The organism is Microbacterium daqui (assembly GCF_050408675.1).
Lineage (GTDB): Bacteria > Actinomycetota > Actinomycetes > Actinomycetales > Microbacteriaceae > Microbacterium.
On record NZ_JBNTKF010000012.1, the window covers coordinates 1 to 56,299 of the forward strand.

The window sequence follows — 56,299 nt, forward strand, 5'->3', positions numbered from 1 at the left end:
CGGAGCCAGCCGGGCATTAGCGTGAGACACGAGAGACCTCCGTGGACTCGAGGGAACCTAGACAGCTCCAACTCGACTACGGAGGTCTCTCCTACGTCAACAACGATCCGGGTCAGTACAGCTAGACGCGTGGTGAGCACTGCCCCGTGAGCGGGAGGTCTTGCGCGGCCTTGCCGATGCGCGAAAGCACCTCGACGGAGCTCACAACCTCACTGTTGAAGTACACCTGAATGGCCGGTTCTCGACCGAATACGGTCATGCGATAGAACGGCGCATCGGTGTCGTCGATGAGCCAGTCAAAGCCCTGGTGGGTCTGGCACGGCAGCTCGCTGGCTGCCGGAACATCGACTCCGCAGGAGAAGTAGATCGACACGGGGTTGCCCCACGCGGCGGTTGATTGTGCGTCGGTCCACACGCGCTCGAGCTTCGTCGCGGGGTCGTTCGCGGCGATCGAATCCGGCAGGTTCACCATGACGTTGGCGCACAGCGGGTTGTTTGCATCCGGAGCTGGCTCCAACGCGACCGTGGGTGAGCAACCGACGAGCAGGGTGGCGGAAAGACCGAGGACTGCAAGAGCCGCTGAGCGGCGGCGGGAAAAACTCACCCCTCCAGCCTAAGCCCGATACCGTGGAGGGGTGACCGAACTCATTGGCGACCTCACCGAGTCCGACATCCTGCGGCGGATTCTGGCGCGCACGCCCAGCGCCGACACAGCCACTGTGGGCCCCGGAGACGACGCGGCTGTGCTCGCCCTTCGCGGAGACCTCGTCGCGACGACCGACACTCTCGTGCACGGCCCCGACTTCCGTCTCGCGTGGTCGAGTGGCTTTGACCTTGGCTATAAAGCCGCGGCGGTTAACCTTGCCGATGTTGCGGCCATGGGCGCGCGTCCGACTGCCCTTCTCGTGGCGTTGGCGATTCCGGCCTCGCTACCCGTTTCACTCGTCGAAGAGATGGCGGAGGGTCTCGCTGCCGCGTGCGCTGCGCTCGCTCCGGGCTGTGCGGTGGTCGGTGGTGACCTGACTGTGTCGGCGACCCTGACGATCGCGGTGACGGCGCTGGGTGACCTGGAAGGGCGCGCGGCCGTGCTGCGCTCAGGCGCGCGACCGGGCGACACGCTGGCGCTCGCTGGCACGCAGGGCAATGCGGCGCGCGGACTCTCCACGCTGTTCCGCCGCTTTACAGATACTCAGGGCGCGCCAACGCCTCTCGACCTGACCGCGTTGACCGCTGTCGAGCAGCTAGAGGTGATGGCGCAGTTGCGCCCGGAACCACCGATTGCGTTGGGAATTGTGGCCGCCGTTGCAGGGGCGACCGCCATGATGGATGTCTCGGACGGTCTCGTTTTGGACGCGCGTCGTATGGCACGGGCTTCTGGTGTCACGCTCGAGATTGACTCGAGCGCTTTTGAGAATGCGGCATCAGCCCTCGAGGGTGGCGAAGACCACCCGCTACTCGCAACGTTCACCGGTGCGCTGCCTGATGGGTTCCGTGCGATCGGTCGCGTCGTGGCGGCCGGTGACGAAGCGGTGCTCGTCGACGGCGCGCGTCATGACTTGCCGGGCGGTTGGGATCCGTACCGCGACTGGGACGCTCAGGCCGGCTGACCCCACCACAACGTGGTGTCACCGTAGGTTTTGTCGCGCAGCGCCTCGAGGCCAGCCGCTGCCCAGTCGGGCCCGGGGGAGCGCTTCGCGCGTTCCACGATCACGATCGCGTCTTCGCTGAGACGTTCGGCGAGCAAGACGAGAACGGCGTTGAGGTCGGCATCATTGATGTCGTACGGCGGGTCGAGAAAGACCAAGTCCCATGGCGTGTGTGCGGTCTTCAAGAATGTCGCCGCTGCTACGGCGTGCACGCGAGCGAGCGCGGCACCCGACTGCGCAACCTTTGCAGCGTTGTGCGAGGCAACCTTGGCCGCCTGGCCAGCCTTCTCAACGAGGTCGACGCTGGCGGCGCCGCGGCTCGCGCATTCCAGCCCGAGGGCACCAGAACCGGCAAACAGGTCGAGGACGCGGGCGCCGTCGATGGCATCGGCAGAGTCCAGCGCACCCAGGAGCGATTCGCGAACGCGGTCTGACGTGGGCCGCGTGCCAGAACCCGGGACGTCGAGGGGGAGTCCGCGGGCAGAGCCGGCAATGATCCTGGTCATTCCTCCAGCCTATCGGCGTCTCACCCCCGCGTTCCCGTTGTTCCGCCTGCGCAACCTGCCCACAGGTTCCGCTCGTTCTCGGGCAATGGGGGAGGTAGTCAGTAGGCTGAACGCGTGCGCTTCGTGATGGATTCTCGACTGGATGGCGCCGTCGGCGGTAAAACCGCGACCGTGCTGCAGCGTGCTTTTGGCATGCGCACGGTCGGCGACCTCCTCGCACACTACCCGCGCCGCTACGCCCGTCACGGTGAGCTCACGCCGATTCGGTCGTTGCCTGTCGGCGAGCAGGTCACGATCATCGCCGAGGTGAAGCGCGTTACCGAGCGCCGCATGCAGGCGCGCAAGGGCATGATTCTCGAGGTCATCATTGGTGACGGCAACGGCGAGATGAGCCTCACATTTTTCAACCAGCAGTGGCGCGCAAAAGACCTGACGGTCGGTCGCCGCGGCATCTTCGCCGGCAAGGTCGGCATGTACAAGGGTGGGCTGCAGTTCTCGCACCCCGACTACGAGCTGTTTGACTCGGCCGTTGAGATCGAGCCGGAGCGGTGGGCGAATACGCCGATTCCGATCTACCCGGCTACGTCGGCGATGGCGAGCTGGCAGATTCGGCGCTCCATCGAGCTCGTGCTCGATGGCATTGACGAGAACATTGCCGATCCGATTCCGGAACCACTGCGCACGTCGCGAGGGTTGTTGCCTGCGTACCAAGCGCTGGTTGGCATTCACCGCCCCGAGTCGTTGGAACAAGCGGAGCGGGCGCGAGACACGCTGCGCTTGCAAGAGGCGCTCGTGTTGCAGACCGCTCTCGCACAGCAGCGGGTGGCGGTGCGAGCACTGGAAGCTACGCCGCGGCCCGAGGGTGACCTACTGCAGCGCTTTGACGCGGCACTGCCGTTTGAACTGACCCACGACCAGGAGGCCGTTGGCGAGCAGATCGGCCACAGCCTCGTTGCGCCGTGGCCGATGAACCTGTTGGTACAGGGTGAAGTGGGTTCGGGTAAGACCCTCGTGGCATTGCGTGCGATGCTGCAGGTCGCACAATCGGGCGGGCAATCCGCGCTGATTGCGCCGACCGAGGTTCTTGCCGCGCAACACCTACGCTCGATTGCGAAGTCACTCGGGCCCGAGCTCGCGCCGCTGCTCATGCCGACGCTTCTCACCGGGCAAATGACGGCAGCGGAGCGCCGCAAGGCGGCACTGCGGGTGGCTTCGGGGCAAGCACTGATCGTGGTCGGTACCCACGCTCTGCTGAGCGACAAGACCACATTCGCTGATCTGGGCCTCGTCGTGGTGGACGAACAGCACCGCTTTGGCGTTGAGCAGCGCGAGACGCTGCGGGCAAAGGGCACGGCGCCGCACGCGCTGGTGCTCACGGCAACGCCGATTCCGCGCACCGTTGCGATCACGGTCTTCGGTGACCTGGAAGTTGCCACCCTGCGCACGATGCCTGCCGGGCGGGCCGGCATTTCGACGTTTGTCGCACCCGTCGCTGAGAAGCCCGGCTGGTTTGCCCGGGTCTGGGAGCGGGCAACCGAAGAGGTTGCGAAGGGGCACCAGGTTTTCGTCGTGTGCTCGGCAATTGATACCGATCAAGCCACCGCCGAGACCGAAGAAGAAGCGCCACCCGTCGAGGGCGAAGCGCAGCGGCCACGTTGGGGCGTCGTACAGGTTGCGGAGACTCTCGCAACACTGCCGACGTTTGCCGGCATTCGCGTTGAAATTTTGCACGGCAAGATGCCGTCAGAAGAAAAAGACGCGATCATGCGGTCGTTTGCCGCCGGTGAGATTGATGTGCTGGTCGCCACGACGGTTATTGAGGTCGGTGTTGACGTGCCAAACGCGTCGACGATGATCATTCTCGACGCTGACCGATTTGGCGTTTCGCAACTGCACCAGCTTCGTGGTCGTGTGGGTCGTGGCAGCGTGCCGGGGCTTTGTCTTCTTGTCACTGAAGCCAATGTGGGCACGCCGGCTCGTGCTCGCGTCGAAGCGGTGGCGGCAACGCTCGATGGCTTTGAGCTCGCTGAGGTCGACCTGGAGCTTCGTGGCGAGGGCGATGTGCTCGGTGATGCGCAATCGGGTGTGCGGTCGTCGCTGCGACTGTTGCGCGTCATGAAAGACCAAGACGTGATCGAGCTTGCCCGCGACGTTGCCGAGAAGATTCTTGCCGAAGACCCGATGCTCACGAAGCACCCCGGGCTCGCTGAAGCGCTCTCACGGCATATGACTCAGACGGAACGCGCGGCGCTCGCTAAGACGTAGTGTCGCTAGGCTAAGGGCATGAGCTCACGTATCGCCGTCGTTCCGGGGTCGTTTGACCCGCCGACGCTCGGTCACCTAGACGTTATCCGCCGCGCAGCAGCCCTGTACGACGAATTGCACGTGCTCGTGGTGCACAACCCTGACAAAGAAGCGATGTTGCCTATTGCACAGCGCCTCAGCCTGCTCGAACAGTCGATCAAAGAAGACGGCATGGGCGGCAATGTCATTGTTGGTTCCTGGAGCATGGGCCTTCTCGTTGACTACGCCACCGATGTGGGGGCGGGTGTGCTGATCAAGGGCATTCGCTCGCAGCTCGATGTTGCCTACGAAACCCCGATGGCCATTGTCAACCGTCACCTGGCGCAGATCGAGACTGTCTTCCTGCTACCCGACCCGTCACACGCCCTGGTGTCCAGCTCGCTGGTACGCCAGGTTGCCGGCCTTGGCGGCGACGTTTCGCCGTTCGTGCCGCCCGCTGTGGCGCGTTTCTTGGACACCGGCGCACGCGACATCTGAGTCACGGCCGCAAAGCCACCACACACAGCCTCAGCACAGTGCGGCGCGATACGATTGACGATTGTGAAGACCAAGAAGCAAGGCCCGTTCTCGATCAATGTTCGAGACATCATTCACCACCCCGGTGAGATGCGCGAACACGAGTTGACCATCCCTCTCACCGAGAAGTGGGGCGAGGGTATCGTCACCGTTGAAGCGGGCACTGACGTCGAAATTGACGTGCGTCTCGAGTCGGTTCACGAGGGTATTTTGGCGACGGCTGAGATCCACACGATCTTCGATGGCGTGTGTGGTCGATGCCTCACGGAGCTCTCCGAGAGTGTCGAAGTCGAGATCCAGGAACTTTTCGCGTATTCTGGTGACGAAGCAACTGACTTTGAGGTTCAAGACGACCACGTGGATCTTGAAATTCCGGTCAGGGATGCGATTGTCCTATCGCTTCCGTTTCAGCCGGTGTGTCAGCCGGATTGCCCCGGCCTTGATCCGGCCACGGGTGAGCGACTGACAGAAGCGCCGATTGAGCGTGCCGATGCGCCTACCGATCCCCGGTGGGCCGCACTTCAAGGATTCACAGATCAGGCCAGCGGAGCACACTCTGCTGAGCAAAACACGGAAGAGAGCTAGTCATGGCAGGTAACCCCCCAAAGCGGAAGGTCTCCCGCTCCAATACTCGTTCACGTCGTGCGCAGTGGAAGGCAGCTCCCGTTGCGCTCGTGAAGACGATTGAGAACGGCAAGGTTGTTTACAGCCGTCCGCACCAGGCCAAGGTTGTTACCGACTCGCAGGGCACTGAGCTGTTCCTCGAGTACAAGGGTCGCAAGGTCGCTGACGTTTAATTCGTCTCGGATGACTTGTGAGTGATTTGATCACGATCGCACAGAAGCTCGGCGTCGACATCGACGCCGAGCTTCTGTCGCTTGCACTGACACACCGTTCGTTCGCATACGAGAACGGCGGAATCCCGCACAACGAGCGCCTCGAGTTTCTCGGCGACTCCGTGCTGGGCCAGGCGACCACCGTGTTGCTGTACACGCGTCACCCTGACCTTGACGAAGGAGCGCTCGCGAAGCGTNGCGCCTCGAGTTTCTCGGCGACTCCGTGCTGGGCCAGGCGACCACCGTGTTGCTGTACACGCGTCACCCTGACCTTGACGAAGGAGCGCTCGCGAAGCGTCGCGCATCTGTTGTTTCAACCGTCGCGCTTGCTGAGGTCGCACGCTCCATTGGCCTGGGGGAGTACATCCGCCTCGGCCGTGGTGAAGAACAGACCGGTGGCCGTGACAAGGATTCGATCCTTGCCGACACCACCGAGGCCGTCATTGGCGCCACCTACCTGTCGGCCGGCCAAGAAGCGGCCACCGCGCTGGTGCACCGCTTTATCGAGCCTCTGCTCGCAGACCCGGATCGCTACGGTGCTGCCATCGACCCGAAGACTGCTCTTCAGGAGATGGCTGCGCGCGTCGCACATTCTGTTCCGGTCTACACGATCGAGGGTTCCGGCCCCGATCACGACCGTCGTTTTGTCGCCACAGTCACGGTTGGTGACGTGGTGTCGACGGGTGAAGGAACCAGCAAGAAGACCGCGGAGATGGCTGCGGCTCTCACGGCTTGGCACGTTCTGAACGACCGCGCCTAGTTCGCTGTGCCTGAGCTTCCCGAAGTCGACGTCGTTCGCGCTGGTCTCGCACCAGCGGTGATTGGCGCTCGCGTCACCTCGGTTGAGGTGCACGACGTGCGCGCGCTGACTCGCCATGCCGGTACCGCCGCCGACTTCGAATCGCAGCTCACTGGTTCCGTTATTCGCGAGGCTGCACGCCGCGGAAAGTTCTTGTGGCTTCCCATTTCTGAGACTCAGGCTGTCGTTGGGCATCTGGGTATGAGTGGGCAGATGCTGTTGCGTGAGCCGGGCGCGCCGACCGAGCGGCATGAGCGCGTGCGCATCATGATCGAGCACCCCGAGCACGGCGAGCTGGCGGTCGTGTTTGCTGATCAGCGTACGTTCGGTTCGCTCGCCATCGACCACATGGTTCCGACTCTTGACGGTGCTGCCGCCGGTTGGGGAACGGCCCTCGCAATGATTCCGTCGCAGGTTGCGCATATTGCGCGTGACCCGCTCGATGATGCTTTTGACGAGCGTGCGTTTCGTGCGGCGCTGGGCAAGAAGGCGTCGGCGATCAAGCGGGTGCTGCTCGACCAGACGGTCGTGAGCGGCATCGGCAACATTTACGCCGATGAGTCGCTGTGGGCGACGCGCCTCCACCCCGAGCAGCCGGCGAACCTCATTTCTGCTCGCAAGGTGACGGAGATGCTCGCCGCCGTGCGTGCGGTTTTGAACAAGGCACTTGCTGAGGGCGGAACCAGTTTTGACGCGCAGTATGTGAACGTCAATGGTCAAGCGGGTTATTTTGCGCACTCCTTAAATGCCTATGGTCGAACCGACCAGGCATGTGCACGATGTGGATCACCCATCCGCCGGGTGAAATTTATGAACCGATCCTCGTTTTTCTGTCCTCAGTGTCAGCGCGAGCGCTCTTCGTAGTCACAAGCTTACGCGACCTGACCGCGATCTTTTTCCCTGGTCACACTTAATTTCTTCGAGGTATCACTCAATGCTCGCCATGGTCGCTCAATACGCATAAAGATTGCTTCCATGCTCGCGGTCAGGATTTTCTGTCCCGGGCGTGTTGAGGTGGTGCGCTTCCGTTCGCGAGCCAGTGACGATCGATTACGGGAAGTCGACAAGCGGACATCTTCTTAAGCCGAGGATCGGTGGCTTGTCCCGATAGGCCGTTCCCTGCGGTGGATTGCGTGCATGCTGCATGGGCCTTGGTATCTCGCAATCGCCACCGTCTAGTTCGATCGGCCGAACCAGTACGCCGCCTGATGCCTTAGCGCTGAGCTGACCCAAGCGTTCACTCTGCGCAGTAATCAAGCAACGCTCCTTGGCACGAGGCGAAACAAGCAACTAACCAGATCAGAGGGGCATCTTGGGACCACCCAATGCGCCCAATTCAAGCACATATGAGGGATCGCGGGACCCAGGCTATGTTGTCGGTCGCATCGATCGGAGTGTTAAGCAGATAAGACTACGCACGAGCTGAGAGAATGTCAGTGGTGCCGTCTACCTTCTGTGAGGGTTGGGCGGCATCGCCTGTACTCGTCGCATCGCTCCGCCCCCGCTGGGCAGGATGTCTAGTCACAAGTGAAGGATCCCCGTGCCACACAGCTCCATCAACCACTCTCGAATCGTGGCGCTCATCTGGAACATCGCTGACGATGTGCTCCGTGACCTGTATGTCCGAGGCAAGTACCGCGACGTGATCCTTCCCTTCACTGTCCTGCGTCGCCTGGACAGCGTCCTTGGCCCGACGCAGGAAGCCGTGATGGCGATGAAGAAGATGCTGGATGAGGCGGGCGTCGCCGACCAGGATGCACCGCTGCGGGATGCGGCCAAGCAGGACTTCTACAACACGTCTGGCTTCTCGCTGAAGGACTTGCGCCACGTGTCGAATTCGACGCGTCTGCGCCAGAACTTCGAGGCCTACTTGGACGGGTTCTCGCCCAACGTGCAGGAGATCATCGACAACTTCGAGTTCCGCAACCAACTGGCCCGGCTGACGAAGGCCGACGCTCTTGGTGCGTTGATCGATAAGTTCCTCGCGCCGGATCTCGATCTCTCCCCGGCCGGGCTCGACAACCACGGGATGGGCACGGTCTTCGAAGAGCTTGTGCGCCGCTTCAACGAGGAGAACAACGAAGAGGCTGGTGAGCACTGGACACCGCGCGACGCTGTCCGACTGATGACGAGGCTGATGTTCGAACCGATCGCTGACGCGATCCCCTCGGGCACGTACCGCCTCTACGACGGTGCCATGGGCACTGGTGGAATGCTGACTGTTGCTGAGGAGACGCTGCGTCACCTAACTGAGCCTTCAGGAAAGAGGGTCTCCACACATCTGTACGGCCAGGAAATCAACGCCGAGACTTACGCGATCGCCAAGGCTGACCTCATCCTAAAGGGGGACGGCAAAGCTGCAGACAACATCGTCGGCGGCCCGGAGTTCTCAACGCTGTCAAACGATGCGTTCGCGGGCCAAGAGTTCGACTTCATGCTCTCGAACCCGCCGTACGGTAAGAGCTGGAAGACCGACCAAGACCGACTCGGTGGCGCGAAGAAGATCATCGACACGCGGTTCATCGTGACTCACGATGGCGACAGCGAGTACTCGCTTGTCACGCGCAGCAGCGACGGGCAGCTGATGTTCCTCGCCAACCTGATCTCGAAGATGAAGCAAGAGACTGAACTGGGCTCCCGTATCGCATCGGTGCACAACGGGTCGTCGCTCTTTACGGGCGACGCGGGACAGGGCGAGAGCAACATCCGCCGGTGGATCATCGAGAACGACTGGCTCGAGGCGATCGTCGCGCTGCCGCTAAAGATGTTCTACAACACCGGAATCGCGACCTACGTCTGGGTCCTCTCCAACCGCAAGGAGGAGCGCCGCAAAGGCAAAGTGCAGCTGATCGATGCCACAGGGTGGTCGACGCCTCTGCGCAAGAACCTCGGCGAGAAGGGCGTGGAAGTCAGCGCGACCGACGCCGACAAGGTGCTGGAGGCCTTCACCGCATTCGACCAGTACGACGACATCGATCGCTCCAAGGTGTTCGAGGGAGTCGACTTCGGCTACAAAAAGATCACCGTCGAGCGACCGCTGCGTATTGTCGGCGTGGATCCGAACCGCGTGTACACGGCGAAGGAAATCAAGCAGCTCAAGGAGGACGGCGTGCGCGATGAAGCAGCGCCGCCGGTGATCAGGAAGGCACTCCCGTACGCCGCCGCGCCCGACCCGCTGCACGGGCGGTACGAGGCGACAATCGCCGGACGCGCCCGTGTGGTTGAGTACGAGCCAGACACCGAGCTCCGCGATTCGGAGCAGGTCCCGCTGACCGAGCCCGCCGGCGACTACAGCGACGGAGTTGAAGCATTCTTCCGACGTGAAGTCACTCCTTATGCTCCGGATGCCTGGATCGACGAGTCGAAGACGAAGATCGGCTATGAGATTTCGTTCACACGCCACTTCTACAAGCCCGCGCCCATGCGTACCCTCGCCGAGATCCAGGCTGACATCCGCGCCCTCGAAGCTGAGACAGATGACTTGATCGCGGAAATCGCGGGTGAGCACTGATGTTTCGAGATCTCCCGCAGTACGCAGAATCAAAGCCAAATGCCTTTTGGTCATCTCTAACTCCGAGTCACTGGCGAGTACAACCGGGACTGGCGGTTCTGCAAGAGAACCGGTTGAAAAACGACGGACTGATTGAGTCCCAGGTGCTCTCCTTGAGCTACGGACGGGTAGTTGTGAAGCCCGTCGAGAAGCAGCGGGGTCTGGTTCCTGAGTCCTACGAGGGCTACCAGATCCTTGACCCAGGCGACATAGTTGTGCGTCCAACGGACCTACAAAACGACCAGACGAGCATCCGTATTGGGCATGTCAAGAACCGTGGAATTATCACCTCGGCGTACATTGGTCTTCACTCTTCTGGGGACTGGGATGATCTGTATGCTTATCAGTATCTGAGCGTTGTCGACTCGTCGAAGCGCATCTATGGAATGGGCCGCGGCCTGCGCCAGCAGTTGGGCTGGTCGGATCTGAAACGGATGCCTTGCCTTGTGCCACCGGCCGAGGAACAGGCGGCGATCGTGAAGTACCTCGCCCACGCGAACGCCCGCATCGACAAGGCCATCGCCGCCAAGCGCCGCTTAGCTTCACTACTGCAAGAGCAACAACGCGCTCACGATGACCGTGACCTGAATGATCTGAGCAGCGACAACGTCAACAGCGTGCGGCTCAAGTCTCTCCTTTATGAGGCGGACGATCGATCGACTCGTGGAGATGAGCAACATCTGTCTATGAGTCAAAAGTTTGGGCTGGTACCCGCCGATCGTATTTCGCGCACACTCACCGCAGAGTCAATGGCAGGCGGGCGAATCTGTCAGGCAGGCGACATCGTACTCAATAGGTTGAAGGCACATCTCGGAGTGTTTTCGGTGGCCCCGATGTCGGGTGTGGTGAGTCCTGACTACACAGTGTTGCGCACTCATGGAGATGTTCTTCCCGAGTTTCTATGTAGGAAACTTCAGTCTCCTGGCCTTCGTCCAGAACTTCGACGGCGCACTAAGGGTATTGTCGAAGGGTTCTGGCGACTATACACAGAGGACTTCCTTTCCATGCGCGTCGGTATTCCAGACATGCCAAGCCAAGTGCGAATTGTTCGCCAGATCGTGATGCGCGACGAAGAGACACGGCGTCTCACTTCAAAGATTGCTGAAGAGATTACCTTGCTCCAGGAATTCCGGACGCGCTTGGTTGCCGACGTTGTCACGGGTCAAGTTGATGTCCGTGCCATCGCGGCGGCGTTGCCGGACGCACCCGAGTCGTTCGACAATACGGTCTCCGCAACCGATGATGATCTTGAGGAAGTACTGGGCGAAGGCGAGGAGTGAGCATGCAGCGACTCAACGAGGAGAGCTTGGAAACGCTCATCGTTACTCAGATGAGCGAGGGCGGTTGGACCGTGGGTGCACCCGGCGACTACGTCGCTTCCTACGCGATCGATCTGGCGAACTTTGCTGCGTTTATCGAGTCGACCCAGCCTGATCTCGTCGCGCCGCTTGGGCTCGCATCGGACACTCCCACGCGCCACAAGTTCCTTGCGCGGCTGCAGGGTGAGGTCACTCGGCGCGGTGTTGTCCATATGCTGCGTAACGGCATCGATCATCTCGGTCTGCACGTTGACCTGTACTACCCGACGCCCGCGGCTGGGAATCCGAAGGCGGTGGAATACTTTGCCGCTAACCGATTCGTCATCACAAGGCAGGTGCACCACAGCGTCAGTAATCCAGGCGACGCCGTTGACCTCGTGGCGTTCGTCAATGGCCTGCCGATCTTCACCTTCGAGCTGAAGAACAACATCACGAACCAGACCGTGGAAGACGCGGTGCAGCAGTACCAGCGCGACCGCGATCCTCGTGAGCCGCTGTTCGCGTTCGGACGGACGATCGCTCACTTCGCCCTGGACGATCAGCGCGCACGATTCTGCACCGAGCTCAAGGGCGCTTCATCGTGGTTCCTGCCGTTCGACCAAGGATTCAACGATGGTGCGGGTAACCCGCCGAATCCCGATGGGGTCATGACGGACTACCTGTGGCGGCGAGTGCTCGCGCCGCAGAGCCTCGCCGGGATCATTGAGAACTATGCGCAGATCGTGGTTGAAAAGAGCCAGAAGAGTGGCAAGAAGGTCTCTAAGGCGATCTTCCCTCGGTATCACCAGCTCGATGTCGTGCGCCAACTCTTGTCCGATGTTGGGGCGAACGGTGCTGGTCGTCGCTATCTCATTCAACACTCCGCCGGTAGCGGGAAGTCGAACTCGATTGCGTGGCTGACTCACCAGCTCACCGAGGCCACACATAACGGCAAGATCGCGTTCGACTCGATCATCGTTGTCACCGACCGCATCATTCTCGACAACCAACTCACCCAGACCATTAAGTCATTCCTGCAGGTGGGATCGACCGTGGTCCATGCGGACCGTTCCGGAGATCTTCGCCGGGCGATCACGGCCGGCAAGAAGATCATCGTGACGACGGTGCAGAAGTTTCCTTACATCTTGGATGACATCGGCGCGGATCACCGAGATCGTACGTTCGCGATCATCATCGACGAGGCGCACTCATCCCAGGGATCGAAGACGTCCGCGGCCGTCTCTCGCGCGCTTGCAGGTGTCGAAGCCGATGAGGAAGACAGCGTCGAAGACCGGATCAACCGCATCATCGAGGGCAAGAAGCTGTTGACGAACGCGAGCTACTTCGCTTTCACAGCGACGCCGAAGAACAAGACACTCGAGATGTTCGGCGAACCAGTGCCCAATCCTGAAGGAGGTACGAGCTTCCGGCCGTTCCACTCGTACACGATGAAGCAGGCGATCCAGGAGGGCTTCATCGTCGATGTCCTCTCCAACTACACCCCGGTCGGCAGCTACTACAAGCTGATGAAGACTGTGGAGGACGATCCCGAGTTCGATGCGAAGCGCGCTTCGAAGAAGCTTCGTGCCTATGTCGAGGGCAACGAGCACGCCATTGCGCAGAAGACCGACATCATGATCGACCACTTCCTTGCTCAGGTGGTCGCGAAGCGGAAGATCGGTGGCCAAGCGCGGGCAATGGTCGTAACTTCGTCGATCGCCCGGTGCATCGAGTACTTCCATGCGATTCGTGACGCGCTCGCGTCCCGCAAGAGCCCGTACAAGGTGGTCGTCGCCTTCTCCGGTGAGCACGAGTACAAAGGGCTGAAGGTCACCGAGGCAAGCTTGAATGGCTTCCCCTCCAACGCGATCGCCGAGCAGGTGAAGACCGAACCGAATCGGATTCTCGTCGTCGCGAACAAGTTCCAGACCGGTTACGACGAGCCGCTGCTGCACACGATGTACGTCGACAAGACGTTGTCAGGTGTGTTGGCGGTGCAGACGTTGTCGCGGCTCAACCGGGCACATCCGGCGAAGCATGACACCTTCGTCCTCGACTTCGCGAATGATGCTGAGGAGATCCAGCGCGCGTTTGAACCGTACTACCGCACGACCGTGCTGGCGGAAGAGACAGATGCCAACAAGCTGCATGACCTGGTCAACGACCTCGACGCGTTCGGCATCTACACGCCTGAGCAGGTAGAAGATTTCGTCAGCCGCTACCTGGCGGGGGAGAGGCGCGACCAGCTTGACCCGCTGCTGGATACCAGCGTCGCTGAGTACATCGAACTCCCCGACGAAGACGATCAGGTGAAGTTCAAGGGCGATGCGAAAGCTTTCCTTCGCACGTACAACTTCCTCTCCACCGTCCTGCCTTACGGCAGCACTGAGTGGGAGAAACGATCGATTTTTCTTGACCATCTCGTGCCCAAGCTGCCGGCCCCCAAGGAAGAGGATCTCGCCGCCGGAATCCTCGAGAACATCGATTTGGAGTCGTATCGAGCCGAGAAGCTCAACGCGATGAAGATCGTGCTTGACGACGAAGACGGCACTCTTGCACCGATCCCGGCCGCCGGCGGGGGACACCTCTCAGATCCGGAGCTTGAGAGGCTCTCGGCGATCGTCCGGAGCTTCAACGATCACTTCGGCAATATCGAGTGGAACGATGCTGATCGTGTCCAGCGTTTCATTACCGAGGAAATTCCGCGGCTCGTGTCCGAGGACGAGGCCTACAAGAATGCGCAGGCCAACGATGACCCGGTGAACGCCCGTGTCGAGAGTGACCGTGCCCTCAGCCAGGTCATGCTTCGCCTGATCTCTGATGACACTCAGCTTTTCAAGGAGTTCCAGGACAACAGCAGCTTCAAGCAGTGGCTCGCTGGCGCGGTGTTCAACGCGACCTATCGGAAGAGTGCTTGAATGCCTGGAGCTAAGCGGCCGTCGACGACGCATATGGAGCGGGTCGGTGAGCCTAAGAACGAGATGAAGATGAGCGGGACGTTGGGAAATCTCATCGATGCTGCTTCATTGAACAAAGGTGCCTTAGGAAAGTTCACCGAGGCGCTGACAGGGGAGAACGACAGGGCTGAAGAGTGCGTTCGCCTGATCGGCGAGTACATCTACCGGTCGCACCGCATGCGAATGACTGATGACGATGCTGGCGCGGTGGGGAACAACTCGTGAAGGATGTCCGCCTCGAAGCTGCCGCAAAGGACGCAACCTCACGTGAGGAGGTCCCGGAGAAGAAGATCAAGCTCCGCACCCTCGCGCCCGAGTACAACGGGGACCACCACAGTCTCTACGTACGACACCTCGAGCAGGCCATCGAGGACAAGAAGAACCGAAACATCGCGCTGACTGGACGCTACGGGGCTGGAAAATCCAGCGTACTCGACGCGTTCGAGAAGAAGCATGAGGCGGAGACCGTCCGCATCAGCATCAACACGCTTGGCCCGGACGAGGACGATGAGGACCTCACCAACCGAATCCAGAAGGAACTGGTCAAGCAGTTCGTCTACCGGCTCAAGCCCGGCCAGATCCGACGTTCACGATTCGCGCGTCCGATGCCGATCACGAAGTTGATGGCGCTGTGGCAGGCGCTCATAGTCTCAGCGGTCGCGCTTGGTCTCCTGTGGCTACTCGGCGTCCGGCCGTCCGCGGACTGGCCCGGTGCGCAGGCGAACGTCTTCGTGAAGACCGGAATGGGGCTGTTGTTCTTCGCCCTGGTTGTGCTCGTCGTCTGGGCGGTTCGCTGGCTCATCGGGGACAAGTTCGTCTCCGAAGTGAGCACCGCTGGCACGAAGATCGCGCTCAGCGATGGACCCACGACCTACTTCGACAGCTTCCTCGACGAGATCGTCGCGTTCTTCGACGCCGTCGAGCCCCAGTTCGTGATCCTCGAGGATCTTGATCGTTTCGACGACCCGCAGATCTTCGACTCCCTGCGGGAGTTGAACACGCTGGTAAACGCCTCCGCCCACTGGAAGAGCAAGGGCCAGCCGCTCAGGTTCATCTACGCCATCAAGGACAGCCTGTTCGAGCAGCTCGGATCGGATGCCGCGCTGAAGGACGAAGCTCACGACGAGCAGTCGTCCGAAGCACCGGGCGGCAAGCCTGCGGTGACAGTGCCCAGGCCTGATCTCGCGGCCGAAGCCGTCCGCCGGGCCAACCGCACCAAGTTCTTCGAGATGGTCATCCCAATGGTGCCATTCCTCTCTCACCGGAATGCGCGTGACCACCTCTCCGGTGCCCTTCAAGAGCTCGGGTTCCCGGTGGACTTCGTCTCGCGGCCCTTGCTCGACCTCGTCGCGCGGCACACGACCGACATGCGCCTGATGATCAACATCTGCAACGAGTTCGCGGTGTTCGTCGAACGCCTCCTCTGGAGCGAGAACCCGGCTCCTGGCATGACCGCAGATCACCTTTTCGCGCTCGTCGTGTACAAAAACTTCCACATGACCGATTTTGAGAACATTGCTCAGAGAACGAGCACCCTGGACGACCTGGAACAGCATCATCGCAAAGAGGTCCGTGCCTTGATCGATGGGCTCCAAAAGCAGCGCCGCACGGCGTCTCAACTCGAGGCACACCGCGCGAAGAGAACGTCGGTTGCTGCAGCTCTCGGGCAGCGGCTGCAGGACATGAAGGCTGCGTTCCCTAATCCTTACAGCGGCTATCCGGTCTCGTTCGTGGCGGGAGGAACGACTTTCGCCTTCGACGCGATACAAGGTGTTGACTTCTGGGTGCAGGTCGCGTCAAGCCGAGCGATAACGGTGAATCACACGCACGCAGGATCAGCATCGATCGGAAGCGATCAGATCGATCGCCTCTTCCCCGAGCTCAACACCGCAGCGTACTGGCGCGCTCCTGACGCTGACAAACTCGCGCTCCTGAGCAAGCAATGCGATGAAGACATTGCGACATTGCGGGGCGCAGACTTCGTGGAACTCGCGGGGTACGGGAGAGTGCCAGCGGGGCGGAAGCCGTTCGCGCAGTGGATCCACGACGATCTCGAATCTGAACTGGCTCGCGACCTTGTCCGCAAAGGCTTCATCACGCGCAATTTTGCCGAGTACTCGGCGATCTTCTACGGCAGCTTCGTGGGCGTCGACGTCGCCTACTTCTACAACCACAGCGTCCAACCGAACGAGATGTACCTCGATTACAAGTTCACGTCGGAGAACGCCGTGAGCAACCTTCTCGAGCAGGTACCGTCTGACTTCACGAGCACCGTGAGCGCGCTGAACATCGATGTGGTCGATCACCTGGTGGTGCATCAGCCTGATCTGGCGAAGGAGGTCGTCACATACATCGCCTCTAACGACGCAAACAAGAACATACTGAGCTTCCTGGAGTCCTACTTCAACACGCCTGGTGCACAGCACGAGGCGTTCGTCCGGCTGCTTGCTGAACACCCATGGCACTCCGTCTTCGAGTACCTGGCAGGGCATCACGCGATCCCAAACGACTCGACTCGGCTGCGACTGTTCGACTCGGCGCTGCTGCATGCTCAGGCGGTCGAGTCGTATGAGATCGGCGAAGCAACGGTGGAGCTCCTTAACGCGCACCACCCGCAGATGACGGCCATCGCAGCAGGCCAGACTCCAATTAGGACCGCGCGATTGCTCGAGATCCTCGAAGCCGCTGACATCGTAGTCCCGGACTTGAGCCTCCTAAGCAAGCCGCTTCGCGATCGCATCGTAGCCAAGCAGATGTACGAGATCAACGTCGCCAATCTCAAGCAGGCGCTCGAGATCGATACTGCGCCCACACTGGACGAAGTCAGAAGGAACGAGCACGTCTGGGAGCACTGCCGCTTGCATGTCGACGAATACCTCACGGCCATCCAAGGCGATGAGTCAATTGACAGCTTCGTCGAATCGGAGTCCGTACTCGTCGACATCATCGGCGAGCAGCAAGAGTCCTGGACGACGGAGCAGCTCAGGGCAGTGATTGAGGGCACCTCTGCCTCCGTCACGATTGGGGATCTCAACGAAGTCCCCGAGTCGACCTGGCCGATGCTGGTCCAGTCGCGGCACGTCATGCCCTCGGCCGCGAACGTCATCGATTATGCGAAGGCACACGGCATCGATGAAGGACTCGCGGAGTTTTTGTCGCCACACGGCGCTGAGCCCGTTGAGATTCTGAACCTCGACGAGGTCGAGGATGACGCGCTCGCCGAGCTCGCGTTTAGGCTATTGAACGCCCCGGAGCGCTTGATCGCAAAGGACCGAGTTGCCCTTGCCGCGCAGGTGAGCCCGGTAGACGGCTTCGACCTGGACTCCGTGACACCCAGCACAGATCAGCTTCTCGCTCGTGGCCTAGAGGCGGGCCTGTTCGAAGACGATCTCCCCACGTTCTCCCACTTCGCGCCGGGTGGATGGAACGCCATGTCCGAGGCCTTCGGGGCATCTCAGAAGGTTGGGAGCTTCTTGTCGCCGACGATCGTGCAGGGCTTCGTCGCCGACTTCCTCGCGAGCCCGAACATCACGAAACGCTTGAAGCGGATCGTCGTCACCCAGCTGCCGCAATATGTCCCCAACGACGACGCACGGGCCCTTCGAGCTGCCGGCGAGTTCGCCCGCACGGAATCGCTCAAGCTGCCTTTGGGGGAGGCGCGGAGGATTGCCCGCGTTGCCAAAGCCGCCGGTGCGGTCATGCGCCAGCTGGTGCTGTCGAAGGAAGATCTCTCGACAGATGAAGCCGTCGAGATCCTCGTCGCCCTCGGCGCACCGTACAGCACGTTTGCCGACGGGCCCGGCGCGAAGTTCGACTATCCCAACAACGTCCCGTCGCTTGAGACTGTGTTCAGGCGTCTCGAAGCTGACGGCCGTATCAAAATCACGAGGAAACTCCTCGGGCATGGACGGACGGTCGAGGTCCTTGTCTGAGACATCCGCCGGCGAGATTGCGTCTTCACGCGCTCGGCTGCCATAGGGGGAACCATGGAGCAGCACGACTATGCCGCGTGGGAGCCGACGCTGCCAGCTTCCCGCGACCAGCGTTTCCTTCGCTGGCAAGACGAGCTGAGCTCGCTGATCACGCCGCGGGTATCGATCCGCACAGCGGTGCCCACGCCAGAGGATGCCCGACGCATGCGCGACATGCAGATTGTGTGCGAACCCATCACCGTTCTGTCCCTCGAAACGAACGCCCACACGATCAACGATCGGTTGGCGCTCTTCGCCGAGATCGAGAACGTGCACGTCGGCTTCTGCGTCGCGTTTCCTGGGGTGAAGACCTCGGACCCGATGTTCGTTCAGGTGGTCGCCGTGGTGCCTGCTGCGCAGCGGCGGGGCATCGGTCGCGAACTGCTGGCCGCCGCTGCCACTACGGAACCCGAGCGCGACATCGTGTTCGCGACGCAGGAGAGCAACCTAGCCGCACACGCGATGAGCGCCCGATTCGCGGGCGAGCTGGGCGCGACGCTCCAGCGGGTCAATCTTGGCGTGTATCCGGATCGCTACCTGGGCATTCAGCGGGGCCAGGGGTATCGGGCCTGGAGGGTCAAACGACCTCGATAGGCACCGATCCTGCCTGCTCGCAGTCCTCAGAGTCAGCGACGCCACCAGCTGGGCCGGTCGCGCATGCCCGGATGCCAGGCCCGCGGCTCGGGCGCATGCTTGGCCGGAGCCTCGTGCGAGTCGCGACCGATGCTGTAGTCCTTGTACGGCGCTGACGGGTCCCAGCCCTCCATGTGCGGTCGTAGGTCTTTCGCCGATGGCTCCGCGTCGAAGGCTCCATCGTCGAGATGCTCGAGGTTCACGATCGGGTCGAACTCGTCTGCGCGGCTGCGCGCCCATTCCAGCCACTCCTGCAGCCTCGGTCGATCGGCCAGCAGTCACTGGGCGGTTGCTTCCGCCTCGAGCTGCCTTGCGAAGTCCCGGAGCTCCTGCGCCCCTTGCCAGCTTTCGAACGCTCGCGCGAAGATGAGCTCCCGCTGAACCAGCAGGGCCTTGGCGCGGGCGCGTTCGCGCACCTCCTCCCACGCGCGTCGCTCGGCAGCTTTTTCACGCTCGTATGCTTCATGCGCCTCGATGCGTCTCTGCCTCTCGCGCTCGGCCGCATCTACGTCGTCGACCACGCCCTTCTTGATCGCGCGCGCGATCTCGCGGACTCGAGTTTCGAGAGCCTTCTTCTTCTCATCCGACCAGCTGTCGCTGTTGCGCTCGTACCGATAGCTCTGGCCCCCGAGAGGAACTTCGTGCGATCCGTCTCTTTCGATCTTGAGATGCAGCCGCCCGGACGGCACGCTGTCGAACTTCGGAATCTGCTTCCATGGCGAGCGCCGGAGCTCTCGCTGCTCAGCGTCCGTCGGGACGTGGGCCACCTCCTCCAAGAGCTCCGTCAGCTCCAGGCTCCGCCGGCGTGTGTCGACCTGGATGAACAGCTTCGGCGTCTTCAGCTTGACGTTCATCCCGAGCCGCAGCTCGTGCGCGCGCAGTTCCTCGGCGAGGCCGAGCACCACCGCGATCGCGCGGGGACGAAGTCCTTCGCTGACGGCCTCGGCCTGCTCGTGATGATGTATCCAGTTCTCGCGAAGGTTCGCTACGACAAAGTTGCGGCTGTCGCTGGAGACAAGAAGCTCCTGGTTTCGTCTCTGGTCTTGAACTGGCTGGTTGGTCCGGCGGTCATGTTCGCACTGGCGTGGTTGTTTCTTGCCGACCTGCCCGAGTACCGCACCGGGCTCATCATCGTGGGGCTTGCGCGCTGCATCGCCATGGTCGTTATTTGGAACGATCTGGCGTGCGGCGACCGTGAAGCGACGGCTGTGCTGGTGGCGATTAACTCGGTGTTTCAGGCGTTCGCATTCTCGTTGCTCGGCTGGTTCTACCTCACGGTGCTACCGGGATGTCTGGGCTTGGATACGCAGGGCCTGGAGGTCTCGGTCTGGCAGATTGCTCTCAATGTGGTGGTCTTCCTCGGTATTCCACTCCTGGCGGGATTCGCTTCGCGCTGGATCGGTGAGAAGCGGCGCGGACGGAAATGGTACGAGGAGAAGTTCCTGTCGGTCATCGGCCCGTGGGCGCTGTACGGACTGCTGTTCACCATCGTCTTGCTGTTCGCGCTACAGGGTGAAGCGATCACGTCACACCCCCGGGGATGTCGCAAGGATTGCGTTGCCCCTGCTGGTGTACTTCGGTCTGATGTGGTTCTCGGGATTGCTGTTGGGTAAAAGCATCGGGCTGAATTATGCTCGCTCCACGACTCTGGCGTTCACAGCTGCTGGCAATAATTTTGAGTTAGCCATCGCCGTCGCGATCGGCACGTTCGGGGTGACATCTGGGCAGGCTCTTGCTGGCGTCGTCGGCCCGCTCATCGAGGTTCCTGTGCTCGTCGGCCTCGTCTATGTCTCGCTCTGGGCGGCCCGCGCTTGGTTCCATACCGACCCGTTTGAAGGGAAGAGATCGTGAACTCTGCAGTCGATGTTGACACCTGCACGCCCCTTGCCCGCGACGCAATCAGCGTGGAAGCGGCCACCACTGCGGCGGGTGCTCTCAAGTCCATCGCCGACCCGCTAAGACTGCGCATGCTGGCGACCATCGTTACGGACCCTCGTGGTGAAGCCTGCGTGTGCGACCTGGCAGAACTCGCTGATGTCTCCCAGCCAACGATCTCGCATCATTTGAAGGTTCTTAAAGATTCCGGCTGGCTCGTGTCCGAGCGACGCGGTACGTGGGTGTACTACCGTATCTCACAGTCGCACCAGGAAGCGGCCGCCGTATTGCTCGGCCCCGCGCTCAACGCCCTCACTCGTTCGTCAGAAGGAAACGCGCAATGACCGAAACACAGAAGCCGTCCGTCCTGTTCGTCTGCGTCCATAACGCTGGCCGTTCTCAGATGGCCGCTGGTCGGCTCCGTGAACTTGCTGGCGACCGAGTCGAGGTGCGCTCCGCCGGTTCGATGCCCGCCGCCCACATCAACCCGGTCGCCGTCCAGGCGATGCAGGAAGTTGGTATCGACATCACCGCCGAGCAGCCCAAGGTCCTGACGACTGAGTCCGTGCAAGACTCCGATGTCGTGATCACGATGGGCTGTAGCGACGTATGCCCATTCTTCCCCGGCAAACGGTACGAGGATTGGAAGCTCGACGATCCCGCCGGACAAGGCATTGACGCGGTGCGCCCCATTCGCGACGACATCAAAGGTCGCATCGAGGAACTTCTGACTGAGATCCTCGCCTAATCGTCGTCCACTCAACGAAGGGGAACTCATCGGTTCCTCCTTCGTTGAGCTGCGCACTAGAGCGACGCCGGTGCCAGGCCCAACTGGATGGGTTGTGCACAACAAGAGCCACCGCTGACGGTTTCATCTGGCGCGTTGAACAGGCCTGAGCCGCCGCACACCCCCGTGTCTGGGAGTTCAAGATCAACGCGCTCTGCGGCCACGTGGTCGCCAGCAATCGCGGCAACCTCGATGACCTCTTCATCGAGACGGAACCACGGGGCAAGTAGGACAACATGTCTAGTTCTGAAGACGAGCGTGAGTGCACTCCGAACGTGCTGGCTTCGGCACCCAGCATCATCGGCCTCGGTGAGGTTCTCGAAGCCGTGCCCACCGCGAACGCACCGCAGGCGGCGCCAGAAGAGAAGCCGAAGCGCAAGGGGTGGTTCGGCCGTGGGGCGCGGAACCATCACACGGAGCGAGACGGAGCTACGCATGCGTATTGAGGCTGTCGAGAACCCTCTTGATGTCGTTGAGAAGGACGATGCGCGGTTCCGTCTCGTCCTATTCGCCGACGAAACGCTCGCGATGACCGCCTACGACATCGGCGATACATCGATCGAAAATGCTCTGGAAGTGGCGGAAAAGCTTTCGCACGGCCACCGCGTGATGTGGGCGCTAGCGCTCCTCGATGCCGCAGCCAATGATGGCCTCACCTGGATTTCCGGTATGAACTACACGCGTATGCCGACGACGGTCAGGCAATGGCAGCATCGCCGAACCATGCAGGACCGCTACCTGCTGGCGAAGAGCGGGTCTGCGGCCCCGAAGGTACTGCCGACGGGGCTACGCCTCATTCGGATGTTTGGCGAGTGGGGCGACTGCTGGGGCATTTGGGAAAGCTTCACCGACAATTACCCGTGTCACCCCAGTGCGCTCGGGCTGTCAACATCACTTGCCGCCGATTTACACGCGTGGAATGACGCGTATGGCGCTCGCTCGCTCGACGACCCCCTGCCGCGTACGTGGCGGCTGGAGGGCGAGCTTCTCTATGAGCGCCTGCAGGCCGAGATCGACGGTGTCGCTGAAGTGCGGCCCGAGTTCTTGTTCTGAGCCGCCCCACGGACGAATGGTTGGGGCAGCGCCGGAGCGCCGACCCCAACCATTCGATTAGGCGACAACCTTCTTCCACGCGCCGATGTGGGCGGCGGGGTAGAAGCCCAGCTCTTCGTTGATCGAGAGCATCGGACGATTTTCCTCCGCATTCCACGTGATGATGCGCGGTGAATCGGGAGCGATCTCGCGAAGCCGGAGGATGCCTGCCGATTTCACGAGCGCACCGAGACGGTGGCCACGGTGATCGCTCAGCACGAGAGTGTCGTTCTGGTGCGTGGTGAGCGTGTGATCCAACGGAATGTTGAGTTCGTTGAACGCGCACAGTTCACCAGTCACGCGGTGGCGAGCAGCCGTCACGAGCTGGGTGCGTTCGCCATCGAGAATGCGTGATTCCATTTTGCGGAGGCGCGCCTCATCCCACGACTCTTCGTCGAACTCCATGTCGGCGCTCGGCGCATCGGTCACCATTCGCTCTTTCATGAGGCAATAACCGGCGACGAACTCCGCGGGCGTCGGCAGCATCCACTGCACGACCTCGTAGGCCGACGCTGCAACGCGGGCTTCACGCCCGATACGGTCAACGGCCGACAGGTCTCCCTGCAGATCGAACAGGCTCTTGCGCTCCACCTGTTCGAGTGAATAGCCGTGTCGCAAGTAGAACCGCGCGATGTGGTCCTTCGGCACATAACCAAACCCGGTGGGCGGCTCGAGACGGGGGGCATCACTTGCCGGGTGTTCGGCCCACGACTGCAGTGACGTGCGGCCCGCGTCACAAGCAATCTGCTCCACGACGTCATACGCCGCGGTTCCGATGCCCTGACCCCACACGTCCTCAATGAGTTCGATACTCCAGAAAGCCACATGCGAGTCGCCCTCGAGCGGGAGGTCGACGCCGACGCGGCCGACGACAACCCCGTCGAGTTCGACGATCAGGAAGTGCCGCTTGGTGTATTCGTCCGCCCAGAAGTTTGGAAGCAACTCTGACGCGGTCATGAACTCGTCATCGGCGCCGGAGATCTCGCGGTAGATGCGGTTACGCACATCCACCATTGCGAGAAAGTCTCCGGCGTCGGTGGCGTCGACACTGGTCGGGATGACATAGGGGCGAATCGTGGGGCCGGCAGTTTTCGTGTTTGTGTTCATGGTTCTCCTTAGACCCGCACGAGGTGCAGGTAGTGCTCCGTGCGGGCAACGAGCTCACGGCGTTCGCGGTCCTCGCGAAGGCGGAGTTGCTCGGCGCGAGCAGTGTGGTTGATGGGCGCCGGGACATGAGCGAGAAGCCAGATGGCAACGCGCACAGATACGCGGCGGGTGATGGTGAGCTCGCGCAGGGGCGCGGTAGTTGTCGGCAAAGCCTGCAGATGGGCAGTTTCGTGCACATCGAGGCGACGCGAAACGAGAGTCGTAGACACGACCGATCCTTACGGTTGATGGGAGCGAAATGCTCGAAGCGGAACCATGGAGCAGGTTCCTGGAAGGGGTGACGAGAACGTCGGAGCGCACGAATTCAGAACGTGCGCGGAGTGGCCGTAAACGGGGGCAGAGCCCTCTCGTGTTAGTGAGCCGAACGCGGTGCGAACCGACGAACGGGAGAGACCACTCCTGCAGATACAGGGGCCAATGCGGCGATGCCGGTGGTGTTCTTAATCATGGGTCTCTCCTTTCGTTCGTTGAACCGAAAAACGACATTAGCGCGATCTCTCAGCTTACGCAATACCCCGGGCGTGTCGCGCATGTTTCCGCGGGTTCTGCCGGGCTCGAGCGCGCCAATCCGATAACGTAATTGAGGCACTAACACCCGGGAGGACGAATGCACCTGAAGAGTGTCACGCTCAAAGGCTTTAAGTCGTTCGCTCAGCCGACCACTTTTGCTCTCGAACCAGGAGTTACCGCGATCGTCGGACCCAATGGTTCCGGCAAGTCCAACGTGGTCGATGCGCTCGCCTGGGTGATGGGGGAGCAGGGGGCGAAGACCCTCCGCGGCGGCAAGATGGAAGACGTCATCTTCGCCGGAACCTCGACTCGCGGTCCGTTGGGGCGTGCCGAAGTGCAACTCACGATCGATAACTCCGATGGCGCACTGCCGATCGAGTATGCCGAAGTCACGATCAGCCGCACGTTGTTTCGCAATGGTTCTAGTGAGTACGCCATCAACGGCGACACGGTGCGTTTGCTCGATGTACAGGAGCTGCTGAGCGACTCGGGCCTCGGTCGCGAAATGCACGTGATCGTCGGCCAGGGGCGCCTCGACACCGTGTTGCAAGCAACTCCAGAAGACCGGCGCGGTTTTATCGAAGAAGCCGCCGGAATTCTGAAGCACCGCCGGCGTAAAGAGAAGACTCTCCGCAAGCTCGAAGCGATGGAAGCAAACCTCACGCGCCTGAGTGACCTCGCGGGCGAGATTCGCCGCCAACTCAAGCCGCTCGGCAAGCAAGCCGAGATTGCGCGTGAAGCGGCAACCATTGCCGCGATGGTGCGTGACGCTAAGGCGCGCCTGTTCGCTGACGACCTGGTGACGTTGCGCGCCGCGCTGGCAGATCATGCGCAGACGGAACAAGAGCGCTCGGCCGAACGCATGGTGCTGCAAGACCAGGCGACAACCATGCGTACCCGCATGGAACACCTCGAACGCGCGCAGAACACTGAAGCCGTTGACCGCGCTCGCAGCGTGTTGTTCGCCCTCGAACAGGTGCAGGAGCGCCTTCGTGGCCTCTATAGCCTGGCCAATCAGCGTCTGTCGTTGCTGGGCGCCGAAGAAGACTCTGTCGGTACCCCGATCACGGTGACGCAGGCTGACGTCGATGAGGCGAAGAGCGAGATTGAGCGCATCTCCTCGGGCCTGGGCGAAGCGAAAGATCTCGCGGCCGAGGCCGTGAAAGAAACCATTCGCGCGCGTGCTGAACTTGATGCGCTTGACGTCGACATTGCCGAACAAAGCGCCCTCGTCAGCGAACACGACATGCGCATCACGAAGCTCCGTGGCAAGGCCGACGCGGCAGGCTCTGCGCTCGCGGCAGTGCGCGGCGCCGTTCTGCGTCAACAGAACGCGATGGACGCCGCCGAAGCGCGACGTATCGAAGCCGCGGAAGCCGCCGAGCTTCTGGAAGACGCCGAAGCTCCCGATGGCTCTACCGCGGAGCACACCGCCCGCTACGAAGCTGCTCAAAAGGCAACGTCAGCCGCTGAAGCTGACCTCGAAGGCTTGCGCGACCGGCTCCACGCCGCAGAGCGTGAAAAAGACTCGTTGACGGCTAAAGCTTCGGCGCTCGGCTCGGCCCTCGCTGTGCGTGGCGGTGCGGCTGCCTTGGCATCACGCGGCGGACACGGCGTCGTGGGCATCGTGGCTGACAGCATGAAGGTCAAGGCCGGTTTTGAGGCCGCCATCGCCGCTGTGCTCGGTGGTGTCTCTGAGGGCCTCCTCGTGCACTCGACGCCTGATGCGATCACGGCGGTTGAACAGGCACGCTCCGAGTCGCTCGGTGTTGTCGACATCGTGATCGCCGACGCTCCCGTTGCGACACCCACATTGCCGAAGGCCAAGGGCATCACGCACGCTCTCGACGTGGTCAAAGCGCCCGACGGTATTCGTGGCTTGCTCGCCTACGTCGTCATCGCTGAAGACCTCGACGCGGCACTTGCTGCGAGCGGTGCTTTCGAAGCCAGCGTGACCGGATTCCCCGTCACGATCGTGACGCGCGGCGGAGCGGTCTGCACTGAGCACATGATCCGTGCTGGTAGCGGCGAGACATCGCGACTGGAGCTCGCCGCAGAACGCGATGCCGCCGTCGATCGCCTTTCTGAAGTCACCGTGATCGTCGACGCACTGCGCGAAGGTCTCGAAGACGCGAAAGACGTCGTCGAGAAGGCACGCCGTCGCGCGAAGGAGAGCCTGCAAACGCTGCGTGAGTTTGATGCCGCGGTGGCCACGCACGCTGAGCACGTGAACCGCATCACGATGCGCCACGAAGCTGCTGTGGCTGAAACAGAGCGCCTTCAGGCTGGGCTCTCGCAAGCACAATCAGCCGTAGCAGACGCTGAGGCGAAGGCAAGCGCTGCGACAAACGAGCTCAACGGTGCCCTCGAAGCACCGCGCCCCATTCTCGACGCGTCAGCCCGTGATGGTCTGCTGGCGTCTCTCGACGAAGCGCGTGAGACCGAAGTGCGCACTCGACTCGAAGTCGAGACCCTGCGCGAACGTGTGCGGGCGGCCGAAAGCCGCGTCGTGAACCTCGAGAACCAGCGTGAGCGTGAGCGCGAGGCCGCTGCCGAAGCGGCTCGCCGCGCGGTCATTCGTCGCGCACAGCGGGATGCTGCCCAAGGCGTCGCGAGCGAACTGCCCGACGTGCTCGACTCCGTCGACCGTTCCGTTTCGGAGGCTCGCGTTGCGTTGGCGACGGCAGAAGCGGAACGCGCCGCGCAGTCACAAGAACTGGTCGAGATTCGTGCGCAAGAGAAGGCGCTGCGGGATCGCCTGAGCACGCTCACCGAAAGCGTGCACGGAATCGAACTGCAGATGCACGAGAAGCGCCTCCACGTCACGAGTCTGCTGGAGCGTGTGCACAGCGAACTGAGCCTCAGCGAAGAGATTCTCGTTGCCGAGTACGGCCCCGAGACCCTGGCACCGAGCGATGCCCCCGACGCCGAAGAAGGCATCGCGTTCGATCGCCGCCAGCAACAGCGACGCCTCCAAGAAGCCGAGCGCAAACTCAACCAGTTGGGCCGCGTCAACCCGTTGGCACTCGAAGAGTTCGCCGCGCTCGAACAGCGCCACTCGTTCTTGAGCGACCAGCTGCACGATCTCACTGAAACGCGCAAAGACCTTCTCGCGATTATCGAAGAGCTCGACGAGCGCATGCAGGTGATCTTTGCCGCAGCCTTCGAAGACACCAAGGTGGCCTTCGGTGAAGTCTTCCCGATTCTCTTCCCCGGCGGCACTGGTTCCATTTCCCTCACGAACCCCGACGACATGCTCAACACGGGTATCGAGATCTCGATTCGCCCGGTCGGTAAGAAGATTGAGCGACTGTCCCTCCTCTCCGGTGGCGAGCGCTCGCTTGCGGCCGTCGCGCTACTGACCGCCATCTTCAAGGCGCGCCCTAGCCCGTTCTACATTCTCGACGAGGTTGAAGCGGCGCTTGACGACGCGAACCTCGGCCGCCTGCTCGGCGTCTTCGAGCAGCTCCGTGCATCGTCGCAGCTCATCGTGATTACGCACCAAAAGCGCACGATGGAAATCGCCGATGCGCTCTACGGTGTCTCGATGCGCCAGGACGGCGTTTCGGCTGTCGTCGGCCAGCGCATCGTTCAGCCTGCCTGATCCCTCGGTAGGCTGGAGTCATGGCGGAAAGCAAGTGGTCACTCGGTCGCGCACTGCGCGGCGTCTTCACCAAGCCCACGATCGATGAAACGACGTGGGAAGACATGGAGACGGCACTGCTGACCGCCGACTTCGGCCCCGACGTGACGGAGCGCATCATCGATGAGCTCCGCGAGAAGGTCGAGCGCTTCCGCACCACCGACCCGCGTGACCTCAAGCGCATGCTGGTTGAGACGTTGGAAGAGCACTTCGCGAAGTTCGACACGACGCTCAAACTCACCGAGCGCCCCGCCGTGGTTCTGGTCGTGGGTGTGAACGGCGTCGGTAAGACCACGACGATCGGCAAGTTCGCGAAGTTCCTGGTGCGCTACGGTCGGTCAATCGTCGTCGGTGCCGCTGACACGTTCCGTGCTGCTGCTGTCGATCAGCTCGCGACGTGGGCTGATCGCGCTGGCGTTGCCATCGTGAAGCCGCAGCAGGAGGGGCAAGACCCCGCGTCTGTCGCCTTCCAGACGATTGAGTACGCGCTGCAAAACGGAACCGAGATCGTCATTGTCGACACCGCCGGACGACTGCACACCAAGGGTGGGCTGATGGACGAGCTCGGCAAGATTCGCCGCGTCATCGAGAAGCAAGCACCGATTAGCGAGGTCTTGCTAGTACTCGACGCGACCACCGGACAGAACGGCGTGATGCAGGCCGAAGCGTTCTTGCAGCACGCTGGCGTCACCGGGCTGGTGCTCAGCAAGCTCGATGGTTCTGCGAAGGGCGGCTTCGTACTCGCCGTGCAGGAGCGCACCGGAATCCCGGTGAAGCTCCTCGGTCAGGGCGAGGGCATTGATGACCTCACCGGTTTCACCCCACACGTTTTCGCGAAGTCGCTCGTCGACTAATTCGCCTCCCGCGCGCGTGTCATTAAACGCGGGCGTGTGGCTCATTTCTAAGAGTTCCGCAGAGGGGTCTTTCCTCCGCGCGCAGAGACTGGTTGTATAGCGACATGGCGATTGAGCACGACTTCTTCGGACTCCTCGAATCTGGCCCCGACGGGTCGATCTTCTGGTCTGAAGCGCTCGAATTCGGCGATCAGTACGTCACGATCGACCTGACGGCGCCCGACCAAGACGACGTCTCTTCTGACGCGCTCGACGTTGCGGCCGCCATGATCCGCTCCCTCGAATCCATCGACCTCACGGCACGCGAGGCCATGATCTCTGAGCTCAGTGACCGCACCAGCGAAGTCACCGAGTTCCTCCTGCAACAGCAGGAAGACCTCGCCGAAACCTTGCACGACGTGCTGATCGAAATGTCTGGCGACGTTCACATTGACATGATTCGCTCGCTGCGCCTCATGAGCGTGACAATCCTGGCTGACGAGCACGGCGGCAAAGACCCGTTCTGCGTGCTCGAATATGCGCTGGATCCTGACGCCATGGACGACGTTCTCTTCGTCAATCTCTCCAGCAGCGGTTCCATTCTTTCCGTCACCAGCGCCGAATAGGCGCTACACAGCCTGCGCGAACTCGTCTTTCTCGGCGAGGTGGCGCAGATTCTCCGGAATCTCGCGTTCCTTCGACACCATCGACCGCGCCCACAGGCGCCCCGCACGGTACGACGAACGCACGAGCGGGCCGGCCAGCACGCCGAGGAATCCGATACGCTCGGCCTCTTCACGCAGCGCGATGAACTGCTCGGGCTTAACCCAGCGGTCGATCGGCAAATGGCGTGGCGACGGGCGCAGGTACTGCGTCAACGTGAGGATGTCGCAACCGGCATCATGCAGGTCGTGCATCGCCTGCACAATCTCGTCGTCTGTCTCGCCCATGCCCAAAATCAGGTTGGACTTCGTGATGAGACCGGCATCGCGCGCCATCGTGAGCACGCCGAGCGAGCGTTCGTAGCGGAACGCGGGGCGGATGCGCTTGAAAACGCGCGGAACCGTCTCAACGTTGTGCGCGAAAACTTCGGGTCGTGAGTCAAAGACTTCGGCGAGCAGATCGGGGTTGCCCGAAAAGTCGGTCGCGAGAATCTCAACGCCGGTGCCGGGGTTCATGGCGTGAATCTGGCGCACCGTCTCCGCGTGAAGCCACGCGCCTTCGTCGGGCAGGTCGTCGCGGGCAACACCGGTCACGGTGGCGTAGCGCAGTTGCATGCGCACAACGCTCTCCGCGACGCGACGCGGCTCATCGCGATCGTATGCGGCGGGCTTACCGGTCGCGATCTGGCAGAAGTCGCAGCGGCGGGTGCATTCGGCGCCACCGATCAGGAAGGTGGCTTCGCGGTCTTCCCAGCACTCGTAAATGTTGGGGCACCCGGCCTCCTGGCACACCGTGTGCAGGTTTTCGTCTTTCACCAGGGCGCGGAGCGAGAGGTACTCGGGGCCGGTGCGGGCCTTGGTCTTGATCCACTCCGGCTTGCGCTCAATCGGTGTTTCGGCGTTGCGAACCTCGAGGCGGAGGAGCTTGCGGCCGTCGGGGGCGGTGGTGGTCATGCAAATACTCCTGAGAACTCACGCTCGAACGCGCGGGTGATGGTTTCGGCGAATGCTGCTGGGGAGAGGGTGACGCCCGTCTCACGTTCGATGGTCGTCACGCCAGCGTCGGCAATCCCGCACGGCACGATGTGGTTGAAGCCGTCGAGGGTGTTCGACACGTTGATCGCAAAGCCGTGCATCGTGACGCCGCGCTCGACGCGCACGCCGATCGCGGCGATCTTTTCTTCGCGACCGTTGTCGGCGAGCCACACTCCGCTGCGCCCGCGCACCGTGGTTCCGGCCACGCCAACTTCGGTGAGGGCGTCGATCATCATCGATTCCAGGCGGCGCACGTACGCCACGACGTCAACGGGGTCATCGAGACGCATGATCGGGTAGCCAACCAACTGCCCGGGCCCGTGCCACGTGATCTTGCCGCCGCGATCCACGTCGATAACCGGAGACCCGTCATCGGGCCGCTCTGATGGTTCCGTTCGCTTTCCTGCGGTGTACACGCTGGCGTGCTCCAGCAGAATCAGCGTGTTGGGGAAATCGCCAGCGACAACCTCGGCGTGTGTGCGCCGTTGCAGCTCCCATCCGGCGGTGTATTCGACGTAATCGGGGGCAAACCCCGCATGTAGAACGCGCATGACTCCTCATTGTTAGACTCGGTATAACAACTCCGGGAAGAAGGCTACACGACGAATCCTGGTGGGGGGTCTCGGCGCGCACAGTGCGCACATGGCGCCCCGCCCCATACGCTGGGGGCATGGAACCAGTGAGCAAGCAGGGACGCCCCAAAGCGTCGTCGAGAGAAACGCTCTCCGAAGCTGCCTGCGAGCTGTTTCTGGAAAAGGGGTATGACGCCACGAGCGTGAGTGACATCACCGCGCGCGCGGGGGTGAGCCGCAGTAGCTTCTTCAACTACTTCGCGGCCAAGAGCGACGTCATCTGGTCAGGCTTTGACGAGCGCCTCGAACGCCTCATTTCTGAACTGACCACGAGCGCGCGTGATGACGTTCGTGTTGATGTGCGCGACGCGATCGTGCGTTTCGCCGACGGATTCGCGCCCGATGCCCTTGCCCTCGTGATGTCGAACGCCGCCGCAATGGATGCTGAGGCGGATCTCGAGCGCGAAGGGTCGCTGCGCATGGTGCGCATGGCCGCTGCGCTTTCGTCGCGCTTCGCGCGCGCCCGAAGCGACGAATTGCACGCGGCAATTCTCGGCGCCGCCTATGCTGCCGCTGTGCTGTCAGCAACCCAGCGTTGGGCTCTTGATGGTTCCGGTCGTGCCCTCCTCAGCGACCGTCTGGGGCAGGCCGTCGCGGCCGTTGAAGCGCTCGTCGCATAGTCGCTCGCGTCGCTGTCAGCGGCACCGCCTCGTTCTCGCGTAAACTCGGATCATCATGGCTACATTTGGCACGCTGTCTGAGCGCCTCACTGAGACCTTCCGTAACCTCCGCACCAAGGGCAAGCTCACGCCCGCAGACGTTGACGGAACCGTTCGCGAGATTCGTCGCGCCCTGCTGGACGCCGACGTTGCGCTTGAGGTCGTCAAGGAGTTCACCGCGAAGATTCGCGAGCGTGCGCTGAGCGATGAGGTCAACCGCGCCCTTAACCCCGCGCAACAGGTCGTGCAGATCGTTAACGAGGAGCTCATTAGCATCCTCGGTGGTCAGCAGCGCCGCCTGGAGTTCGCGAAGATTCCGCCGACCGTCATCATGCTGGCGGGTCTGCAGGGTTCTGGTAAGACCACGTTCGCCGGAAAGCTCGCGAAAATGCTCGCGAAAGATGGCCACACGCCGCTGCTGATCGCAGCCGACCTGCAGCGTCCGAACGCCGTCGGCCAGCTGACGGTTGTCGCTGAGCGTGCAGGTGCCGCAATTTTTGCTCCGGAACCAGGCAACGGCGTTGGCAACCCGGTGAAGGTTTCACGCGACGGTATCGAATACGCCAAGCGCCACCAGCACGACATCGTCATCGTTGACACCGCCGGCCGCCTGGGTGTCGATGCTGAGCTCATGAAGCAGGCCGCTGACATCCGCAAGGAAGTTCAGCCCGACGAGGTACTCTTCGTCATCGACTCGATGATCGGTCAAGACGCCGTCAACACCGCCAAGGCCTTCCAGGAGGGTGTCGACTTCACTGGTGTCGTGCTGTCGAAGCTCGACGGTGACGCCCGCGGTGGTGCTGCGCTTTCGGTGGCAAGCGTCACCGGCCGCCCCATCATCTTCGCATCGACGGGTGAGGGCCTGGATGACCTCGAAGCCTTCCACCCCGACCGTATGGCCAGCCGTATCCTCGACCTCGGTGACATCCTCACACTGATCGAGCAGGCGCAGCAGGCGTTCGACGAGGAGGAAGCGCTCAAGGTTGCTGAAAAGCTCGCCAATGAGCAGTTCACCCTCGAAGACTTCCTTGAGCAGATGCAGCAGTTCAAGAAGATGGGCTCCATGAAGAAGATGCTGGGAATGCTTCCCGGCATGGGCAACATGAAGCAGCAGCTCGAAGACTTCGACGAGCGTGAGATCGACCGCACTGAGGCGATCATCCGCTCCATGACTCCTGCTGAGCGGCGCACGCCCAAGCTTCTCAATGGTTCCCGTCGTCTGCGCATCGCGCGTGGTTCCGGCTCCACCGTCACCGACGTCAACGCCCTCGTGCAGCGCTTCGAACAGGCCGCGAAGATGATGAAGACGGTCGCGCGTGGTGGCGTGCCCAACATCCCCGGTATGGGCCCGGTTCCTGGTGCTCGCCCCGGCGCTTCCGCGAAGCGCGGCAAGAAGGGTGCCAAGAAGCAGGCTCCGCGTTCCGGAAACCCGGCAAAGCGCGCAGCGGAGGCCGCTGGCCTCGCGCAGGCCAACGCGCAGCCGACCGGCTCCGGTTTCGGACTCGGTGGCGCCAGCAAGGTGCCCACCGAAGCAGACCTCGCCGAGATTCAGAAACTCCTCGGCAAGAACTAATATGCTCTGATTCCTGGGAAAGTACGACACGAGGACGCTCTGAGGGCGCCGCTGGTCGAAACTCCCGCTGGAGTCTGGCAGAATAGAACCTCGGATCACGCTCTCGACCCTCTATCCAGGGCGGCGATCCACCCTAGAGCTTCCGCCGGGTGTGCACCCCACGCTCCGGGCGACCAGTTCGTCTTCCTCAAACACATCTCTGGAGAATCGTGTCTGTCAAGATTCGTCTCAAGCGCATGGGCAAGATCCGTGCGCCTTACTACCGCATCGTTGTCGCTGACTCGCGCACCAAGCGCGATGGCCGCGTCATCGAAGAAATCGGCAAGTACCACCCGACCGAGCAGCCTTCGTTCATCGAGGTCAACTCGGAGCGTGCACAGTACTGGCTGTCTGTCGGCGCTCAGCCGACCGAGCAGGTCCTCGTGCTCCTGAAGCTCACGGGCGACTGGGGCAAGTTCAAGGGCGACAAGGACGCTAAGTCGACCGTTCAGGTTGCTGGCGAAAAGGTTGCTTTCGAGGCTGACACCGCTAAGAAGTCGGTTGTCAAGCCCAAGGCTGAGAAGAAGGCTGAAGCTCCCGCTGAGGAAGCTCCCGCCGCTGACGCTGACGCTGTAGAGGCCCCCGAGGCCGCAGCAGACGCCGAGTAATCGTCGTGCTGGCTGCCGCGCTCGAGCACATCGTCAAGGGGATCGTCGATCACCCAGATGAGGTGCGTATCAACGCCTCAACGTCGTCGCGAGGAGACCTCCTCGAGGTGCATGTGCACCCTGACGACCGGGGCCGCGTAATCGGGCGCGGCGGCCGCACCGCGAAAGCGCTACGGACGCTCATTTCCGCACTGGCCGACAACCGTCGCGTTCGCGTCGACGTTGCAGACGACTGATGTCTGAGGGTCAGAAAAACCAGCTTCGCGTCGGCCGCCTTGTCAAGGCACATGGCCTGAAGGGCGCCTTCAAGCTCGAGCTGTACACCGACAATCCCGACGGACGCTTCGTTCCGGGTGCTGTCTTCACTCTTCAGGTGCCGGAGTCTTCGCCGTGGCACGGCAAGACCGTCACCGTTCGCGAGTTCCGCTGGATGAACTCTCACGCCGTCCTCTTCCTTGAGGGCGTTGATGACCGCAACACCGCGGACGAACTCGTACGCGCCATCCTGTGGATGGACGACTCGCAAGACGAGCAGGAAGACGACGCGTGGTACGACCACCAACTCGTCGGTCTCGACGTAGTGCGCGACGGCGCCGTTATCGGCCGCGTCGCCCGCCTCGAGCACATGCCCGCGCAAGACCTTCTCATCGTGAAGGTCGATGACCGCGAGGTTATGGTTCCGTTCGTGACGGCGATCGTTCCCGAGGTCAACATTGCCGAGGGTCGCGTCACCGTAACGCCGCCGACCGGCCTGTTCGAAGAGTCGGATGACGACGCCCAGCCTGAGGCTGGCGACTCCGACGACGCACCCACCGAGGCGTAATCATGCGGATCGACGTCGTTTCGATCTTCCCGTCGTTCTTCGACGTTCTTGACGTGTCTCTGCTCGGCAAGGCTCGCGCTGCCGGCATTATTGACGTGCGCGTTCACGACCTGCGGGACTGGACGTATGACCGTCACCGCACCGTCGACGACACCCCGTACGGTGGCGGCGCTGGCATGGTTATGAAGCCGGAACCGTGGGGCGAGGCGCTTGACGCTATCGTCGCAGACTCCACCGTACGCCCGACCTTTATTTTTCCGTCGCCTGCCGGTGAGGTTTTCACACAGGCAAAGGCCCGCGAACTCGCAATCGACGAGCACCTCGTGTTCGCTTGCGGTCGCTACGAGGGCATCGATGAGCGTGTGTTCAACTACGCAGCTGAACTCGGTGCCGTGCGCCTCATGAGCCTCGGCGACTACGTGCTCAACGGCGGCGAAGTCGCATCGATGGCCATGATCGAGGCGATCGGCCGCCTCATCCCCGGCGTCGTCGGCAACCCCGACAGCCTCGTTGAAGAGTCGCACGAAGACGGCCTCCTTGAGTACCCGTCGTACACGAAGCCGTCTGTATGGCGCGACCGGGAGGTTCCGCCGATCCTCCTGAGCGGCAACCACGGCGCTATCGCCACGTGGCGTCACGAACAGCAGGTGGAGCGCACGCGCGAGCGTCGCCCCGACCTTCTGAACGACTAAAACCTTCTTCTCCCTACGGAGAAACGACGAAGCGGAACCATGCAGCGGCTAGCAGCGCATGGTTCCGCTTCGTATTTGCTTTAGTCGACGCCCAAGAAGGAGCGGTCGGTGAGCACAATCGGGCCGTCGTCGGTCATCGCGACGGTGTGCTCGCAGTGTGCACCGCGCGAGCCGTCGGCGGAGCGGAGCGTCCAGCCGTCCTGATCGGTGTAAATCTCGTCGGTGGTCTGCAAGAACCACGGCTCAAGCGCGAGCACGAGGCCGGCACGCAGCGGGTATCCACGCCCAGCCTTACCCTTGTTGGCGACGTGCGGGTCACCGTGCATCGTGCGGCCAACGCCGTGGCCACCGAAGTCGGTGTTGACGCTGAGACCTTCGGCGGCTGCGATTGCGCCGACAGCTGCGGAAATGTCGCCGATGCGGTTCGTGGTCTGCGACGCCTCGATCGCGGCAGCCAGGGCGCGCTGCGTCGTGTCGATGAGCTTGAGGTCTTCGTCGCGGGGCGTGCCGACGATGAATGAGATCGCGGAGTCAGCCACCCAGCCGTCGACTGAGACAGCAAAGTCGAGGCTCACGAGGTCGCCATCGCGCAGCACATAGTCGTGGGGGAGACCGTGCAACACGGCGTCGTTGATCGACGTGCAGATGACCTTGCCGAAGGGGCTCGCACCAAACGAGGGGTGGTAGTCGATGTAGCAAGACTCAGCGCCCGCCTTGCGAATCATTTCGTGCGCGCGCTTGTCGATGCTGAGAAGGTTGGTGCCCACCTTCGTCTCGTCCCGAAGGGTCGCAAGGACCTCGGCTACGAAGCGTCCCGCAGGACGCATCTGCTCAATCTCAGCTGGCGTGCGCAATTCGATCATGGTTCCATTCTCTCGCGTAAATGGGGGAGCCGAAGACTGTTCGGCATTACTCACACCCTTCGCACTGAAATACGGCGTACCATCGCGGTATGGCACTTCGGCAAGCTTTCTATCGGTGGCTTCTCCCGGCGGCCTTCGTGCTGCCGTTGTGGCTCCTGGTTGGTTACATGGTTTTCCAGGCCAATGTGTGGACCATTTTCTGGCTCCTCTTCTTGGCCATGCCCGCCGTTTTCATCGGGCAGCTGATCTTCACCCTGATGGTGCGCTCGCGTACGTCGGTGCGTCGCAACAAAGCGGTTTCGACCCTGGATATTGCGGCCTTCGGAACCTGGCACGTGCTGACAATCCTGACCGGGTTGTACTCGGAGTGGTTCTGGCTGTTCCTGACGCTCGCGATTATTGCCGGCATTGGCGTCTTCGTTTCCTGCATGTGGCAGCTGTGGCAAGAAGCGACCGGTGCGCGCTACGAGACGCCGGTCGACGGTGTCTTTCCCCGCGCCCGCCCATCGGCACCTCCGTCGGCACCGCCGACTGGTTCCGCTGGCGACGTTTTTATCGTGACGGAAAAGCACGAATCCTAATTTCGCTTCGCCGCCGCGATATGGCAGAATAGAGAGCTGTGCCGTGACCATGCACGTTTCGACGTGCCCACGCAGGTGCTCTGCCTCAGGGGAGTATCCGGCCGCAAGGTGCACGATTCTTTAAATGAAAACCCCTTATGCAGGAGACCTGACGCGACTGCAGAATGCGATCTATCATGCAGATCCTTGACGCCGTTGATGCGGCATCGCTTCGCTCGGACATTCCCGAGTTCTTCCCCGGTGACACCGTAAAGGTTCACGTCAACATCACGGAAGGTTCGCGCTCGCGCGTTCAGATCTTCCAGGGTGTTGTTCTTGGCCGCTCTGGTGACGGCATTCGCGAGACGTTCTGCGTCCGCAAGATCAGCTTCCAGGTTGGCGTGGAGCGTACCTTCCCGGTGCACTCCCCGGTGATCGAGCGCATCGAGGTTGTTACCCGCGGTGACGTTCGTCGCGCCAAGCTGTACTACCTGCGCGAACTGCGCGGTAAGAAGGCAAAGATCAAGGAGAAGCGCGCCTAACTAAGCGCCTCTTCGAGAAAACCCCGCGGAACACTCCGTGGGGTTTTCTTATTCGCAGACGAGATGTGCCAGGCTGTGACATACGGTCTGTTTTCGGCAGCCCCCACCCCCGATAGGACACCATGACAAGCGAGTATGCCGACGCGCACATGTCGCGACGCGATGCTCGCCGCCACCGCAATAACGCGAAGCGCAAGGGCGGCTGGGGTGTCTTTTTCCGCGACCTGATCGTCATCATTCTGGTGGCACTTCTGGTGTCGTTCTTGGTCAAGACGTTTGTGGTGCGCTCGTTCTATATTCCGTCGGGGTCGATGGAAAACACGCTGCAGGTGCAAGACCGCATTCTCGTTGACGAACTGACCCCGCGCTTTACCGGCTACGACCGCGGCGACATCGTGGTGTTCCGTGACCCGGGCGGGTGGCTTCAGGGGGTTTCCGTGCCGAAGCCCGACCGTGGACCCATCGCTGAGGGTGTGGACTGGGTGCTGTCCCTCGTGGGCCTTTCGGCACCAGACTCGTCCGAGCACCTCATCAAGCGCGTCATTGGCTTGCCCGGCGACCATGTGGTGTGCTGCAACGAGCTCGGCCAGACGTCGGTCAACGGCGTGCCCCTCGATGAGTCGGAGTACGTACAGCTCACGCCCGGCCCCGATCGTCCTGAATACGAGTACGACGTTGTGGTTCCGGAAGGCTCGCTGTGGGTACTGGGCGACAATCGGAACAACTCACAAGACTCTCGCTTCCACATCGATGAGCCCGGGCAGGGCTTTGTACCTCTGTCTGAGGTCGTCGGACGCGCATTCTTGCGCACGTGGCCGTTCGACCGCTTCGGCGGATTGGGCTCCAGCGACTCGGCATTCATCGGCGTGCCAGATCCGGCCGACCAGTGAGCCCTGCCGTTCCCACGCTAGAGCGCGAAGCGACGCTGCTCGAGCAATATCCGTTCATCATCGCGTGCGATGAAGTCGGCCGCGGCGCGATCGCCGGGCCCGTCGTCGTGGGTGCCTCGATCGTCTACGCGTCGCACTTGGGCAGCGCTATTCCCGAGGGCCTGCGCGACTCGAAGCTCATCGCTGAGGCGAAGCGTCATGACGTTGCCGATCGTGCGCGCGATTGGGTGAGCGGTTCGGGCCTCGGCTGGGCGAGCGCTGTTGAGGTTGACCAGACCGGCATCATGCGGGCGCTGGGTACGGCCGCACTCCGCGCGATCGAAACCGTGGCGGCTGAAGCCGGCGTTGATCCGCGTGACGGCGTTGTGCTGCTGGACGGCAATTACGACTACATTCAGCCCGCTGGCGGGTGGGGGATGACGGTCATCCCCGTCATCAAAGGTGACCGCGATTGTGCGTCGGCTGCCGCCGCCTCCGTGCTCGCTAAGGTGGCCCGCGACGACTACATGGTGGAAATTCACGCCCAAGCGCCCGCGTATCAGTGGGAGCGCAACAAGGGCTATGGCAGTGCCGAGCACCGCGCCGCGATCGTCGAGTTCGGCATCACCGCACACCACCGTGTCTCGTGGGCATTTGAAGGCAACACGCTGTTCTGAGCCATTCGTGGTTCCGCTCGCCGGCTGTATATCGCTGGCGTTTCGGCTCTTGCCGACCGCGGTCACGGTGGACTTCTGAGCCTCGTTGTGAAGCTCAACGTCGTTTCGCCCTTATCTGTTGTTGCGGCATAGGATGGATGAACCATGGATGAGGATGCTTTTGACGACTATGACCGCGAACTAGAGCTCGCGCTGTACCGCGAGTACCGCGACGTTGTCGGTCAGTTTCAGTACGTCATCGAGACCGAGCGTCGCTTCTATCTCGCGAACGCCGTTGACGTGGTGCGCCGCGACTCAGCCAACGATTTCTACTTCGAAATCACGATGACCGATGTCTGGGTGTGGGACATTTACCGCGCCGATCGGTTCGTAAAGTCGGTGCGCGTGCTGACGTTTAAAGACGTCAATATCGAAGAACTGTCGCGCCACGACATTCAGATTCCTGACGACCTCGCCCTCGACGGCGAGAAGTGATCCTCGTTCCCTAACAACGCGCGATTTTTCGCGTGTTGTCCACCGCGGCTGATTCGCGGGGTTTTTGCGTGCCTGGGTACCGCAGAGTCGGGGGATGGCAGCGAAAGATGATCTGGGCAGACGTGGCGAACAGCTCGCCGTCGAATACCTCACCAAGCGGAACCACGTGGTGCAGAGCCGCAATTGGCGGTGCGCCGAGGGGGAGCTGGATGTCGTAACGCTCAACGACGACCTCGTGGTTGTCGTTGAGGTGAAGACCAGACGCAGCATCGCGTTTGGCGACCCGCTGGAGGCCGTCGATCCGCGTAAGATTTCGCGGCTTTGGCGTCTGGCGCGGGAGTGGAGCCGCGCGCACGCCGAGATCGCGCGCGGTCGTGCCGTGCGCCTCGACATCATCGGCATCACGGGCGATGACGATCACGGTTTCGACATCGCTCATCTGGAGGACGTGCGATGAGCGTCGTACGCACGTGGGCGATTGCGTTGAACGGTATCACCGGGGCGCTCGTTGAGGTTGAGGCCGATTTATCGTCGCAGACTCCGGCGTTCGATCTCATTGGGCTGGCAGACAAGGCGCTGGGCGAGGCCGTGCGTCGCGTGAGCAACGCCTGTTTCAACGCGCAGCTGCCATTGCCGCGGCGGCGCATCACGGTCAATCTGTCGCCGGCGGCACTCCCCAAACGGGGTTCCGGTTTTGATGTGGCGATTGCGATGGCCGCAATCGCCACCGAGCACAAGATTTCACTCGAGTCGTTGCACCGCACCGTTCACATTGGCGAGTTAGGCCTTGACGGCCGGTTGCGGCCGGTGCCCGGTGTGCTTCCGTGCGTGATTGCGGCGCGTGACGCGGGCTTCGATCGCGTGGTCGTGCCGTTCGCGAATCGTGACGAGGCACTCTTGGTGCCCGGCATCGAGGTGATTGGCGCGGTTGCCCTCAGCGATGTTGCGCGGGCACACGGGGTGGAATGTGAAGAACACGAGTTGGAACCAATCACATCGTCGAGCACGGTTGTTGCCGCTCCGCTGCCGGGCGATTTGAAAGATGTGGTCGGCCAACGCGACGCCGTGGAGTCGCTCATCGTTGCGGCCGCTGGTGCGCACCACGTTGTCATGAGCGGGCCACCAGGGGCCGGAAAGACGATGTTGGCCTCCCGGCTGCCGGGGATCCTGCCGGATCTCACGCATGAGCAGGCCATCGATGTTGCCTGTATCCGCTCGCTCGCCGGAGCCCCACTGATGGCTCTGCCGCGCGTGGTTCCGTTCGAGGCCCCGCATCACTCCGCGAGCGTCGTGGCGCTGATCGGCGGAGGGAGCGGAATTATTCGCCCAGGAGCGATTGCTCGCGCCGCGCACGGGGTGCTATTTCTTGATGAAGCCGCCGAATTTCCGTCGGCCGTGCTCGATGGGCTGCGTCAGCCGCTGGAGTCGGGGAGCATCACGATTCACCGTGCGGGCGCCGTCGCCACGTTCCCCGCGCGGTGTCAGCTGGTGGTGGCAATGAACCCCTGCCCGTGTGGAAACTACGGCGTTCGAGGAGCTGAGTGCACGTGTCCGTCGCCCGCGATTCGCCGCTATCAGTCGCGACTCTCGGGCCCCGTGCGAGACCGCATCGATATCGAGTTGCCGATGCGGCGCGTGACGTCAACGACGCTCGCTTCTACCGTGACGACAGCGCAAGCCCGAGATCGCGTCGCTGCGGCACGGGAACGCGCGGCACACCGGTTGCGAGAAACGCCGTGGCGGGTGAATGCGGAGGTCTCCGGCGCGTTTCTGCGGCGCGAGCCGGTCGTTGCCGGCGCACGCGATGCGCTCGATCGAGCGCTGGAACGCGGACAGATCACGCTCCGCGGCTACGACCGGTCGATGCGACTGGCGTGGACACTCGCCGACCTCGACGGCACCGACAAACTCAGCGCCACCCACGTGGGGCGCGCACTCTTACTGAAACAGGGAATGGCAGTATGAACGACGAACGACGACAAGATGCGGCGGCACGCGTCATCCTGAGTCTCTTGGCAGAACCGGGCGACGCCGACATTGGCGCGTTGGTGACCACGTATGGGGCGCCGAAAGCCGTCGACATTATTCGCACCGGCACGCACCCGCCCGACGTGCCTCAGCGCACCTGGACAGCAGCAACGGCGCGGTGGGCGCCGCGGCTCGGTGTGCTCGACGGCCACGACCAGCGAGAACGTGCGCGGCGTGCTGACGCGCGGCTCGTGATTCCGGGCGATGACGAGTGGCCCGACGCGGTCGATGACCTGGGGGTGCACGCTCCATTGCTGTTGTGGGTGCGAGGCGACGCGACGCTGTTATCGAGTGCACAGTCGGTCGCTCTCGTGGGTGCGCGAGCCGCCACCGGGTACGGCGAGCACGTCGCGGGCGAGTTTGCGGACGCACTGGCCCGCGGCGGAGCGTCCGTCGTATCGGGTGGTGCCTACGGCATCGATGGCGCCGCACACCGCGCCGCGCTCGGCGCTGGCGGAGTCACGATTGCGGTGATGGCGGGTGGCGTTGACCGCCCGTACCCGGCTGGCCACGCACACTTGCTCGCGCAAATTGCCCGCACTGGCGTTGTGGCGAGCGAGTTACCGCTCGGGGTTACACCGTCGCGGTGGCGATTCTTGAGTCGGAACCGCGTGATTGCGGCGATGACAGATGCGACGGTTGTCGTGGAGGCCGGGTGGCGCAGTGGTTCGCTCAACACCGCGGGGCACGCCGCATCCCTGGGGCGACCGTTGGGTGCGGTCCCCGGGCCGATTACGTCGCCCGCTTCGATGGGGTGTCACCGACTGATGCGCGAATTCGACGCGGCTTGCGTGACAACTCCCGAAGAAGTACGCGAGCTTGCCGGATGGCTTGACGAGGCTGCAACACCCGAGCGCGGCGCTGATGGTGACGCCGGAAGCTCAACCAACCGCCTCATTGATGCCCTCAGCGTGCGGGCTGCTCGCGACGTCGACGAACTGGCTCGTCGCACGGGGCAGCCGCGCGACGAGGTGCAGGCAACCGTCGGGCTTTTGATGCTGGAGGGGGCCGTCTTCGCCGTCGATGGTGGATATGTGCTCGCCAATGTTCCGGAAGGGCGCGGATAATGAACCCATCGTGGGTTGGAATGGGCATCACCAAATGTCACTGTCCTTGAATGGATGGGAGCCGATAGGCTGACGGCAGCAGGCAGACTGGCGCCTGCGTCGCATCACACAGAAGAGGCAGACCTCATGGCCCTGCAGGATCCATCCACGTACACCGCCGCTGATCTCGCGAACCCGGCGCTCGACGACGCGACGCTGCGTCACATTGCGCAGTACCGCCCTGACCTCCGTGGTTATGTTTTGCAGCACCCCGCGTGCTCGCCCGCACTGGCGCAGATGATTCATGCGAGCGCCGCGCCGCAGCAGGCGCCGACTGCACCGGTTGTTCCCTCCGTGCCGCAGGCACCCGCCGGATTCAACCTGGGGCAGGCCGCAAGCACGCCGGGCGCACAGCCGTTCGCAGGCCAGGCACAACAGTACGGCCAACAGCAGCCGCAACAGTACGGTCAGGCACCGCAGTATGGACAGGCATCGCAACAGTTTGCGCAGCCGCAAGCTCCGCAGCACCCGCAGGCAGTCGCCTGGGCGCAGTGGTTCCAGCAGAACACCGGCCGCCAGCCCGGGCCTGCCGACTACCAGAACGCCGTCGCCGCCGGCCAGCTGCCACACCAGGTGCTGATGGGCATGCCGGCCGCTGTAGCGCACAAGCCCGGATTCCCGGCACAGCTCGGCGCGCTGGGCCGCCTCCTCATCCTGATTCCGATCGGTGCCGTGATCGCCATCATCGGGAGCTTCCTGCCCGTCATCAGCATGGGCTCGTACTCCTTCAACTACTGGGCGGAGGGTGCCGACGGGCCGATCATTCTGGTGTGTGGTTTGATCACCATCGCCGTGGCTGTCCTCGCGATCGTGAAGCCCGCGAAATGGTCATACATCGTTGCCGGCGTGGTGGCGATTCTGAGCCAGATTCTGTTGTTCATTTCGACGATCTCCGGTATTTCAACGAGCGTCGAATACCAGATTGCGCTCGGCCCAGCCATCTACGTCGTGCTTCTCGGTGCGATCGTCGTCACCGTCGGCGCGGTCGTCGCCCTCGTTTCGGCACGCAAGCTCTAAGCTGGTCAATCTCGGCCAGCCACCACGCGGTGCGCAACACTGTGCCGCATCATGGAGTCATGAGGCTCGATGATGCGGCACAGGCGTTTGCGACGCACCTGGCGCAGGTTCGCCGCCTTTCCCCGGCGACCATTCGCGCCTACGCGGCTGACCTCAGAGACCTCCGCTCCCACCTCGAAGACGACGACATCACGCTCATCGATGTCGATACGCTGCGCGATTGGTTATGGCACGCCACGCAGCGCGGCGACGCCCGCTCGACGATCGCCCGCCGCACCGCCACGGTGCGTACGTTCTTCGCTTGGGCGCTCGAGCACGGCCACGTGACAGCCGACCCCACACTCCGCCTGGTGACACCTAAAAAGGCACAGATCCTTCCCGCGGTAGCGACGGCGACGAGCCTCGACGAAGTGCTCTCTGGCCTCCGCGTAGCCGCCTCTGACGGCGACCCGATCGCCCTGCGTGATCACGCGATGCTTGAGCTTCTCTACGCGGCGGGCATCCGTGTTTCCGAGTTGTGCGGGCTCGATGTCGACAGCATCGACCGCGACCGCGCCACCGTTCGGGTCTGGGGTAAGGGGTCGAAAGAGCGCGTCGTGCCGTTCGGGTTGCCCGCACGAGATGCCATCGACGCTTACCTCACCCGAGCGCGGCCGACGCTGGTTGCGCGGGGGAGCGGAACCTCAGCACTATTTCTCGGGGTGCGTGGCGGCAAGCTGTCGCCGCGCGCTGTGTATGAGGTGGTCTCGCGCGAAATTGCGCCGGTCACGGGCCGGGAGCACGTTGGCCCGCACACCCTGCGGCACTCCGCGGCGACCCACCTAATCGACGGCGGCGCTGACCTCCGTGCTGTGCAAGAAATCCTCGGCCATGCGAGCCTCGGCACGACGCAGATCTACACGCACGTCTCGAGCGAGCGTCTCGCCGCCGTGTACAAGCTCGCGCACCCGCGAGCGTAAGCGCCACGCGAGGTACGCCGCCTCACACCCTGCCTCGGGGTTCCGTAGCCAGCGTCTTCCCAACCATCGAACCGATTCGATACAATTATCGGCGGCGCCGCACTCGACGCTCCACATCTTCTGCACTTTGCGAGTTTCTGCATGGCCACTCCGTTGACGACCGGCCGCCCTTGGCGCGTCATACTTGCGTTTTCTGTGCCCCTGTTGCTGGGCAACATCGTGCAACAGCTGTACCAGTTCGCCGATGCTGTCGTCGTCGGTCGATACCTCGGCGTCAACGCGCTCGCAGCCGTCGGCGCGACGGGTGCGCTGTTGTTTCTGCTGTTGGGTTTTGCCTGGGGTATGACGAGCGGCTTCGCGATCCCGACGGCGCAGGCCTATGGCGCGGCTGACGCACGCGCGGTTCGCCGTTCGGTGGCCGCTGGCGCCATCTTGACCGCCATCGTGAGCCTGGTCATCACAATCGGTGGGCCGTTGGCCGCCGAGCCCATCCTGAGGCTCTTGCAGACCCCGCCCGAGCTGATCGCTGAAGCGACTATCTTCACGCAAATCAGCTTCCTCGGCGGTGCAGCAACGATGTTCTTCAACTTCCTTGCGGCGATCATCCGATCGATCGGTGACTCCCGCACGCCCCTCGTATTCCTCACGCTGGCGTGTGTGCTCAACGTTGGTCTCGTCATCGTCATGGTTGGTCCGCTGGGTTGGGGCGTCGGTGGCGCGGCAACGGCAACCGTCGTGGCCCAGGCGATCTCGGTCGTGCTGTGCATTGACTACGTTCGTCGCCGCGTTCCGGAGCTCCGGGTGCAGCGCGAGGACTGGCGCGTCACGCGTGCCGAATTCGCCGAGCACCTGCGCCTCGGCCTCCCGATGGGTTTCCAAGCGTCGATCATCGCGATCGGCACGCTGACGGTTCAGGTTGCGCTCAACACGCTCGGCACCAACGCTGTTGCGGCGTACACGACCGCCGCTCGCGTTGACGGACTCGCCTCCGCATTGCTCGCATCGCTGGGCCTGGCGGTTTCGATGTACACCGCACAAAACATCGGTGCGCGTCGCCCCGACCGCATTCGCCGCGGAATGAAGCAGGCCATCTGGATGGCCATCATCGCTTCTGTCGTACTCGGGGCTGTCGTGATCGCGTTCGGTGTGCCGCTCATTCGCCTGTTCATCGGCGAGGGTTCAGAAGATGTCGTCGAAATGGCGCACCTGTTCCTCATCGTGAACGGCTCGACGTACGCGATTCTGGGTGTGCTCTTCGTCGTGCGTGGTGCGCTTCAAGGCCTGGGGCAGGCGCTCATCCCGACGATCACCGGCATCATCGAACTCGTCATGCGTGTGGTTGCGGCCGTCATCTTCGGATCCTGGTTCGGCTACTTCGGCGTGACGCTGAGCAACCCCATGGCGTGGATCGGCGCTGTCGTGGTGCTGGTACCCGCGTATATGGTCGCGCACCGCAAGCTCGCCCACATGAAGGTTGATCCGGTCGAGGTCACGCTCACCACACCGATTCCGGTGATCGGCCCGACCGACAGCGCGCTCGTCGTCGACGGCATCGTGACGCAGCCCGTGGTCGTTATCCGGCAGCGACGGTTCTGGCGCTCACGCTAGCAACGGAAAAACGAGCAGCGGGCGATCGCTATCGGCACGGCGCATGACCTCGAGGCTGATTCCCCACACCGCAGCAATTGTCTCGGCTGTCAGCACCTCGCAACGGTCAGGCTGTTTGCGATGACGCGCTCATCGTCGGCGGTCGTGGCAAACCAACCTTGATACGGCACCCGGCCGAGTGCCACAACGTCGCGACCCCGCAATCCGTCGGCGGTTGCCCATTCTTGCTCGACCAGCGCTATCCGCTGTGCCCGCTCCCGCCGGTGCAAGCCGCTCAATGGTTCCGCATCCAACGCTATCGAGCCGCTGTCTGCGCGCAACGCACCGGCGATGAGGCGGAGGAGCGTGCTCTTGCCGGAACCATTGGGGCCGACAAGCGCCGTGACCGAGCCCGCCGGGGCGGTGATGTCGATGCCGTCAACGATCAGGCTGTGACCGCGCGTGAACGTGACGCGCTGTGTGTGAAGTTCGCTCATGCGCGATTGCCTCGCATCCGCATCATCAAGATCGCGAAGACGGGGCCACCGATGAGCGCCGTCACGATCCCGACCGGCAATTCGCGCGGGTCAAACATCGTGCGGGCCGCTCATGAGGTTATCGCCGCTTCCATCGTCTAGGAACTATATTCACAGGAATTGAACGCAAGCCGCGCGGATTCGTGCCCGCGTGTGCAGAATGACTTTATTCCTCACAACAGGGCAACAAAATGGGTCTTGCGATACGACTGAACAGGGAGGCCGGGTTGATATAGCTCCCGTTTTGGCGCACACCCCAGTGCAATGTGCCCGTGGCCGCATGCCCGCCTGTCGAGACGTACCCGACAATCTCTCCCGCCTCGACAGCGCTCCCGACCTCAGCCGATGCCACGACTGGTTCCAGCGTCGTGACAAACCCATTGCCGTGGTCAATCGTGACGAGTGGTCTGTCGGCCACCGTGCCCACCCAGGCAATGGTTCCGCCCGCCGGCGCCCCTGCCACAGCGCCGTCACCCACCCAGAGATCGATTCCACGATGCCCGGACCCGTAGTCATGCTCGGGTTGCTGGTAGGGCACGCTAATGCTGACGACTACGGCGACGGGCCAACGCCACTGTGCGTGCGCCGCCTGGATGGATTGCGGAACCACGGGCCGCTGTGCAACGCCGGTGGCGGGCGTGGGGAGAAAGATGAGCGCCGCGATGAACCCCACCGCAGCGAGCAGGCGCGACCGGTGATGAGAACAAATTCGTGGCGAGGTCATGTCACCACGGTGCGCTGTTGTGCGTCACCAGGACAGTGGGACGGAACAACCGGGGAAAACTCGCCGAATTCGATGTTTGGGGAGGAATCCCAATGGTTCTCACCCTGCTATGCTGAAGGAGCACCTCGCTTTGTCGGGGTGACTTCGCGTGCCCAATGCGTATTTTACGTGGCACATTTCCCAACGGTCCTTTTTAAGGCGGGAGTGTGTGCCGGGCGCCAGGAATTGAGCATCCGCTCGCATAACCGCAATCGGCGCTTTTGCGCCATAAACAAGGGAGAACGGCATGGCCGTTGTAACCATTCGCCAGCTGCTTGACGCTGGTGTGCACTTCGGACACCAGACGCGTCGGTGGAACCCGAAGGTAAAGCGCTTCATTCTGACGGAGCGTTCGGGCATTCACATCATCGACCTGCAGCAGTCGCTCGCATACATTGACCGCGCATACGACTTCGTCAAGGAGACGGTCGCACACGGCGGCACCGTTCTCTTCGTCGGCACCAAGAAGCAGGCTCAGGAAGTTATTGCTGAGCAGGCTTCGCGCGTTGGTCAGCCCTACGTTAACCAGCGCTGGCTGGGTGGTCTGCTGACCAACTTCCAGACGGTTTCCAAGCGCCTCGCTCGTATGAAGGAGCTCGAAGAGCTCGACTACGAGAACCCGGCTGCATCGGGCTTCACCAAGAAGGAGCTCCTCCTCAAGAAGCGCGAACTCGACAAGCTGCACAAGTCGCTCGGTGGTATCCGCAACCTGACCAAGACGCCGTCGGCGATGTGGGTTGTTGACGCCAAGCGCGAGCGTCTCGCCATTGACGAGGCCAAGAAGCTCGGTATCCCCGTGATCGGTATCCTCGACACGAACGCTGACCCGGACGACCTGCAGTACCCGATCCCGGGTAACGACGACGCGATCCGTTCGGTCGGTCTGCTCACGCGCATCATCGCTGACGCAGCTGCTGAGGGTCTCATCCAGAAGCACCAGCCGGCTGACGCACAGAGCGACGCTGAGCCCCTCGCTGAGTGGGAGCGCGAGCTTCTCGAGCAGGGCACCGAAGCTGCCGCTGCTGAGCCGGCCGCTGAAGCTGCTGCTGAGGTTGCTGTCGAAGCAACCGAAGAGTCCAAGTAACTTTCCGCCTACACGAAACAGAAGGAGCCACACACATGGCCAACATTTCTATCGCGGACATCAAGGCACTGCGCGAACAGCTCGGTACCGGCATGGTCGACACCAAGAAGGCTCTCGAAGAGGCCGGCGGTAACCTGGAGAAGGCGACGGAGATCCTGCGCCTCAAGGGTGCCAAGGGCAACGCGAAGCGCGCTGACCGTTCGACGAGCGAGGGCCTCGTAGCTTCGCGCGAAGTCAACGGCAAGGTCACGCTGATCGAGCTCGCTTGCGAGACCGACTTCGTCGCAAAGAACGAGAAGTTCATCGCCCTGGCTGACACCGTCGTTGACGCTGTTGCCGCTGCAGGTTCCGAGACGCTCGAGTCAGCTCTTGCCGTCACGATCGACGGCAAGACCGTCGCTGACGTCATCTCGGAGTCGGCTGCCGTTATCGGCGAAAAGATCGAGCTGCGCCAGGTGCGCACCGTTTCGGGCGACAAGTTCGAGATCTACCTGCACAAGACCAGCAAGGACCTGCCCCCGCAGATCGGTGTTGTCGTTGCCTACTCGGGTGACGACGCTGACACCGCTCGTTCGATCGCTCAGCACATTTCGTTCGCGAACCCGTCGTTCCTCTCGAAGGACGACGTTCCCGCAGACGAGATCGAGAAGGAGCGCGAGATCGTTACCAAGATCTCGCTCGAAGAGGGCAAGCCTGAGGCTGCCCTCCCGAAGATCGTTGAGGGTCGCGTTAACTCCTTCATCAAGCAGGTTGCATTGCTCGAGCAGGACTACGCCAAGGACAACAAGCTGTCTGTTGCAGCGGTTGCGAAGGACGCCGGTATCACGGTGACCGACTTCGCCCGTTTCAAGGTCGGCGCGTAACACCTATGTGAGGGCCCGGATCGATATATTCGATCCGGGCCCTTCTTCACGCGTCCAGGCCGGGCGCACATAAATCGCAGCGATGAAAGGAGCCGCCATGGCTACCGAAGAAACCGGACGCCGTCGCGTCCTCCTGAAGCTCTCTGGTGAAGCCTTTGGTGGCGGCCAGCTCGGTGTTAACCCCGACGTTGTGAGCCAAATCGCTCGTGAAATTGCCGCGGTCGTTGACACGGTTGAGGTCGCTATTGTCGTCGGTGGCGGCAACTTCTTCCGCGGTGCAGAACTGAGCCAGCGCGGCATGGACCGCGGTCGTGCCGACTACATGGGCATGCTCGGAACCGTCATGAATGCCCTCGCGCTGCAAGACTTCCTGGAGCAGGCAGGTGCCGCAACGCGCGTGCAGTCCGCTATCCAGATGACGCAGGTCGCAGAATCGTACATTCCGCTGCGTGCTGAGCGCCACATGCAGAAGGGCCGCGTTGTGGTCTTCGGCGCCGGCGCCGGTCTCCCGTATTTCTCCACCGACACCGTCGCCGCACAGCGTGCGCTGGAAATCGGTGCTGACGAAGTTCTCGTTGCAAAGAACGGCGTCGATGGCGTTTACTCCGCCGACCCGCGCGTTGACCCGAACGCTGTGAAGCTTGACCGCGTCACCTACCAGGACGCACTGCAGCAGGGGCTCAAGGTTGTTGACTCAACCGCATTCAGCCTCTGCATGGACAACAAGATGGACATGCGCGTGTTCGGTATGGAGCCGGCAGGCAACGTTACGCGTGCGCTGCTGGGCGAGCCCATCGGTACTTTGGTCACAAGCTGACCTGCCTCCGCCTACTAGACTGAGAACTTGATTCTTCCTATCCGATTGGAGCACGCATGATCGCCGACGTGATTGCTGAAACCCGTGGCCGCATGGAGCGCGCTGTCGAATCAGCGAAGGAAGACTTCGCCACCGTCCGAACGGGCCGCGCTAACCCGCAGCTCTTCCAGAAGATTCTGGTGGACTACTACGGCACGCCGACGCCGCTCGCACAGCTGGCTTCGTTGAACACCCCCGAGGCACGCACGATTATCGTGACGCCCTACGACAAATCGGCGCTGAAGGCCATTGAAGACGCCATCAGCTCGATGCCAAATCTCGGCGCAAACCCGAGCAACGACGGCAACATCGTGCGTGTCACGATGCCCGAGCTGACGCAAGACCGTCGCAAGGAGTTCGTCAAGCTGGTGAAGTCGAAGGGTGAAGACGCGAAGGTTCACGTTCGTGGCATTCGTCGTAAGGCCAAGGATGAGCTTGACGCGCTGAAGAGCGAGGTCGGCGAAGATGAGGTCGCTCGTGGCGAGAAGGAGCTTGACGCTCTCACCCGTGCGCACACTGACCTCATTGACGAAGCGCTGAAGCGCAAAGAGGCAGAGCTCCTCGAGGTCTGACGTTATGAGCGCCGATCCCCAGGACGATGCGCTCGAGTCACCGCTCGACGCGCAGCACGACGACGCCACGAGCTCCGGGCACGGTGCGGCAGCTCAGTTTGAGGCGCGCCGTGCTGAATTTCGCGACCAGGTCGCAACCGCGCGCGAGCACTTCGAAGAAGTAAACGAAAAGATCAAGCAGCGGACGGGCCGCGACCTCATCCTCGCGGTCCTGTCCGGGCTTGTTCTGGCCGCGATCGTTTTTGGCTCGCTGCTGTTCTTGCCGTCACTGTTCGCGAGCATTGTGATCGTCGTCAGCGGTCTTGCGACGTTTGAGCTTGCGCGTGCCCTGGAAACCGGTGGCCGTAAGGTCGACGTCTGGGTGCAGATCGCCGGCGCCGTGGCGCTTGCCGCCACCGGTTATTTCGGCAGCGCTCTGTGGCAACTCTGGGTCATGACGTTTGCCGTTGTCGCCGTGCTGATCGTGTGGCGCATGGTCGCGCAGATGGCGGCGCGCGACGGACGCACGTACGGCGACGTGCTGGCTGATATCGCTGCGGCCGGTTTCTTGCCCATGTACGTGCCGTTTCTGCTCGCGCTGGTGCTTATCTTGCAGCAGCAGCCCAACGGTGCCGCGTGGATTCTCACGTTCATCATCGTTGTGATCTCTGCTGACACAGGTGCATACGCGGTTGGGGTTTGGATCGGCAAGCACCCCATGGTTCCCCGCGTGAGCCCGAAGAAAACGTGGGAAGGCTTCGCCGGTGCCGCACTCGCTGCGACCACGGCGGCGACGCTGCTCGCATACTTTGTGCTTGACCTGCCGTTGTGGGCTGGTGTCATCATGGGTCTCGTGATTCTGGTGACCGCAACACTCGGAGACCTGGGAGAGTCGCTCATTAAGCGCGACCTGGGAATCAAAGACATGAGCTCGTGGATTCCGGGTCATGGCGGCCTGCTTGATCGCCTCGACTCGATTTTGCCGTCGGCTGCCGCGACGCTCGCGCTCTGCTACTGGCTCACTCCGTTGGTAGGTGCATGATGTCGGCTGCCGTATTCCCGCTGACATCTGGTCGTCAAAAGGGCTACGAACAACGTGCCGTTGACGCTTTTCTTGCGCAGGCCCGCGCGGCATTCGAGCGCCGCGAGGGTGCTCCGACGGTGACGTCGCAAGCCATTCGCGAAGTCGCCTTCCCGCTCGTCAAAGAGGGATACTCCATATCGCACGTTGATGGCGCACTCGGGCGAATTGAAGATGCGTTTGCTGCTCGCGAGCGCGACGCTGCAATGCGCCGCGAAGGCGCTCGCGTGTGGGTCGATAACGCACGCGAAGCTGCCGAAGAGATTCTGCAGCACCTGTCGCGTCCGGCAAAACAGCGCTTTGCCCGAACCTCAGCGCTCACCTACGGATACCGGGTCGATGAGGTCGACATCGTGGCAGACAAGCTCGTTGCTTTTCTTGAGCGCGGCCACCTCGTCACCGTAGAACAGGTGCGCGCGGCAGCGTTTCGGATGCAGCGCCGTGGCTACCGCGAAGAGCAGGTCGACGCGCTGCTCGATGCTGTTGTTGACGTGATGCTGGCGGTTTCTCCTACGCGCTAATGGCTTGTTCAGGCAAGCGTGGGTACACTGGAAACACTGTGACTCATCGCAAAGACCTCCGAACGCACCGCGCATCCCAAACCGTTGACGTGCAGTTCACGCCGCGTCCGCGATCTGCTGCGAACACGAAGCCCTCGCGAAAGCGTGCCTTGGCGTCGATGTTCGCCATCATGGGTGTTGTCGCATTTGGCGGTGCTTTCGCGATTCCCGCGGGTGCTGCGCTGGCCGGTACGGCCCCCGAAGCACAGCCCGCCGATTCCTCGCTGTATGACGCCGCGGTTGCCGGTGCGCAGCAGCTCATCGTCGATGACGTTGTCGTTGTCGCCGCCCTCGATCGCTCCAGCAGCGTCTACGAGGCCTACGTCACGCCGACTCCCACGCCGACGCCGACGCCGGAAAAGAAGTCCTCCTCGTCATCGGGTTCCAGTGGTAGCTATTCGCCGCCGTCGTACTCGGGCGGTGGCTCGAAGGAAGACTGGCTGGCAGCGGCGGGCATCGCGCAAAGCGATTGGGGCTACGTCGACTACATCGTGAGCCGTGAGAGCGGCTGGAACCCGAACGCGACGAACTCCAGTTCGGGCGCGTGCGGTCTCGTGCAGGTGTACCCGTGCGGCAAGATCGATAACGCGTATGACCCGGTTGTCAACCTGACATGGGCAAACGGTTATGCGACCGGCCGCTACGGCAGCTGGGCAGGCGCATACGAATTCTGGACCACCAACCACTGGTGGTAAGTAGCTGTCATGCCACGGTCTAATCGCCGTCGTCGTGACAACACCGACGACGATTCATTCGAGCGTTTTCTCGGCGGCATGAAGCGTACCGAGAGCCGTCGCGGCCTCGAGTATTATGTGCAACCCGTGTCGCCTGCGAAAGCGCTCAAGGAGTACACGTGCCCCGGGTGCTCACAGATTGTTCCGCTCGGCGTCGCACACCTTGTGGTGTGGCGCGCCGATGGCATCATGGGCGACGCGGCTGACCTCGCCGCGCGTCGACACTGGCACACACACTGTTGGAGGACGAGTTGACTGAGATTCGCGGCCCACGAGAGCTTCCGGCGCGCCGGGAGAACATCGAGTTGCAGACCGCTGACGGCCTCACCCTCGTCGGTGAACTCGCGTTGCCTCTGACGGCGGAGCCTGTCGCCACCCTCGTCACTCTGCACCCTCTGCCCACGCACGGTGGCTTCATGGACTCGCACATCCTGCGCAAGGCCGCAGCTCGTCTGCCCGCATTGGCTGATCTCGCGGTGCTTCGTTTCAACACCCGCGGAACCACGTCACAACGCGGAACCAGTGAGGGTGCGTTTGATGGCGGTGTGGCTGAGCAGCACGACGTGGCCGCCGCCATGGCGTTTGTCAGCGAACGTGGTCTGCCCAACCCGTGGATCGTGGGCTGGTCATTCGGTACGGAGCTGGCGCTGAAGTACGGCCGTCACCACGACATTCTCGGTGCGATCCTATTGTCGCCGCCGCTGCATCGCGCGACCGCTGATGAAGTCGCAGCGTGGGCGGGCGACGAGCGTCGTCTCGTTGCGCTCATTCCCGAACACGATGACTACCTGAAGCCCGCTGAGGCGGCCGAGCGCTTTGCGTCGGTGCCGGAGATCGAGCTCATCAACGTCGACGACGGTAAGCACCTCTGGGTGGGGGAGACGCAGACCCGTCGTGTCCTCGATGAGATCGTGCGTGTCGTCAATCCCACAGCGCTGCCGATGCCAACCGAGTGGGCTGACTAGGCTCAGCGTTCGTTCTGTTGCGGGATGATCACCTGGCGGTAGATGATCAGCAGGCTCGCTGCGACCGGAATCGCGATGAGCGCGCCCAAGAGCCCCAGTAGGGCCGCACCGGCAAGCGCGGCAATCACGACGACCGCACCGGGAATCGAGACGGCGCGGTTCATGATGCGCGGTGACAGGAAGTACGCCTCCACCTGCATGTAGATGAAGTAGTAGATTGCCGCGGCGATCGCCGTCTGCGCGGAGCCGACGTCGGGGATCAAGCAAGCCAGGATGATGAGGATCGAACCGGTCAGCGTTCCGACGAGCGGAATGAGGCTGGAGAAGAATGCCACCACGGCCAGCACAGCGGCAAACGGCGCGTTGATGATGTTGAGGAAGATGAACGACAGGATGCCGTTGATCAGGCCGAGACTCACCTGGCCGATGACGTAGAAGCCGACGGAGTCGGTGATCTGGTCGCTCAGGTCAACGAACCGTTCGCGGCGCGAAGCCGGAACCAGCTGGTTGACAGCCGCTTTCAGGTGCGGCGTCGAGGCAGTGAGGTAGATCGTCAGAATGAGCACGATGAACGCGCCAGCGAGGCCGCCCAGAATATTGAGGCTGAATTGCCACACTTCGCCGGCGTAGTTCTGGATATTACTCAGCACGAAGTTCTGTGCCTCTTGGAAGACCAGCTCGACATCGACGCCGGGCAATCTTTCCTGAGCCCATGTCAGGAAATCCTCGTAGGACCCCTGTTGGTTCAACTGGTTAATAACCGTCGTGATCTGGTTCACCAGCTGAGTGATCTGCTCCACAATGATCGGCAGCACGATTAAGACGACGCCGGCAAAGAGGCCGAGAATTCCGAAGACGGTGAGGGTGACAGCGAGCCAGCGGGGCAGCCCACGGCGTTCGAAGAACGAGACCACCGGATCCAGTCCCAGGCTCAGAAAGAGTGCGGTGCCGACGTACAACAGGATCGTCGACAGCCCCTGCACGGCCGAAATAATTAACAGGCCAACGCCGACGCCCAGGGTCGCAACCAGGGCGGTGCGGAAGGGATTGTGAATCTTCACCGAACTCCTCACAGAACTCAGGCCAGAGTAACCCCAACGACCCCCTTCAGCAGGATGCGCACGCATGTCGGGGCAACTTTCAGTGATGTTCGCTAACCTGAAATGTCGAGAATCAAGCGATCGGCGCCCGGCGCCGTCGCGAAGGAGTTCATTTCGTGCGATTTTTATTGGCTGTTGTGTCGTTCTGCCTGGCGTTTCTGTGCGCTGCGGTCGGAGTCGGCCAACGCACCCTGTGGCTCGGGCCGAACAGCCACCAGGAGCAGTTTCCGGTCGAAGCGAGCGAGAAGTACACCCTCGTCGACGCTGGTGTTCTCGCGTATCTGCCCGGTGGTCAGACCCTGATTGCACGCGGTGAAGGAGACCTTTTCGCCGCCTACGGTCGCACCAGCGACATGGTCGCGTGGCTCGCTGACACGTCGTACAACCACGTTGTGGTGGAGAAGGTCGACGGCGAAAAGAAGATTGTTTCGTCTGTTGTTGACCCGGTGGTTGTCGAAGAAGAACCCGCCGATGAGACGGCTGCCGAGCCGACGCCAACTCCGGAGGCAACCCCAGAGGGTGAAGTCGCGGTCGAACCCGGACGCAACCCTGCTGGTTCCGATCTTTGGATCGCCGAGTTCACCGACGTCGACTCCCTCATTCAGACCTTCAACCTGCCGGCCGAGATGAGCGTGCTGGTTGCTGCCGACGGCACGGTGCCAGCACCGGCCGATATTTCGGCAAAGTGGACCCTCGATAACTCGACGCCGATGGCCGGCCCCCTGATGGTTGCTGGTGGCGTTTTCGCCCTGATCGGTGTCGTGCTGTACATCCTCGGTATCCGTCACATGCGCCGTAAGCGCGGACCGCGTCGCCGCGGACTTCCGCCGCTGCCGGTGACGGAACCATTGAGCCTTGCTGAGATTGAAGAGGCTGAG

The 56,299-nt window shown here is 62.3% G+C and carries 57 protein-coding genes and 4 pseudogenes (1 of these 61 cut by a window edge); 47 read left to right on the forward strand and 14 right to left on the reverse strand.

The annotated features are described in order from the left end of the window. Positions 1–121 precede the first annotated feature (121 nt). Positions 122–604: a DUF3515 family protein gene (locus ACQUSY_RS08605; protein ID WP_428904078.1), complete on the reverse strand. Its 483-nt coding sequence runs from the start codon at positions 602–604 to the stop codon at positions 122–124. A 31-nt stretch (positions 605–635) separates the two neighbouring features. Between ACQUSY_RS08605 and thiL the strand changes: the two genes are divergently transcribed. Beyond that, positions 636–1,607 carry a thiamine-phosphate kinase gene (thiL, locus tag ACQUSY_RS08610; protein ID WP_428904079.1) on the forward strand — a complete coding sequence of 324 codons (972 nt, stop codon included), beginning with the start codon at positions 636–638 and terminating at the stop codon, positions 1,605–1,607. Here the strand turns inward: thiL and rsmD are convergent. Then, positions 1,595–2,152 carry a 16S rRNA (guanine(966)-N(2))-methyltransferase RsmD gene (rsmD, locus tag ACQUSY_RS08615; protein WP_428904080.1) on the reverse strand — a complete coding sequence of 186 codons (558 nt, stop codon included), beginning with the start codon at positions 2,150–2,152 and terminating at the stop codon, positions 1,595–1,597. The two genes, thiL and rsmD, sit on opposite strands and share 13 nt — an antisense overlap. Positions 2,153–2,278: 126 nt before the next feature. On the opposite strand from rsmD, the gene ACQUSY_RS08620 reads away from it, so the two are divergent. The 12 genes and pseudogenes from ACQUSY_RS08620 (at position 2,279) to ACQUSY_RS08675 (ending at position 18,977) form a co-directional block, all read left to right on the forward strand. Next, on the forward strand, positions 2,279–4,417 hold the full coding sequence (locus ACQUSY_RS08620; RefSeq protein WP_428904135.1) for an ATP-dependent DNA helicase RecG: 2,139 nt from the start codon (positions 2,279–2,281) through the stop codon (positions 4,415–4,417). A gap of 18 nt (positions 4,418–4,435) precedes the next feature. Further along, positions 4,436–4,933 (forward strand): pantetheine-phosphate adenylyltransferase, encoded by a 498-nt coding sequence (gene coaD, locus ACQUSY_RS08625; protein WP_428904081.1) that lies wholly within the window; start codon positions 4,436–4,438, stop codon positions 4,931–4,933. 129 nt (positions 4,934–5,062) lie between these two features. Next, complete coding sequence (locus tag ACQUSY_RS08630) at positions 5,063–5,557, forward strand: YceD family protein (protein ID WP_428904136.1); 495 nt, start codon at positions 5,063–5,065, stop codon at positions 5,555–5,557. A 2-nt stretch (positions 5,558–5,559) separates the two neighbouring features. Next, positions 5,560–5,769, forward strand: a complete 210-nt coding sequence (gene rpmF / locus ACQUSY_RS08635) for a 50S ribosomal protein L32 (RefSeq protein WP_247622624.1) — start codon at positions 5,560–5,562, stop codon at positions 5,767–5,769. Positions 5,770–5,795: 26 nt separating this feature from the next. Continuing rightward, positions 5,796–6,568 (forward strand): annotated as a pseudogene (rnc, locus tag ACQUSY_RS08640) (ribonuclease III). A gap of 6 nt (positions 6,569–6,574) precedes the next feature. After that, positions 6,575–7,471, forward strand: coding sequence for a bifunctional DNA-formamidopyrimidine glycosylase/DNA-(apurinic or apyrimidinic site) lyase (gene mutM, locus ACQUSY_RS08645; protein ID WP_428904082.1), 897 nt, complete (start codon positions 6,575–6,577; stop codon positions 7,469–7,471). Between the two features lie 676 nt (positions 7,472–8,147). Then, a complete protein-coding gene (locus tag ACQUSY_RS08650) occupies positions 8,148–10,118 on the forward strand; it encodes a type I restriction-modification system subunit M (RefSeq protein WP_428904083.1) in 1,971 nt (656 codons plus the stop codon). A gap of 113 nt (positions 10,119–10,231) precedes the next feature. Then, a complete protein-coding gene (locus tag ACQUSY_RS08655) occupies positions 10,232–11,437 on the forward strand; it encodes a restriction endonuclease subunit S (RefSeq protein WP_428904084.1) in 1,206 nt (401 codons plus the stop codon). Positions 11,438–11,439: 2 nt separating this feature from the next. After that, positions 11,440–14,373, forward strand: coding sequence for a type I restriction endonuclease subunit R (locus tag ACQUSY_RS08660; RefSeq protein WP_428904085.1), 2,934 nt, complete (start codon positions 11,440–11,442; stop codon positions 14,371–14,373). Then, positions 14,374–14,637 carry a hypothetical protein gene (locus tag ACQUSY_RS08665; RefSeq protein WP_428904086.1) on the forward strand — a complete coding sequence of 88 codons (264 nt, stop codon included), beginning with the start codon at positions 14,374–14,376 and terminating at the stop codon, positions 14,635–14,637. It abuts the gene before it with no gap. Next, on the forward strand, positions 14,634–18,344 hold the full coding sequence (locus ACQUSY_RS08670) for an ATP-binding cassette domain-containing protein (protein ID WP_428904087.1): 3,711 nt from the start codon (positions 14,634–14,636) through the stop codon (positions 18,342–18,344). The genes ACQUSY_RS08665 and ACQUSY_RS08670 overlap by 4 nt, the downstream gene beginning before the upstream one ends. Before the next feature lie 54 nt (positions 18,345–18,398). Next, complete coding sequence (locus tag ACQUSY_RS08675) at positions 18,399–18,977, forward strand: GNAT family N-acetyltransferase (RefSeq protein WP_428904088.1); 579 nt, start codon at positions 18,399–18,401, stop codon at positions 18,975–18,977. Between the two features lie 32 nt (positions 18,978–19,009). Here the strand turns inward: ACQUSY_RS08675 and ACQUSY_RS08680 are convergent, their stop codons facing one another. Next, positions 19,010–19,219 (reverse strand): hypothetical protein, encoded by a 210-nt coding sequence (locus ACQUSY_RS08680; RefSeq protein WP_428904089.1) that lies wholly within the window; start codon positions 19,217–19,219, stop codon positions 19,010–19,012. Positions 19,220–19,294: 75 nt separating this feature from the next. Then, on the reverse strand, positions 19,295–19,921 hold the full coding sequence (locus ACQUSY_RS08685; protein WP_428904090.1) for a hypothetical protein: 627 nt from the start codon (positions 19,919–19,921) through the stop codon (positions 19,295–19,297). A 30-nt stretch (positions 19,922–19,951) separates the two neighbouring features. Here ACQUSY_RS08685 and arsB point away from each other — a divergent pair. The 3 genes and pseudogenes from arsB to ACQUSY_RS08700 form a co-directional block, all read left to right on the forward strand. Continuing rightward, positions 19,952–20,867: pseudogene (gene arsB / locus ACQUSY_RS08690) on the forward strand (ACR3 family arsenite efflux transporter); the annotation flags it as partial. Next, positions 20,864–21,235 (forward strand): ArsR/SmtB family transcription factor, encoded by a 372-nt coding sequence (locus ACQUSY_RS08695; RefSeq protein WP_428904091.1) that lies wholly within the window; start codon positions 20,864–20,866, stop codon positions 21,233–21,235. The pseudogene arsB and the gene ACQUSY_RS08695, both read left to right, overlap by 4 nt. Then, positions 21,232–21,639, forward strand: a complete 408-nt coding sequence (locus ACQUSY_RS08700; RefSeq protein WP_428904092.1) for an arsenate reductase ArsC — start codon at positions 21,232–21,234, stop codon at positions 21,637–21,639. The genes ACQUSY_RS08695 and ACQUSY_RS08700 overlap by 4 nt, the downstream gene beginning before the upstream one ends. Before the next feature lie 56 nt (positions 21,640–21,695). Here the strand turns inward: ACQUSY_RS08700 and ACQUSY_RS08705 are convergent. Continuing rightward, a pseudogene (locus ACQUSY_RS08705) lies at positions 21,696–21,866 on the reverse strand (flavoprotein); the annotation flags it as partial. 247 nt (positions 21,867–22,113) lie between these two features. Between ACQUSY_RS08705 and ACQUSY_RS08710 the strand changes: the two are divergent. Beyond that, a complete protein-coding gene (locus tag ACQUSY_RS08710; protein WP_428904093.1) occupies positions 22,114–22,731 on the forward strand; it encodes a hypothetical protein in 618 nt (205 codons plus the stop codon). A gap of 57 nt (positions 22,732–22,788) precedes the next feature. On the opposite strand, the gene ACQUSY_RS08715 is transcribed toward ACQUSY_RS08710, so the two are convergent. Together ACQUSY_RS08715 and ACQUSY_RS08720 are read right to left on the reverse strand one after the other, a co-directional pair. Continuing rightward, complete coding sequence (locus tag ACQUSY_RS08715) at positions 22,789–23,877, reverse strand: GNAT family N-acetyltransferase (protein ID WP_428904094.1); 1,089 nt, start codon at positions 23,875–23,877, stop codon at positions 22,789–22,791. Positions 23,878–23,885: 8 nt separating this feature from the next. After that, positions 23,886–24,146: a hypothetical protein gene (locus tag ACQUSY_RS08720; RefSeq protein ID WP_428904095.1), complete on the reverse strand. Its 261-nt coding sequence runs from the start codon at positions 24,144–24,146 to the stop codon at positions 23,886–23,888. A gap of 398 nt (positions 24,147–24,544) precedes the next feature. Here ACQUSY_RS08720 and smc point away from each other — a divergent pair, with 398 nt between their 5' ends. The 3 genes from smc to ACQUSY_RS08735 all read left to right on the forward strand — a co-directional run bounded on the left by smc (position 24,545) and on the right by ACQUSY_RS08735 (position 29,549). Further along, entirely contained in the window at positions 24,545–28,051 is a 3,507-nt protein-coding gene (smc, locus tag ACQUSY_RS08725) for a chromosome segregation protein SMC (RefSeq protein ID WP_428904096.1), read from the forward strand. Positions 28,052–28,071: 20 nt separating this feature from the next. Continuing rightward, positions 28,072–28,944 carry a signal recognition particle-docking protein FtsY gene (ftsY, locus tag ACQUSY_RS08730; RefSeq protein ID WP_428904097.1) on the forward strand — a complete coding sequence of 291 codons (873 nt, stop codon included), beginning with the start codon at positions 28,072–28,074 and terminating at the stop codon, positions 28,942–28,944. A 104-nt stretch (positions 28,945–29,048) separates the two neighbouring features. Beyond that, complete coding sequence (locus ACQUSY_RS08735) at positions 29,049–29,549, forward strand: DUF2004 domain-containing protein (protein WP_428904098.1); 501 nt, start codon at positions 29,049–29,051, stop codon at positions 29,547–29,549. Between the two features lie 3 nt (positions 29,550–29,552). On the opposite strand, the gene lipA is transcribed toward ACQUSY_RS08735, so the two are convergent. Both lipA and lipB read right to left on the reverse strand, forming a co-directional pair. Continuing rightward, the gene (gene lipA, locus ACQUSY_RS08740; protein ID WP_428904099.1) at positions 29,553–30,539 is read right to left on the reverse strand and encodes a lipoyl synthase; all 987 of its coding nucleotides are present in this window, start codon (positions 30,537–30,539) and stop codon (positions 29,553–29,555) included. After that, positions 30,536–31,171 carry a lipoyl(octanoyl) transferase LipB gene (gene lipB / locus ACQUSY_RS08745; protein ID WP_428904100.1) on the reverse strand — a complete coding sequence of 212 codons (636 nt, stop codon included), beginning with the start codon at positions 31,169–31,171 and terminating at the stop codon, positions 30,536–30,538. Before lipB ends, lipA begins: the two co-directional genes overlap by 4 nt. A 119-nt stretch (positions 31,172–31,290) precedes the next feature. Here lipB and ACQUSY_RS08750 point away from each other — a divergent pair, with 119 nt between their 5' ends. The 6 genes from ACQUSY_RS08750 to trmD all read left to right on the forward strand — a co-directional run bounded on the left by ACQUSY_RS08750 (position 31,291) and on the right by trmD (position 35,646). Further along, positions 31,291–31,872 (forward strand): TetR/AcrR family transcriptional regulator, encoded by a 582-nt coding sequence (locus ACQUSY_RS08750; RefSeq protein ID WP_428904101.1) that lies wholly within the window; start codon positions 31,291–31,293, stop codon positions 31,870–31,872. A 55-nt stretch (positions 31,873–31,927) separates the two neighbouring features. Next, on the forward strand, positions 31,928–33,484 hold the full coding sequence (gene ffh / locus ACQUSY_RS08755) for a signal recognition particle protein (RefSeq protein ID WP_428904102.1): 1,557 nt from the start codon (positions 31,928–31,930) through the stop codon (positions 33,482–33,484). Between the two features lie 209 nt (positions 33,485–33,693). Beyond that, a complete protein-coding gene (gene rpsP / locus ACQUSY_RS08760) occupies positions 33,694–34,131 on the forward strand; it encodes a 30S ribosomal protein S16 (protein WP_428904103.1) in 438 nt (145 codons plus the stop codon). Between the two features lie 5 nt (positions 34,132–34,136). Beyond that, positions 34,137–34,367 (forward strand): RNA-binding protein, encoded by a 231-nt coding sequence (locus ACQUSY_RS08765; RefSeq protein WP_217337400.1) that lies wholly within the window; start codon positions 34,137–34,139, stop codon positions 34,365–34,367. Beyond that, positions 34,367–34,954 carry a ribosome maturation factor RimM gene (rimM, locus tag ACQUSY_RS08770; RefSeq protein ID WP_428904104.1) on the forward strand — a complete coding sequence of 196 codons (588 nt, stop codon included), beginning with the start codon at positions 34,367–34,369 and terminating at the stop codon, positions 34,952–34,954. The genes ACQUSY_RS08765 and rimM overlap by 1 nt, the downstream gene beginning before the upstream one ends. Positions 34,955–34,956: 2 nt before the next feature. Further along, positions 34,957–35,646, forward strand: a complete 690-nt coding sequence (trmD, locus tag ACQUSY_RS08775; RefSeq protein WP_428904105.1) for a tRNA (guanosine(37)-N1)-methyltransferase TrmD — start codon at positions 34,957–34,959, stop codon at positions 35,644–35,646. Between the two features lie 80 nt (positions 35,647–35,726). Here the strand turns inward: trmD and map are convergent, their stop codons facing one another. After that, positions 35,727–36,509 (reverse strand): type I methionyl aminopeptidase, encoded by a 783-nt coding sequence (gene map, locus ACQUSY_RS08780; RefSeq protein ID WP_428904106.1) that lies wholly within the window; start codon positions 36,507–36,509, stop codon positions 35,727–35,729. 89 nt (positions 36,510–36,598) lie between these two features. On the opposite strand from map, the gene ACQUSY_RS08785 reads away from it, so the two are divergent. From ACQUSY_RS08785 to ACQUSY_RS08835, 11 genes are all read left to right on the forward strand, one after another. Continuing rightward, positions 36,599–37,090: an MFS transporter permease gene (locus ACQUSY_RS08785; protein ID WP_428904107.1), complete on the forward strand. Its 492-nt coding sequence runs from the start codon at positions 36,599–36,601 to the stop codon at positions 37,088–37,090. Positions 37,091–37,266: 176 nt separating this feature from the next. Further along, positions 37,267–37,611, forward strand: a complete 345-nt coding sequence (gene rplS, locus ACQUSY_RS08790; RefSeq protein ID WP_428904108.1) for a 50S ribosomal protein L19 — start codon at positions 37,267–37,269, stop codon at positions 37,609–37,611. Positions 37,612–37,760: 149 nt separating this feature from the next. Further along, complete coding sequence (lepB, locus tag ACQUSY_RS08795) at positions 37,761–38,501, forward strand: signal peptidase I (protein ID WP_425463447.1); 741 nt, start codon at positions 37,761–37,763, stop codon at positions 38,499–38,501. Then, on the forward strand, positions 38,498–39,157 hold the full coding sequence (gene rnhB / locus ACQUSY_RS08800; protein WP_428904109.1) for a ribonuclease HII: 660 nt from the start codon (positions 38,498–38,500) through the stop codon (positions 39,155–39,157). The genes lepB and rnhB overlap by 4 nt, the downstream gene beginning before the upstream one ends. 144 nt (positions 39,158–39,301) lie before the next feature. Continuing rightward, positions 39,302–39,631 carry a DUF2469 domain-containing protein gene (locus tag ACQUSY_RS08805; protein WP_217337409.1) on the forward strand — a complete coding sequence of 110 codons (330 nt, stop codon included), beginning with the start codon at positions 39,302–39,304 and terminating at the stop codon, positions 39,629–39,631. A 94-nt stretch (positions 39,632–39,725) separates the two neighbouring features. Continuing rightward, entirely contained in the window at positions 39,726–40,088 is a 363-nt protein-coding gene (locus tag ACQUSY_RS08810) for a YraN family protein (RefSeq protein WP_428904110.1), read from the forward strand. Next, a complete protein-coding gene (locus ACQUSY_RS08815) occupies positions 40,085–41,596 on the forward strand; it encodes a YifB family Mg chelatase-like AAA ATPase (RefSeq protein WP_428904111.1) in 1,512 nt (503 codons plus the stop codon). The genes ACQUSY_RS08810 and ACQUSY_RS08815 overlap by 4 nt, the downstream gene beginning before the upstream one ends. Next, the gene (gene dprA / locus ACQUSY_RS08820; RefSeq protein WP_428904112.1) at positions 41,593–42,726 is read left to right on the forward strand and encodes a DNA-processing protein DprA; all 1,134 of its coding nucleotides are present in this window, start codon (positions 41,593–41,595) and stop codon (positions 42,724–42,726) included. The genes ACQUSY_RS08815 and dprA overlap by 4 nt, the downstream gene beginning before the upstream one ends. Positions 42,727–42,852: 126 nt before the next feature. Beyond that, positions 42,853–43,782 carry a variant leucine-rich repeat-containing protein gene (locus tag ACQUSY_RS08825; protein WP_428904113.1) on the forward strand — a complete coding sequence of 310 codons (930 nt, stop codon included), beginning with the start codon at positions 42,853–42,855 and terminating at the stop codon, positions 43,780–43,782. A gap of 59 nt (positions 43,783–43,841) precedes the next feature. Further along, complete coding sequence (locus ACQUSY_RS08830) at positions 43,842–44,741, forward strand: tyrosine recombinase XerC (RefSeq protein WP_428904114.1); 900 nt, start codon at positions 43,842–43,844, stop codon at positions 44,739–44,741. A 141-nt stretch (positions 44,742–44,882) separates the two neighbouring features. Beyond that, the gene (locus ACQUSY_RS08835) at positions 44,883–46,349 is read left to right on the forward strand and encodes an MATE family efflux transporter (protein ID WP_428904115.1); all 1,467 of its coding nucleotides are present in this window, start codon (positions 44,883–44,885) and stop codon (positions 46,347–46,349) included. Positions 46,350–46,438: 89 nt separating this feature from the next. Here ACQUSY_RS08835 and ACQUSY_RS08840 read toward each other — a convergent pair whose 3' ends face one another. The 3 genes and pseudogenes from ACQUSY_RS08840 to ACQUSY_RS08850 form a co-directional block, all read right to left on the reverse strand. Then, positions 46,439–46,825: an ATP-binding cassette domain-containing protein gene (locus tag ACQUSY_RS08840; RefSeq protein WP_428904116.1), complete on the reverse strand. Its 387-nt coding sequence runs from the start codon at positions 46,823–46,825 to the stop codon at positions 46,439–46,441. Then, positions 46,822–46,932 (reverse strand): annotated as a pseudogene (locus tag ACQUSY_RS08845) (iron chelate uptake ABC transporter family permease subunit); the annotation flags it as partial. The pseudogene ACQUSY_RS08845 and the gene ACQUSY_RS08840, both read right to left, overlap by 4 nt. Positions 46,933–47,030: 98 nt before the next feature. Next, entirely contained in the window at positions 47,031–47,588 is a 558-nt protein-coding gene (locus ACQUSY_RS08850) for a peptidoglycan DD-metalloendopeptidase family protein (protein ID WP_428904117.1), read from the reverse strand. A 286-nt stretch (positions 47,589–47,874) separates the two neighbouring features. Here ACQUSY_RS08850 and rpsB point away from each other — a divergent pair, with 286 nt between their 5' ends. From rpsB to ACQUSY_RS08895, 9 genes are all read left to right on the forward strand, one after another. After that, the gene (gene rpsB, locus ACQUSY_RS08855) at positions 47,875–48,711 is read left to right on the forward strand and encodes a 30S ribosomal protein S2 (RefSeq protein ID WP_428904118.1); all 837 of its coding nucleotides are present in this window, start codon (positions 47,875–47,877) and stop codon (positions 48,709–48,711) included. A 35-nt stretch (positions 48,712–48,746) separates the two neighbouring features. Next, positions 48,747–49,574: a translation elongation factor Ts gene (gene tsf / locus ACQUSY_RS08860; protein WP_428904119.1), complete on the forward strand. Its 828-nt coding sequence runs from the start codon at positions 48,747–48,749 to the stop codon at positions 49,572–49,574. 97 nt (positions 49,575–49,671) lie between these two features. Next, positions 49,672–50,391, forward strand: a complete 720-nt coding sequence (gene pyrH, locus ACQUSY_RS08865; RefSeq protein ID WP_428904120.1) for a UMP kinase — start codon at positions 49,672–49,674, stop codon at positions 50,389–50,391. Positions 50,392–50,447: 56 nt separating this feature from the next. Continuing rightward, positions 50,448–51,002 (forward strand): ribosome recycling factor, encoded by a 555-nt coding sequence (gene frr / locus ACQUSY_RS08870; protein ID WP_428904121.1) that lies wholly within the window; start codon positions 50,448–50,450, stop codon positions 51,000–51,002. 4 nt (positions 51,003–51,006) lie between these two features. Continuing rightward, positions 51,007–52,023: a phosphatidate cytidylyltransferase gene (locus ACQUSY_RS08875; protein WP_428904122.1), complete on the forward strand. Its 1,017-nt coding sequence runs from the start codon at positions 51,007–51,009 to the stop codon at positions 52,021–52,023. Then, the gene (locus ACQUSY_RS08880) at positions 52,020–52,583 is read left to right on the forward strand and encodes a DivIVA domain-containing protein (RefSeq protein WP_428904123.1); all 564 of its coding nucleotides are present in this window, start codon (positions 52,020–52,022) and stop codon (positions 52,581–52,583) included. The genes ACQUSY_RS08875 and ACQUSY_RS08880 overlap by 4 nt, the downstream gene beginning before the upstream one ends. A gap of 38 nt (positions 52,584–52,621) precedes the next feature. Beyond that, entirely contained in the window at positions 52,622–53,317 is a 696-nt protein-coding gene (locus ACQUSY_RS08885; RefSeq protein ID WP_428904124.1) for an aggregation-promoting factor C-terminal-like domain-containing protein, read from the forward strand. Between the two features lie 9 nt (positions 53,318–53,326). Continuing rightward, positions 53,327–53,611 (forward strand): hypothetical protein, encoded by a 285-nt coding sequence (locus ACQUSY_RS08890; protein ID WP_428904125.1) that lies wholly within the window; start codon positions 53,327–53,329, stop codon positions 53,609–53,611. Then, positions 53,608–54,321: an alpha/beta hydrolase gene (locus ACQUSY_RS08895; RefSeq protein WP_428904126.1), complete on the forward strand. Its 714-nt coding sequence runs from the start codon at positions 53,608–53,610 to the stop codon at positions 54,319–54,321. The genes ACQUSY_RS08890 and ACQUSY_RS08895 overlap by 4 nt, the downstream gene beginning before the upstream one ends. A 2-nt stretch (positions 54,322–54,323) precedes the next feature. Here ACQUSY_RS08895 and ACQUSY_RS08900 read toward each other — a convergent pair whose 3' ends face one another. Beyond that, positions 54,324–55,382, reverse strand: a complete 1,059-nt coding sequence (locus ACQUSY_RS08900; protein ID WP_428904127.1) for an AI-2E family transporter — start codon at positions 55,380–55,382, stop codon at positions 54,324–54,326. Positions 55,383–55,537: 155 nt separating this feature from the next. Between ACQUSY_RS08900 and ACQUSY_RS08905 the strand changes: the two genes are divergently transcribed. Next, positions 55,538–56,299: the beginning of a DUF8094 domain-containing protein gene (locus ACQUSY_RS08905; protein WP_428904128.1), read on the forward strand. It continues 1,095 nt past the right edge of the window; the window shows 762 of its 1,857 coding nt (coding positions 1–762); the start codon lies at positions 55,538–55,540; the stop codon falls past the right edge of the window.

Coding starts and splice junctions, on each gene's coding strand:
- ACQUSY_RS08750 (WP_428904101.1), top strand. CDS start 31,291: ATGGAACCAGTGAGCAAGCAGGGACGCCCCAAAGCGTCGTCGAGAGAA.
- lepB (WP_425463447.1), top strand. CDS start 37,761: ATGTCGCGACGCGATGCTCGCCGCCACCGCAATAACGCGAAGCGCAAG.
- ACQUSY_RS08630 (WP_428904136.1), top strand. CDS start 5,063: ATGCGCGAACACGAGTTGACCATCCCTCTCACCGAGAAGTGGGGCGAG.
- trmD (WP_428904105.1), top strand. CDS start 34,957: ATGCGGATCGACGTCGTTTCGATCTTCCCGTCGTTCTTCGACGTTCTT.
- rsmD (WP_428904080.1), bottom strand. CDS start 2,152: ATGACCAGGATCATTGCCGGCTCTGCCCGCGGACTCCCCCTCGACGTC.
- dprA (WP_428904112.1), top strand. CDS start 41,593: ATGAACGACGAACGACGACAAGATGCGGCGGCACGCGTCATCCTGAGT.
- ACQUSY_RS08675 (WP_428904088.1), top strand. CDS start 18,399: ATGGAGCAGCACGACTATGCCGCGTGGGAGCCGACGCTGCCAGCTTCC.
- smc (WP_428904096.1), top strand. CDS start 24,545: ATGCACCTGAAGAGTGTCACGCTCAAAGGCTTTAAGTCGTTCGCTCAG.
- ftsY (WP_428904097.1), top strand. CDS start 28,072: ATGGCGGAAAGCAAGTGGTCACTCGGTCGCGCACTGCGCGGCGTCTTC.
- ACQUSY_RS08840 (WP_428904116.1), bottom strand. CDS start 46,825: ATGAGCGAACTTCACACACAGCGCGTCACGTTCACGCGCGGTCACAGC.
- ACQUSY_RS08735 (WP_428904098.1), top strand. CDS start 29,049: ATGGCGATTGAGCACGACTTCTTCGGACTCCTCGAATCTGGCCCCGAC.
- ACQUSY_RS08815 (WP_428904111.1), top strand. CDS start 40,085: ATGAGCGTCGTACGCACGTGGGCGATTGCGTTGAACGGTATCACCGGG.
- ACQUSY_RS08805 (WP_217337409.1), top strand. CDS start 39,302: ATGGATGAGGATGCTTTTGACGACTATGACCGCGAACTAGAGCTCGCG.
- pyrH (WP_428904120.1), top strand. CDS start 49,672: ATGGCTACCGAAGAAACCGGACGCCGTCGCGTCCTCCTGAAGCTCTCT.
- ACQUSY_RS08825 (WP_428904113.1), top strand. CDS start 42,853: ATGGCCCTGCAGGATCCATCCACGTACACCGCCGCTGATCTCGCGAAC.
- rpsB (WP_428904118.1), top strand. CDS start 47,875: ATGGCCGTTGTAACCATTCGCCAGCTGCTTGACGCTGGTGTGCACTTC.
- ACQUSY_RS08830 (WP_428904114.1), top strand. CDS start 43,842: ATGAGGCTCGATGATGCGGCACAGGCGTTTGCGACGCACCTGGCGCAG.
- rpmF (WP_247622624.1), top strand. CDS start 5,560: ATGGCAGGTAACCCCCCAAAGCGGAAGGTCTCCCGCTCCAATACTCGT.
- ACQUSY_RS08660 (WP_428904085.1), top strand. CDS start 11,440: ATGCAGCGACTCAACGAGGAGAGCTTGGAAACGCTCATCGTTACTCAG.
- ACQUSY_RS08710 (WP_428904093.1), top strand. CDS start 22,114: ATGCGTATTGAGGCTGTCGAGAACCCTCTTGATGTCGTTGAGAAGGAC.
- ACQUSY_RS08890 (WP_428904125.1), top strand. CDS start 53,327: ATGCCACGGTCTAATCGCCGTCGTCGTGACAACACCGACGACGATTCA.
- ffh (WP_428904102.1), top strand. CDS start 31,928: ATGGCTACATTTGGCACGCTGTCTGAGCGCCTCACTGAGACCTTCCGT.
- ACQUSY_RS08665 (WP_428904086.1), top strand. CDS start 14,374: ATGCCTGGAGCTAAGCGGCCGTCGACGACGCATATGGAGCGGGTCGGT.
- ACQUSY_RS08715 (WP_428904094.1), bottom strand. CDS start 23,877: ATGAACACAAACACGAAAACTGCCGGCCCCACGATTCGCCCCTATGTC.
- map (WP_428904106.1), bottom strand. CDS start 36,509: ATGATCGAATTGCGCACGCCAGCTGAGATTGAGCAGATGCGTCCTGCG.
- ACQUSY_RS08810 (WP_428904110.1), top strand. CDS start 39,726: ATGGCAGCGAAAGATGATCTGGGCAGACGTGGCGAACAGCTCGCCGTC.
- ACQUSY_RS08785 (WP_428904107.1), top strand. CDS start 36,599: ATGGCACTTCGGCAAGCTTTCTATCGGTGGCTTCTCCCGGCGGCCTTC.
- coaD (WP_428904081.1), top strand. CDS start 4,436: ATGAGCTCACGTATCGCCGTCGTTCCGGGGTCGTTTGACCCGCCGACG.
- ACQUSY_RS08620 (WP_428904135.1), top strand. CDS start 2,279: ATGGATTCTCGACTGGATGGCGCCGTCGGCGGTAAAACCGCGACCGTG.
- rplS (WP_428904108.1), top strand. CDS start 37,267: ATGCAGATCCTTGACGCCGTTGATGCGGCATCGCTTCGCTCGGACATT.
- frr (WP_428904121.1), top strand. CDS start 50,448: ATGATCGCCGACGTGATTGCTGAAACCCGTGGCCGCATGGAGCGCGCT.
- ACQUSY_RS08835 (WP_428904115.1), top strand. CDS start 44,883: ATGGCCACTCCGTTGACGACCGGCCGCCCTTGGCGCGTCATACTTGCG.
- lipA (WP_428904099.1), bottom strand. CDS start 30,539: ATGACCACCACCGCCCCCGACGGCCGCAAGCTCCTCCGCCTCGAGGTT.
- tsf (WP_428904119.1), top strand. CDS start 48,747: ATGGCCAACATTTCTATCGCGGACATCAAGGCACTGCGCGAACAGCTC.
- ACQUSY_RS08880 (WP_428904123.1), top strand. CDS start 52,020: ATGATGTCGGCTGCCGTATTCCCGCTGACATCTGGTCGTCAAAAGGGC.
- ACQUSY_RS08850 (WP_428904117.1), bottom strand. CDS start 47,588: ATGACCTCGCCACGAATTTGTTCTCATCACCGGTCGCGCCTGCTCGCT.
- lipB (WP_428904100.1), bottom strand. CDS start 31,171: ATGCGCGTTCTACATGCGGGGTTTGCCCCCGATTACGTCGAATACACC.
- ACQUSY_RS08875 (WP_428904122.1), top strand. CDS start 51,007: ATGAGCGCCGATCCCCAGGACGATGCGCTCGAGTCACCGCTCGACGCG.
- ACQUSY_RS08700 (WP_428904092.1), top strand. CDS start 21,232: ATGACCGAAACACAGAAGCCGTCCGTCCTGTTCGTCTGCGTCCATAAC.
- rimM (WP_428904104.1), top strand. CDS start 34,367: ATGTCTGAGGGTCAGAAAAACCAGCTTCGCGTCGGCCGCCTTGTCAAG.